This window comes from Bacillus kalamii, from assembly GCF_047238185.1.
Classification (GTDB): Bacteria; Bacillota; Bacilli; order Bacillales; family DSM-1321; genus Bacillus_AD.
The window spans coordinates 1,034,909-1,092,579 of the sequence record NZ_JBDFMI010000006.1; the positions used below are offsets into that span (position 1 = coordinate 1,034,909).

General features: G+C 41.3%; 49 protein-coding genes and 2 riboswitches (1 of these 51 cut by a window edge). Of the genes, 29 read left to right on the forward strand and 20 right to left on the reverse strand.

Annotated features, from left to right (window positions below; genetic code table 11):
- From pcp to ABC357_RS22985, 8 genes are all read left to right on the forward strand, one after another.
- Positions 1-312, forward strand: the 3' end of a protein-coding gene (gene pcp, locus ABC357_RS22950) for a pyroglutamyl-peptidase I (protein WP_412889825.1). 330 nt of this gene lie to the left of the window's left edge; only the last 312 of its 642 coding nucleotides appear in the window; the start codon falls outside the window, past its left edge; it ends in the stop codon at positions 310-312.
- A complete protein-coding gene (locus tag ABC357_RS22955; protein WP_412889826.1) occupies positions 312-752 on the forward strand; it encodes a gamma-glutamylcyclotransferase family protein in 441 nt (146 codons plus the stop codon). The genes pcp and ABC357_RS22955 overlap by 1 nt, the downstream gene beginning before the upstream one ends.
- Positions 753-1,025: 273 nt before the next feature.
- Complete coding sequence (locus ABC357_RS22960; protein ID WP_412890104.1) at positions 1,026-1,988, forward strand: tRNA dihydrouridine synthase; 963 nt, start codon at positions 1,026-1,028, stop codon at positions 1,986-1,988.
- A 277-nt stretch (positions 1,989-2,265) separates the two neighbouring features.
- Positions 2,266-6,612 carry a S8 family serine peptidase gene (locus ABC357_RS22965; RefSeq protein ID WP_412889827.1) on the forward strand — a complete coding sequence of 1,449 codons (4,347 nt, stop codon included), beginning with the start codon at positions 2,266-2,268 and terminating at the stop codon, positions 6,610-6,612.
- A 482-nt stretch (positions 6,613-7,094) separates the two neighbouring features.
- Positions 7,095-7,958 (forward strand): YitT family protein, encoded by an 864-nt coding sequence (locus ABC357_RS22970; protein ID WP_412890105.1) that lies wholly within the window; start codon positions 7,095-7,097, stop codon positions 7,956-7,958.
- A gap of 300 nt (positions 7,959-8,258) precedes the next feature.
- Positions 8,259-9,650 carry an amino acid permease gene (locus tag ABC357_RS22975; RefSeq protein WP_412889828.1) on the forward strand — a complete coding sequence of 464 codons (1,392 nt, stop codon included), beginning with the start codon at positions 8,259-8,261 and terminating at the stop codon, positions 9,648-9,650.
- A 350-nt stretch (positions 9,651-10,000) separates the two neighbouring features.
- Positions 10,001-12,361, forward strand: coding sequence for a polyprenyl synthetase family protein (locus ABC357_RS22980; RefSeq protein WP_412889829.1), 2,361 nt, complete (start codon positions 10,001-10,003; stop codon positions 12,359-12,361).
- Between the two features lie 221 nt (positions 12,362-12,582).
- A complete protein-coding gene (locus tag ABC357_RS22985) occupies positions 12,583-13,707 on the forward strand; it encodes a GGDEF domain-containing protein (RefSeq protein ID WP_412890106.1) in 1,125 nt (374 codons plus the stop codon).
- Between the two features lie 36 nt (positions 13,708-13,743).
- Here ABC357_RS22985 and ABC357_RS22990 read toward each other — a convergent pair whose 3' ends face one another.
- On the reverse strand, positions 13,744-14,652 hold the full coding sequence (locus tag ABC357_RS22990) for an EamA family transporter (RefSeq protein WP_412889830.1): 909 nt from the start codon (positions 14,650-14,652) through the stop codon (positions 13,744-13,746).
- A gap of 263 nt (positions 14,653-14,915) precedes the next feature.
- Here ABC357_RS22990 and ABC357_RS22995 point away from each other — a divergent pair, with 263 nt between their 5' ends.
- The gene (locus ABC357_RS22995; RefSeq protein WP_412889831.1) at positions 14,916-16,058 is read left to right on the forward strand and encodes a glycerate kinase family protein; all 1,143 of its coding nucleotides are present in this window, start codon (positions 14,916-14,918) and stop codon (positions 16,056-16,058) included.
- Positions 16,059-16,144: 86 nt separating this feature from the next.
- Here ABC357_RS22995 and pdxT read toward each other — a convergent pair whose 3' ends face one another.
- Both pdxT and pdxS read right to left on the reverse strand, forming a co-directional pair.
- Positions 16,145-16,729 carry a pyridoxal 5'-phosphate synthase glutaminase subunit PdxT gene (gene pdxT, locus ABC357_RS23000; RefSeq protein ID WP_412889832.1) on the reverse strand — a complete coding sequence of 195 codons (585 nt, stop codon included), beginning with the start codon at positions 16,727-16,729 and terminating at the stop codon, positions 16,145-16,147.
- Between the two features lies 1 nt (position 16,730).
- Positions 16,731-17,618 (reverse strand): pyridoxal 5'-phosphate synthase lyase subunit PdxS, encoded by an 888-nt coding sequence (gene pdxS, locus ABC357_RS23005; RefSeq protein WP_412889833.1) that lies wholly within the window; start codon positions 17,616-17,618, stop codon positions 16,731-16,733.
- Positions 17,619-17,740: 122 nt separating this feature from the next.
- On the opposite strand from pdxS, the gene pdxR reads away from it, so the two are divergent.
- Complete coding sequence (pdxR, locus tag ABC357_RS23010; protein WP_412889834.1) at positions 17,741-19,132, forward strand: MocR-like pyridoxine biosynthesis transcription factor PdxR; 1,392 nt, start codon at positions 17,741-17,743, stop codon at positions 19,130-19,132.
- Positions 19,133-19,171: 39 nt separating this feature from the next.
- Here the strand turns inward: pdxR and ABC357_RS23015 are convergent, their stop codons facing one another.
- The gene (locus ABC357_RS23015; RefSeq protein WP_412889835.1) at positions 19,172-20,527 is read right to left on the reverse strand and encodes an amino acid permease; all 1,356 of its coding nucleotides are present in this window, start codon (positions 20,525-20,527) and stop codon (positions 19,172-19,174) included.
- A 241-nt stretch (positions 20,528-20,768) separates the two neighbouring features.
- Positions 20,769-20,847, reverse strand: a riboswitch (glycine riboswitch).
- 651 nt (positions 20,848-21,498) lie between these two features.
- On the reverse strand, positions 21,499-21,654 hold the full coding sequence (locus ABC357_RS23020; RefSeq protein ID WP_412889836.1) for a hypothetical protein: 156 nt from the start codon (positions 21,652-21,654) through the stop codon (positions 21,499-21,501).
- A 371-nt stretch (positions 21,655-22,025) separates the two neighbouring features.
- Between ABC357_RS23020 and ABC357_RS23025 the strand changes: the two genes are divergently transcribed.
- The 5 genes from ABC357_RS23025 (at position 22,026) to ABC357_RS23045 (ending at position 27,456) form a co-directional block, all read left to right on the forward strand.
- The gene (locus ABC357_RS23025; RefSeq protein ID WP_412889837.1) at positions 22,026-23,423 is read left to right on the forward strand and encodes a glycosyltransferase family 2 protein; all 1,398 of its coding nucleotides are present in this window, start codon (positions 22,026-22,028) and stop codon (positions 23,421-23,423) included.
- A gap of 447 nt (positions 23,424-23,870) precedes the next feature.
- Positions 23,871-24,359: a PTS sugar transporter subunit IIA gene (locus ABC357_RS23030; protein ID WP_412889838.1), complete on the forward strand. Its 489-nt coding sequence runs from the start codon at positions 23,871-23,873 to the stop codon at positions 24,357-24,359.
- Between the two features lie 43 nt (positions 24,360-24,402).
- Positions 24,403-25,218 carry a PRD domain-containing protein gene (locus ABC357_RS23035; protein ID WP_412889839.1) on the forward strand — a complete coding sequence of 272 codons (816 nt, stop codon included), beginning with the start codon at positions 24,403-24,405 and terminating at the stop codon, positions 25,216-25,218.
- A gap of 124 nt (positions 25,219-25,342) precedes the next feature.
- Positions 25,343-26,833, forward strand: coding sequence for an N-acetylglucosamine-specific PTS transporter subunit IIBC (nagE, locus tag ABC357_RS23040; protein ID WP_412889840.1), 1,491 nt, complete (start codon positions 25,343-25,345; stop codon positions 26,831-26,833).
- Positions 26,834-27,084: 251 nt separating this feature from the next.
- Positions 27,085-27,456 carry a hypothetical protein gene (locus ABC357_RS23045; RefSeq protein ID WP_412889841.1) on the forward strand — a complete coding sequence of 124 codons (372 nt, stop codon included), beginning with the start codon at positions 27,085-27,087 and terminating at the stop codon, positions 27,454-27,456.
- Here the strand turns inward: ABC357_RS23045 and ABC357_RS23050 are convergent.
- Complete coding sequence (locus tag ABC357_RS23050) at positions 27,444-28,862, reverse strand: methyl-accepting chemotaxis protein (protein WP_412890107.1); 1,419 nt, start codon at positions 28,860-28,862, stop codon at positions 27,444-27,446. The two genes, ABC357_RS23045 and ABC357_RS23050, sit on opposite strands and share 13 nt — an antisense overlap.
- A 213-nt stretch (positions 28,863-29,075) precedes the next feature.
- Between ABC357_RS23050 and ABC357_RS23055 the strand changes: the two genes are divergently transcribed.
- Together ABC357_RS23055 and thiT are read left to right on the forward strand one after the other, a co-directional pair.
- On the forward strand, positions 29,076-30,332 hold the full coding sequence (locus ABC357_RS23055) for a M14 family metallopeptidase (protein ID WP_412889842.1): 1,257 nt from the start codon (positions 29,076-29,078) through the stop codon (positions 30,330-30,332).
- Positions 30,333-30,447: 115 nt separating this feature from the next.
- Positions 30,448-30,555, forward strand: a riboswitch (TPP riboswitch).
- A gap of 68 nt (positions 30,556-30,623) precedes the next feature.
- Positions 30,624-31,223, forward strand: coding sequence for an energy-coupled thiamine transporter ThiT (gene thiT, locus ABC357_RS23060; protein ID WP_412889843.1), 600 nt, complete (start codon positions 30,624-30,626; stop codon positions 31,221-31,223).
- Positions 31,224-31,263: 40 nt separating this feature from the next.
- Here thiT and ABC357_RS23065 read toward each other — a convergent pair whose 3' ends face one another.
- Positions 31,264-31,719: an OsmC family protein gene (locus tag ABC357_RS23065; protein WP_412889844.1), complete on the reverse strand. Its 456-nt coding sequence runs from the start codon at positions 31,717-31,719 to the stop codon at positions 31,264-31,266.
- Positions 31,720-31,855: 136 nt separating this feature from the next.
- On the opposite strand from ABC357_RS23065, the gene ABC357_RS23070 reads away from it, so the two are divergent.
- Both ABC357_RS23070 and ABC357_RS23075 read left to right on the forward strand, forming a co-directional pair.
- Positions 31,856-32,212: a VOC family protein gene (locus tag ABC357_RS23070; protein WP_412889845.1), complete on the forward strand. Its 357-nt coding sequence runs from the start codon at positions 31,856-31,858 to the stop codon at positions 32,210-32,212.
- A 105-nt stretch (positions 32,213-32,317) separates the two neighbouring features.
- Positions 32,318-33,514 carry an MFS transporter gene (locus tag ABC357_RS23075; protein ID WP_412889846.1) on the forward strand — a complete coding sequence of 399 codons (1,197 nt, stop codon included), beginning with the start codon at positions 32,318-32,320 and terminating at the stop codon, positions 33,512-33,514.
- Positions 33,515-33,690: 176 nt separating this feature from the next.
- On the opposite strand, the gene ABC357_RS23080 is transcribed toward ABC357_RS23075, so the two are convergent.
- A complete protein-coding gene (locus ABC357_RS23080) occupies positions 33,691-34,530 on the reverse strand; it encodes a glycoside hydrolase family 16 protein (protein ID WP_412889847.1) in 840 nt (279 codons plus the stop codon).
- 324 nt (positions 34,531-34,854) lie between these two features.
- Positions 34,855-36,120, reverse strand: a complete 1,266-nt coding sequence (locus ABC357_RS23085; protein WP_412889848.1) for a glycoside hydrolase family 16 protein — start codon at positions 36,118-36,120, stop codon at positions 34,855-34,857.
- A gap of 348 nt (positions 36,121-36,468) precedes the next feature.
- Here ABC357_RS23085 and ABC357_RS23090 point away from each other — a divergent pair, with 348 nt between their 5' ends.
- From ABC357_RS23090 to proC, 5 genes are all read left to right on the forward strand, one after another.
- Positions 36,469-36,879: a GNAT family N-acetyltransferase gene (locus tag ABC357_RS23090; RefSeq protein ID WP_412889849.1), complete on the forward strand. Its 411-nt coding sequence runs from the start codon at positions 36,469-36,471 to the stop codon at positions 36,877-36,879.
- A gap of 165 nt (positions 36,880-37,044) precedes the next feature.
- Entirely contained in the window at positions 37,045-38,070 is a 1,026-nt protein-coding gene (desA, locus tag ABC357_RS23095) for a Delta(5) desaturase DesA (RefSeq protein ID WP_412889850.1), read from the forward strand.
- A 156-nt stretch (positions 38,071-38,226) separates the two neighbouring features.
- The gene (locus ABC357_RS23100) at positions 38,227-39,363 is read left to right on the forward strand and encodes a sensor histidine kinase (protein WP_412889851.1); all 1,137 of its coding nucleotides are present in this window, start codon (positions 38,227-38,229) and stop codon (positions 39,361-39,363) included.
- Positions 39,360-39,959 carry a response regulator gene (locus ABC357_RS23105; RefSeq protein ID WP_412889852.1) on the forward strand — a complete coding sequence of 200 codons (600 nt, stop codon included), beginning with the start codon at positions 39,360-39,362 and terminating at the stop codon, positions 39,957-39,959. The genes ABC357_RS23100 and ABC357_RS23105 overlap by 4 nt, the downstream gene beginning before the upstream one ends.
- A gap of 100 nt (positions 39,960-40,059) precedes the next feature.
- Positions 40,060-40,863 carry a pyrroline-5-carboxylate reductase gene (proC, locus tag ABC357_RS23110; RefSeq protein ID WP_412889853.1) on the forward strand — a complete coding sequence of 268 codons (804 nt, stop codon included), beginning with the start codon at positions 40,060-40,062 and terminating at the stop codon, positions 40,861-40,863.
- Between the two features lie 359 nt (positions 40,864-41,222).
- Here proC and ABC357_RS23115 read toward each other — a convergent pair whose 3' ends face one another.
- Positions 41,223-41,576, reverse strand: coding sequence for a winged helix-turn-helix transcriptional regulator (locus tag ABC357_RS23115; RefSeq protein WP_412889854.1), 354 nt, complete (start codon positions 41,574-41,576; stop codon positions 41,223-41,225).
- 136 nt (positions 41,577-41,712) lie between these two features.
- On the opposite strand from ABC357_RS23115, the gene ABC357_RS23120 reads away from it, so the two are divergent.
- The gene (locus tag ABC357_RS23120) at positions 41,713-42,339 is read left to right on the forward strand and encodes a nitroreductase family protein (protein WP_412889855.1); all 627 of its coding nucleotides are present in this window, start codon (positions 41,713-41,715) and stop codon (positions 42,337-42,339) included.
- 500 nt (positions 42,340-42,839) lie between these two features.
- On the opposite strand, the gene scpC is transcribed toward ABC357_RS23120, so the two are convergent.
- From scpC to ABC357_RS23145, 5 genes are all read right to left on the reverse strand, one after another.
- The gene (gene scpC, locus ABC357_RS23125) at positions 42,840-44,360 is read right to left on the reverse strand and encodes a succinyl-CoA:acetate CoA-transferase ScpC (protein ID WP_412889856.1); all 1,521 of its coding nucleotides are present in this window, start codon (positions 44,358-44,360) and stop codon (positions 42,840-42,842) included.
- A gap of 128 nt (positions 44,361-44,488) precedes the next feature.
- Positions 44,489-45,133, reverse strand: a complete 645-nt coding sequence (locus tag ABC357_RS23130) for a LytTR family DNA-binding domain-containing protein (protein ID WP_412890108.1) — start codon at positions 45,131-45,133, stop codon at positions 44,489-44,491.
- A 547-nt stretch (positions 45,134-45,680) separates the two neighbouring features.
- A complete protein-coding gene (locus ABC357_RS23135; protein WP_412889857.1) occupies positions 45,681-46,799 on the reverse strand; it encodes a hypothetical protein in 1,119 nt (372 codons plus the stop codon).
- A gap of 10 nt (positions 46,800-46,809) precedes the next feature.
- Complete coding sequence (locus tag ABC357_RS23140) at positions 46,810-47,622, reverse strand: hypothetical protein (RefSeq protein WP_412889858.1); 813 nt, start codon at positions 47,620-47,622, stop codon at positions 46,810-46,812.
- A 14-nt stretch (positions 47,623-47,636) separates the two neighbouring features.
- Positions 47,637-48,326 carry an ABC transporter ATP-binding protein gene (locus ABC357_RS23145; protein WP_412889859.1) on the reverse strand — a complete coding sequence of 230 codons (690 nt, stop codon included), beginning with the start codon at positions 48,324-48,326 and terminating at the stop codon, positions 47,637-47,639.
- Between the two features lie 221 nt (positions 48,327-48,547).
- Between ABC357_RS23145 and ABC357_RS23150 the strand changes: the two genes are divergently transcribed.
- Positions 48,548-48,799, forward strand: a complete 252-nt coding sequence (locus ABC357_RS23150; protein ID WP_412889860.1) for a hypothetical protein — start codon at positions 48,548-48,550, stop codon at positions 48,797-48,799.
- Positions 48,800-48,870: 71 nt separating this feature from the next.
- On the opposite strand, the gene codA is transcribed toward ABC357_RS23150, so the two are convergent.
- Both codA and codB read right to left on the reverse strand, forming a co-directional pair.
- Positions 48,871-50,142, reverse strand: a complete 1,272-nt coding sequence (codA, locus tag ABC357_RS23155; RefSeq protein WP_412889861.1) for a cytosine deaminase — start codon at positions 50,140-50,142, stop codon at positions 48,871-48,873.
- Complete coding sequence (gene codB, locus ABC357_RS23160; protein WP_412890109.1) at positions 50,120-51,394, reverse strand: cytosine permease; 1,275 nt, start codon at positions 51,392-51,394, stop codon at positions 50,120-50,122. The genes codA and codB overlap by 23 nt, the downstream gene beginning before the upstream one ends.
- A gap of 723 nt (positions 51,395-52,117) precedes the next feature.
- Here codB and ABC357_RS23165 point away from each other — a divergent pair.
- On the forward strand, positions 52,118-53,194 hold the full coding sequence (locus tag ABC357_RS23165; RefSeq protein ID WP_412889862.1) for an SEC-C metal-binding domain-containing protein: 1,077 nt from the start codon (positions 52,118-52,120) through the stop codon (positions 53,192-53,194).
- Positions 53,195-53,481: 287 nt separating this feature from the next.
- Positions 53,482-54,312, forward strand: coding sequence for a 5'-methylthioadenosine/adenosylhomocysteine nucleosidase (locus tag ABC357_RS23170; protein ID WP_412889863.1), 831 nt, complete (start codon positions 53,482-53,484; stop codon positions 54,310-54,312).
- A 59-nt stretch (positions 54,313-54,371) separates the two neighbouring features.
- On the opposite strand, the gene ABC357_RS23175 is transcribed toward ABC357_RS23170, so the two are convergent.
- Positions 54,372-54,722, reverse strand: a complete 351-nt coding sequence (locus ABC357_RS23175; protein ID WP_412889864.1) for a GIY-YIG nuclease family protein — start codon at positions 54,720-54,722, stop codon at positions 54,372-54,374.
- A gap of 241 nt (positions 54,723-54,963) precedes the next feature.
- On the opposite strand from ABC357_RS23175, the gene ABC357_RS23180 reads away from it, so the two are divergent.
- The gene (locus ABC357_RS23180) at positions 54,964-55,575 is read left to right on the forward strand and encodes a histidine phosphatase family protein (protein WP_412889865.1); all 612 of its coding nucleotides are present in this window, start codon (positions 54,964-54,966) and stop codon (positions 55,573-55,575) included.
- A 54-nt stretch (positions 55,576-55,629) separates the two neighbouring features.
- On the opposite strand, the gene ABC357_RS23185 is transcribed toward ABC357_RS23180, so the two are convergent.
- A complete protein-coding gene (locus ABC357_RS23185; protein WP_412889866.1) occupies positions 55,630-56,370 on the reverse strand; it encodes a TraR/DksA C4-type zinc finger protein in 741 nt (246 codons plus the stop codon).
- A 122-nt stretch (positions 56,371-56,492) separates the two neighbouring features.
- Entirely contained in the window at positions 56,493-57,512 is a 1,020-nt protein-coding gene (locus ABC357_RS23190; protein WP_412889867.1) for an LLM class flavin-dependent oxidoreductase, read from the reverse strand.
- Between the last annotated feature and the right edge of the window lie 159 nt (positions 57,513-57,671).

Consider the following 57,671-nt stretch of genomic DNA (forward strand, 5'->3'; position numbering starts at 1 on the left):
TTCTCGAGCCTGCCAGTAAAGGCGATGGTTAAGCATATGAATGAGCATCATATACCAGCAACTGTATCTTATACAGCAGGAACATTTGTATGCAATCATGTTATGTACGGCGTTTTATACATGATCGATAAAAAGTACCCTCATATCAAAGGCGGATTTATCCACATTCCTTATATGACTTCGCAGGTTATAGATAAGAAAAACACACCGTTCATGTCGTTGAATGATATTGTAAAAGGCTTGGAGCTTGCAATTGAAGCCTGCACGATCAATGACGAGGATATTCAAGCGGTAGGTGGGGAAATCTGCTGATGAAAGCGATCAATCTTTTTGTTTATGGGAGTTTAAGAGAAGGTTTCTTTAATTATAATACGTATTTAGACGGCAAGGTCATCGAGAAAAAGGATGCCAAGCTTGAAAATATGACATTATATCATCTGCCATACAAAGGATATCCGGCTTTAACCTTCGGTGAAGATACAGTATATGGGGAAATCATGGTACTAAGTGAAGAGCATTATGAAGAGACAATGAATGCGATGGACAAAATGGAAGGGTTCATCGGTGAAAATAACCCTGAAAATGAATATCATAAAGTCATTCTTGAGGTTGAACATCTGCATACGAACCAAAAAGAAAAATGTTTTGTCTATGTTTATAATAAAGATAATGACCAGCTTTTTGGCAACGGCGCAATCTATCTTCCTCACGGCAACTGGAAAGAGCATATGCTATGCGTAAGTATGCAATAGGCAAGTTAAGATTTTGCTAATCATTAACGAAAAACAGTTGTTATAGAAACATCTATAACAGCTGTTTTTTTGGTTTACAGTTATACTGTTTAGTGCTGGTTTTCGTTAAAATACACTTTTCCGATTGTACAAATTATAAAGATCCAATGCACTTGTATTTGAAAATAAGTTAGTAGGCATGATATAAGTGTAAAAGAGGTCGGATATGTATCTTTATAATTTACGGCTTGAGAGCCTGAAGTGGTATCCATAATGAGAGGATTTGAGTTTGAAATGATAGAGAACTTTTGGCGTGATTTACCGCGGCCATTTTTTATACTTGCACCAATGGAAGACGTGACAGATGTTGTTTTTCGTCATGTAGTAAGTGAAGCTGGTCGACCGGATGTATTTTTTACAGAGTTCACCAACTCGGATAGCTACTGTCATCCAGAAGGCATGAAAAGTGTGCGTGGCCGGTTGCTGTTTACAGAAGATGAACAGCCGATGGTGGCGCATATTTGGGGGGATAATCCTGAATATTTCCGCCAAATGAGTATTGGCATGGCAGAGCTGGGATTTAAAGGCATTGACATTAACATGGGTTGTCCTGTACCGAATGTGGCGTCGAGAGGGAAAGGCAGCGGCCTTATTCTGCGTCCAGACGTAGCAGCGGAACTTATTCAAGCAGCAAAAGCAGGCGGACTGCCTGTCAGTGTGAAAACACGGCTTGGCTATAAGGATGTAAATGAGCGGGAAGAGTGGCTTACCCATATATTAAAGCAGGATATTGCAAACCTTTCTATTCATTTACGTACAAGAGAGGAAATGAGCCAAGTAGATGCGCATTGGGAGCTAATTCCGGAAATCAAAGAATTACGCGACCGTATCGCTCCAAATACGCTACTAACAATCAATGGAGACATTCCTGACCGTCAAACGGGGATGCAGCTTGCTGAACAATATGGGATTGATGGCATTATGATCGGGCGAGGCATTTTTAAAAATCCGTTTGCTTTTGAAAAAGAGCCAAAAGAGCATGATAGTAAAGAATATCTTGATCTTTTAAGACTGCAGCTTGACCTTCAAGATCAATATGCGGAAGTACTGCCACGTTCAATGACAGGGCTTCATCGCTTTTTCAAAATTTATGTTAAGGGATTCCCTGGAGCTGCGGATTTGAGAAATCAATTAATGAACACCAAATCAACAGACGAAGTAAGAGCATTGCTTGACCATTTTGGGGAAGATTGTTGATCGGGCAGGAACAGTGAAAAGATTTATAAAGCCTACTGGCACTCATGGCAAAAGTGGGGCTTACCTTATACTAAAATAATTGTATGCATGGCCCAGTCTTAGGACTGGGTTTTTAATTTTTCCCAACAAAATTTACACGTAATTCGACAATTATAGTGCTTTTTTATTGTTATAGTTTAGGAAGATGATTTCCACTGTTATACACGTCATTTAAAACAGGAAGGAGGTATTTTTAATCTCTTTCGTCTGAATATTTTAAAAAAATAGGAGGGAGAACGTGAAAAAAGAGGGGAAAAACGATTTCCGCTGGTTGACCATTTTAATGATTTCTTTATTAGTTTTTCCGATGATGTTTTCTAACACCGTATCTGCAGAAGAGGCGGTTGGAAAATCGCTTATAACCAAATCAGCCAATGAAGCCAACAGTAAAATTAGTGATTCCTTACTAAAACAATTTGACAAAAAAGATAAAGTGACGTTTTTAATTAAATTTAAAGAGCAAGCAGATCCAGCTGCTACAGCTGAAAAGGCAATAAAGACGGCGAAAGATCAAAAAAAATCTGCTGCGCAAACGAAGTATATGAAACGATCTGCTATCGTTTCGGATCTAAGAACTACAGCGATAAAATCTCAAGGCAACGTGACTGATTTTCTAAAGATGCAAGAAAAAGTAGGGAATGCATCTAATATCCATTCCTTCTATATTGTAAATGCGATGGCTGTTACTGCGACAAAAGAAGTAATGGACAAAATTGCATCCTTGCAGGAGGTGGAAAAAATCCTTCCGAATGAAACAAGGCATCTTGATGCAACTAAGATAGAAGCATCTAAAGCTAAAACTAATGGAGAAACTCAATCCATTGAATGGAATATTGATCATATTGGTGCACCTGCTGTGTGGGATATGGGGATTGACGGATCAGGTACAGTGGTGGCATCCATTGATTCAGGCGTACAATGGGACCATCCGGCATTAAAAGAACATTACCGTGGATTCGACCCAACTAATCCTGATAACCCGTCACATGAATATAATTTTTTTGATGCTGTCAATGGCCGTACAGAAGCGTATGATGACCACGGCCATGGTACACATGTGACTGGTACAATGGTTGGTAGCGAACCGAATGGAGAAAACCAAATTGGTGTGGCTCCAGGTGCTAAATGGATTGCTGTTAAAGCATTAAATGCTGATGGAAGTGGGACTGATGCGCAATTGATTGCTGCTGGCGAGTGGATTCTTGCCCCTAAAGATGCATCTGGAAACCCCAACCCAGAGATGGCGCCGGATGTCGTGAATAACTCTTGGGGTGGGGGACCAGGTATAGATGAGTGGTATCGCCAAATCGTTCAAGCTTGGCGCGCTGCCGATATCTTCCCGGAATTCTCTGCAGGCAATACTACACCATTTAATCCAGGCGGTCCGGGATCCATTGCGAACCCAGCAAATTATCCCGAGTCATTCGCAACCGGTGCAACGGATAATAAAAACAATTTAGCCGGTTTTTCACTACAAGGTCCTTCACCCTATGGTGTCATGAAGCCCGATATTTCAGCTCCAGGTGTAAATATCCGATCTTCCGTACCTGGAAGTAAATATCAAGGCGGCTGGAATGGCACTTCTATGGCAGGGCCTCATGTGGCTGCAGTTGCTGCATTGCTTCGACAGGTCAATGCAAATATCTCCGTAGAAGACATGGAAGACATTCTTATTACAGCTTCAACTCCATTAACAAATGACCAATACTCTGAATCTCCTAATAATGGTTTTGGCAGTGGTTTAGTTAACGCCCACGATGCGGTGACCGCTATGATTTCCGGACTTGGCACATTAAAGGGGCAAGTGGTCTTTGCTGGAGAAGACAATGAAGCTCCAAGTGTAAATCATTCCGCTCCGGAAGAAGTTTATGCCGGAATGGATGTGCCTTTGGAGATTAGTGTAACGGATAATATATCGGTAACAAATGTAGCCCTTAATTATGTGGCTGAGGATGGCAGCAACAAATCAGTAAATGCTGAAAGAACGGTCGGCAATGCCAAAGATGGCGTATATAAAGCGGTCATACCTGGCAGTGATGTTACCGAGCCATCTATCTCTTACAACTGGATGGCAAATGATGCAGGTGGAAATGCTGCAAATACAAACAATTATGAAGTACCCGTTAAACCTGGTATTACGGTCGGCTATTTTACAGATTTTGAATCCACTCCAATCGGTTGGACTTCATTGACAGACGAGGCTTGGGAATGGGGCGTACCCACAGCGGGACCCGGAAGCGCCTTCTCAGGAGAGAAGGTATTCTCGACTAAATTAAAAGGAAGTTACAATCTCCTGGAAAATCAGACGTTAATTATGCCTCCTATCCAGTTACCGAAAGGAAACAGCTATTTGCAGTTTAAACAATGGTATCACATGACAAATGACGTTGATTTTGGGCATATTGTAGTTTCTACCGATAAGCAGAACTGGACCCAGTTGGCTACTCTCACTAATCGTTCGGATGGTTGGGTTGATGGGCAAATTAATCTAAGTAAGTATGCGAGTGAAAGAATATATGTGGGTTTCAATTTTACGAGTAGCGACACATTCAATCTATTCAGGCCAGGTTGGTTTATTGATGATGTAGGTCTTTCCAATAAACCGTTAGGGGAATCTCAAGCTAGAAATAGTGTGTTTGACGATAAATGGAAGGGCACAATAGAGGTAAACGATCATAAAACAGTAAAAATTAGCGCCATTTTACCAAAGGTTGACGAGAAATCTGTAAGTAAAGTGAACGAACAAAAATCAGATCTTGCGGCAATTCCTATTAGCGCTAAAGTAAGCGTACTTGAATCAGGAAAATCCGTAAACACAAACCCTGAGGATGGTTCTTACCGATTGAGGCATGCAATAGGTAAATACACCGTACTTGCTGAATCCTATGGCAACCGTTCAGCGACCCAAACGGTCGATATTGGTGCCGATGGTGAGACTACTGCAAACTTTACTCTCGAAGAGCTGCCAAAAGGAACCATAACTGGTACAGTTACAAATGAGTTGACGGGTAAGCCTGTTAAAGGTGTTACGCTTCTTCTTGTTGAAGATGCACAAGTTAAGCCGGTTGTAACAGATCAAAATGGCCATTATTCTCTAAAAGCCTATCAGGATCATTACACATTAAGAATCATGGAATCATCGTATATCGGTAAAGAAATTTCAATTACACTAGACGGGTCATCACTTGAACAAAACATTGAAATGAAACCATTAACAGGATTTCAAGGCGAAATTGGGTATGATGATGGTTCCGCGGAGGATTTTGCCGCACTCGCAAATGCAGGAGATATGTTTGCCGTTAAGATGAGTCTTGAAGAAGGTCAAGAATCTGCAATGGTTACCGGAGGTTTATTCCGGTTCGGTGATACATCCTTCCCGGTTCCTGGAGGCACTGATATTCAGGTAGCGATTTATGATGTAAATAAGGATGGGTCCCCAGGGCAAAAAATGGCCGGCCCATTTGATGCGACGGCCCTCCGCAATGGTCAATGGACACATGTAGACTTATCCCATAAAGGGATAAAAGTGAACCATGATTTCTTTATGGTTTATATCCAACCTAAATCTCTTCCGAATATTCCTGCCATAGGGATGGATTGGAAGGGATCGGATGGATCGCGTAGCTGGTATTTCGCTCAAGGTGAATGGAGAAGGGAGAAAGGTTCAGAAGAACTGGGAGTCTTCGTAAACTTCATGATTCGTGCCATTGTGAATTATGAATTATCGGCGCCTGTCATTACAAAGCCTGCATCAGGCAGCTATACAAAGGAAGGGGTTATAACGGTTGAAGGTACTTCTAAAGCAAATGCAGATATTGAGATTTACAATAATGGAGCGCCGGTTATTTCAACCAAGTCTTCTGCTGAAGGTACATTTGCTGCCAATATCACGTTAACGGAGGGAGACAATGTACTGACTGCAACAGAACGAAGTGTTGGAGGTGAATCGGAGCCTTCAAAACCCGTGAAAGTGGTGCTCGATCAGACTGAACCTGAATTGATGATTACAAGCCCTATCGATAAATCTAAAACGAATAAAGAAACAGTTACAGTCGAAGGAACCGTTTCTGATGCTAATCTCGAAACAGTTGAAGTGAATGGGCAGAAGGCGAATGTAAAAGATGGGAAATATTCATGTCGGATCTTATTGGATGAAGGCAAAAACAACATAAAGGTAACCGCAACAGATAAAGCAGGACATAAAGTGAGTAAATCGATCACAATCACTGCGAAATTCACTGCGCCAACAATAGAAAACCTTCTTCCTAGAGACAATAAAGAATTACATGCAGGTCAAACAGTTACTATTGAATTTGATAGTGAACAGGGGTTAACAGCTTCCTTCGCTATTAAGATGCCATTAACTAACTCGGGAAATCATATGACCAATGCCATCGATCTGCCTTTCAAGGAGACTGTACCAGGCCATTATGTCGGTTACTATACGGCCACTTCGAATGTTGTGGCGAATGGCGCAGAAATTGAAGTGAAAGCCGAAGATGGATTCGGAAATGTGACACGTGTCAGTGCAGAAGGTAAGCTTTGGATCAATTCGGGAGGGACAAAAGGTAAAAGAGACTACTAGAGCAGTGCACTAAACTGTTTTTGTTAGGCTAAAATACGATTTTCATAAGTGAAAAACGCCATTCTTTTTGTAACCACAGAAAAGAATGACGTTTTTTTAGGTGAATCAAATTGAAAATAATGTAATTAAATGATCCTCAGAAAATGTATACATACTCCATTCAAGTATAAGCTTCCAGCAGTCCAATTTTCGCAAAAAGATAGCATATGAATTGTTTTGAGAGGTTTATTCGATTACTATTTTATATATAGGTATAATTAAATGTGAGAACAACCATTTATTATTATATGTAAACATAATAATCTGCCTATGCATTAAGGAGGTAACATTCCTTAATGAAATTAAAATGGGTTTGTTTGTGAAGAAATTAGCAATGTTTCTTCAGAAAACAGAATAATGAAAAAGATTACAAGGGGGACGGATGGACTAAAAAAGAAAAAATAAAAGGAGTTAACGGTTTGGATAAGAGGAAAGTTAAAACAATCATAAAACGAAAAAGGAATAAATGGAGAATCGTTTCACGTGTGTTATTGATTATTATCGGGGCGTTTATTACCAGTTATGGACTTGAAGCTGTATTGATTCCCAACAGTGTTTCCGATGGGGGAGTAACCGGACTAAGCATCGTCGGCTCGCAATTGTTTGGGATGCCATTGGGGCTGTTGATTGGCGTCATTAATATCCCTTTTGTATGGCTTGGATATAAGCAAATCGGTAAAAGCTTTGCCATCTACTCGATTGTAGGGATTGTTTCTTTAGCTGTCGGTACAATCGTCATGCATCCGGTGCCGACCATCATCCATGGTGATACATTGCTGGTTACAGTTGTCGGCGGGATTATTATCGGTTTTGGAATGGGTCTTGCGCTGCGTAATGGGGGTGCGTTGGACGGAATCGATATGCTGGCTGTATTGCTTTCTAAGAAATTGCCTTTTGGAACAAGTGATTTAATCCTATTCTTAAATATGTTCGTCTTTATTGTAGTCTCCACAGTATTTGGCCTTCAAGGAGCCATCCTCTCAGCGATTGCCTATTTCATCGCTTCTAAAGTGATCCATATTGTTGAAGAAGGTTTGAGCGGCTCGAAAACATTCAAGATTATTACACAGCAGCCTGAAGAAATGGTTGAGACCATCCGGGACCGTTTAGGACGGAGCGCTACGTACAAAGAAGCGTATGGCGGCTATTCGCATGATCGATTCATCGAAATCACATGTGTCATCAACCGTATGGAAGAAAGCAAAATGAAAGAAATTATCCATGAAATAGATCCGCATGCTTTTGTTACAGTATATGATGTAGCAGAAGTGAAGGGCGGTAATTTCAAAAAGAACAATATCCATTAATTGTGTTCAAGTAAAGTAATTTTTTTATGAGAATGCTAGAATAATGCGTTTTAGGCAGTTAAGACAGCTTCAAAAAATGACATGGTAAGATCCTTGAATTCCAAGAATTCAGGGATTTTTTTACTGCTTTTTTTATAGTTTGTCTGATATATGAATAATGACCGATATTATGTTCTTTGAGTACGGACACTTGTATTTTTAAAGAGAATTCATTATTATAAGATAATAGAATTGTATACAAGAAATATGTGGGAAATAGGATTAGGCAAACAACTAGCTATGAATTTTGGGGGAATGATCATGTCAAACAATGGTCTAAAAAGGGGATTGAACGCACGTCACATTCAAATGATTGCATTGGGCGGAACAATCGGAGTCGGTTTATTCATGGGTTCGACCAGCACCATTCAGTGGACCGGTCCTTCTGTTATGCTGGCATATGCAGTTGCCGGTTTTTTTATTTTTTTGATTATGCGGGCCATGGGGGAAATGCTGTATGTAGAGCCGACTACCGGTTCGTTTGCCACCTTCGGGCATACATATATTCATCCGCTGGCAGGTTATATGACAGCATGGAGCTACTGGTTTCAATGGGTAATTGTTGGGATGTCCGAAATTATCGCAGTCGGAATGTATATGAAATATTGGTTTCCCAGCCTGCCGGCATGGATACCAGGCTTGGTAGCGATGGCAATCCTTGGAGCGGCCAATTTGATTTCAGTCAAGTCTTTTGGAGAGTTCGAATTTTGGTTTGCCCTTATCAAGGTAGTGACTATCGTTCTCATGATTATTGCCGGATTAGGGCTTATTTTCTTTGGTTTTGGCAATGGAGGCCATGCGATCGGTTTATCGAACCTTTGGAAGAATGGGGGCTTTTTTACAGGAGGGTGGTCTGGTTTCTTCTTTGCGCTTTCCCTTGTGGTGGCGTCCTATCAGGGAGTGGAGTTGATCGGTATTACAGCGGGGGAGGCAAAGGATCCCAAGAAAAATTTGACGAAAGCGATCCAAACGATTATTTGGCGCATTTTAATTTTCTATATCGGCGCTATATTTGTTATTGTAACGGTGTATCCATGGGATCAACTGAATACACTTGGCAGTCCGTTCGTATCTACTTTTGCGAAAGTGGGCATTACGGCTGCCGCTGGCGTGATTAACTTTGTAGTGATTACGGCGGCCATGTCAGGCTGCAATAGCGGTATTTTCAGTGCAGGACGTATGCTTTTTACATTAGCGAAAAATGGACAGGCACCGAAAATATTCGCCAAGGTGTCCAAAAATGGCATTCCTGCTTATTGCACAATCGCTGTTCTGACCGGACTTGCAATCGGTGTTGTCCTGAATTATGTGGCTCCGCCGCAAGTGTTCCTGTATGTATACAGCGCAAGTGTCCTTCCGGGCATGATTCCATGGTTTGTCTTATTGATCAGTGAATTGAAGTTCAGAAAAATGAGAGCGGCAGAAATGGAAAAACATCCGTTCAAAATGCCTTTTGCCCCATACAGCAACTATGTGACTATAGCCTTTTTGATCATGGTACTGGCCGGCATGTGGTTCAATCCGAGCACACGGGTTTCTTTGCTGGTCGGCGTTGTCTTTCTGGCTATTGTAATAGCAAGCTTCTTTCTATTAAAAATGAATAATCGAATTCCGCTAGAGAATGAAGAAGAAGCAGAGGCTTCTGCTTCATAAAGTGTTTCAAAACAACATATGATAACCCTGAAGCAGTGAACAATCTTAAGGCTTCAGGGTTTTATTTTGCCGCCAGTCCATTTATCAGTGAATAATGCAAGTTTCCTGCCATATATTAATGCATGGGGCCAATGCAAAATATTAACTTATCATTTCCGTGTGAGAGATGATATGTTTAAATTGAATGATAAGATGAAGTTGCTGATTAGATGCTTCTCTAAAAATCTGGTGAAGCAGAGAAAAGCGAGCACTCAGTTTCGTTAAAATAATGATTGTTTACAAGTATGGGGCAAGGAAGCTTTCTGAAAAATGCCCTGCAATAAATGAAGATAGTATGAGGATGAGGCCGTATGAATACTAATGCCGATGAAAGTTATCGACTTGCGGAGCGAAAAGCAGCCGGCTATTTTGAGGCACTTTATGGACAGGCTGCGGAAAAGTCCTATATCCCATTATTAAAAAAGGATATCCAGTCGTGGAAGAGCAATCATGTCCGGCGCTGGACCTTATTCTCCTTTTTTTTACGGGATAGGCGAAAGAAGAAACAAAACGATTACCATCAATATATCAAATGGATGCATTACACTGGAAAGCTGGATCATTACTTGGAGCGCAGCATTTCGTATATTTTTATGCGGGATCTTGGGAAAGCATTGGATGAGCCTGATACAAAAAAACGGATTCGACGTGTAGTTGGCGGTTTGAAGAAGCAATTGATTGAATCTGCTGAAAACCAAAAAGAGATATACAGCCTGGCTGAATTGTATAGGTGGGCGCAGAAGGAAGGCATTGAAAACTCATTGATATGGGTGATGGACAAGCTCAAGGATGTTTTATTTCATATACCGGAAGGAATGGATGCCGATCAAGCCCAGCGGAAACTGATTAAACTAATCGGCGGTGTGCTGATGCATGTGATGGAAGAGATGGAGGATGGAACAGATCCTGAAGTACGGAGTGCCAAGCTCGATGAAGCGATCAGGCTGGGTTATTCCTACGGGCTGACATATCCATTTATTGATGATCTGCTCGATGCGAAAATTCTGTCTGCTGATGAGGAAAAACAGTATTCCCGTATGATCCGTACTTCCATTACGACCGGATCAGTGCCGGTGTGGAAAGGCTGGGATGGTAAAAATAGTGAGCTGATGCGGTACGTCCATTCGGAGCTTCAGGAGGCGTTTGACTATATTAAGCAACAGCAGCACCCTGAACGAAGGCAGCATTTCTTGGAGCAATCATATGTCTTTTTTCAAGCACAGGAAGTGGATCGGTCAAAGAATCTTGCGTGTGCTCGGTATAGCAATGAAGATCTGTATATTCCGGTCATCTTAAAATCTTCTTCCTCCCGATTGATCGTCCGGTCGGTTATCGGGGCAGATGAGGATGAGGGCTTTGACAGCCGTACATTTTATTATGGCATTTATAATCAATTGGCTGATGATTTTGCCGATATGTTCAATGATATGGAGGAAGGTGCGGTGACACCTTACACGTATTATTTGAAATATGGCGGTCAACGCCCGGATCTGTTGAACCCATACGAATTGTATTGGACGGTCATATCCCATTTGATCCATTTCGTTTATCATGCTGATCCGCTGGTTTGCGAGGTCATCCTGGACCGCGCCATTAATGGTTTGAAACGGTTCAAGGAGCGGATCGGAACCGATAAATACAATGAAGTGATGGATACTTTCGCTAAGGGAGATCCAGCGTTTAACCGTATGATACAGGAACTTGTTCAGAATGCGGAGGATGTCGATTTCTATGATAAACTGCTTCGTGACCATATGCTCCTGCAATTGAGAAAAGAACGGGAGGAACGAGAAGCATTTCAGCACACCATCGAAATAGTACGTAAAGAAATCGATCAGTTTCTATTAATGAACGAAGAGGAATCCATTTCAACATTGGACGAGCCGATTATTGAAGCAGCCAATTACAGCTTGAAGGGTGGAGGGAAACGTCTTAGGCCCATTATTGCCTGGGTGATGGGTATAGAAGGATATGGGATTGAAAAGACGGAACTTATTCCACTCTTGAAATCATTGGAATATATGCATACGGCATCGCTCATTTTCGATGATCTGCCATCGCAGGATAATGCGCCGACCCGAAGAGGAAATCCGACGCTTCACGAAGTATATAATACAGCGATTGCGGAAATAACTGGCCTTTTTTTGACGCAGAAGGCTGTAGAAGAGCAGGCATCCATCCATCAGTTTGATCCGAAAGCGGTGCTCCGCTTAATTCGGTATTCTTCACAGAAAGCGATGGAGATGTGCCAGGGGCAGGCTATGGATCTGGAAGCAAAAGGGAAAAGGCTGTCACTCGGGCAATTAAACGCTATGTGTTTTTATAAAACAGGCATCGCTTTCGAAGCGGCTCTTCTTATGCCGGCTATTCTCGCCGGGGCAGAGGATAGTGAATTGGAGGCGCTGAAACAATTTGCGCAGCATGCCGGCATTGCGTTTCAAATAAAGGATGACTTGCTTGATGTGGAAGGAAACGGGGATATACTTGGCAAACCTGTCGGCCAGGATGCCGAAAACCATAAATCCACCTTTGTTTCCGTACTCGGAAGGGAAGCTGCCCGGAAAGAAATGTGGAAACAATACTGCCTTGCGATGGAGTCTTTGGAACAAGTCCCGCGCAATACTTCATTTTTAAAACATTTAATGGACTATATAGTGAACCGGAAATATTGATAGAGCCAGCGCCATGTTGCTTCGGCTCTTTTTTTGTGAAAGAACTGTTTGAGTAAGTGGATATGGGTTGAAATCTATTAGAGGGAGCGATTATTATGGTACTATCGAATTATGCCTAAAGAACTATTTATTGATACGGCTTATTTTGTGAAATGGTATACAATCAGGCGTGTTGATTGATCTTGCTTTTATGGAAAAGGGAGGAAATTTGGAGAGTGGATATGAATATTCTCTATCATGTCATCATTGTATTGGAAATGGTATCTGTGAATCTATTAACATTGCATCTCTGTTCCAAAAGCCGCTATTCGAATAGAAAAATCATACTAGTCCTGGCGGTATTTACTATTTTAATTGTCGGGTTCTTTATGCCGTTCCTGAAATACGCGAATCCCCATTATGGAAATGGAAATGGCTTGTTTGTACTGGTTGGTTTTTTATATCTGTTTCCACTAAGGTATTTGTATAAACTGCCCAATGCGAAATTGTTAATGATTGTATGCTCAGCATGGATTTATACGATGCTAATCTTCATGATTTCTTTGCATACATCCTTGTTATTATTTCCGCATGAGTTCGCGTTGTCTACTATGGGTGCCCAAACAGGCTTATATGTACTGACCGGGCCCCTATTCATGAAATTCATTCGCTATAAATTTATGCTTGTGCTTGAGAATGTTACCGGTAATGCCGGCACGAGCAAGTGGCTTCAATGGGTAAGCGTCGTCTGGTTTATCACATTGGTGCTGGTTAATTATACATTGGTTACCGGAAGTAAATCGGTTGGATTACTGTGTATGCTGCTTCTCGCAGTAAATGTCATATCCACCTATAGCCTTCTATACAGTGTAGTAAATACAACCATGCATATCGAAATGTTGAAAAAAACGGTATATAGGGATTCTCTGACTGGCCTGCCTAACCGGAACAGTTTGTTATATGAATGTGAAAAAAGAATTCAGAATGGAATTCCCTTTGATTTAATTTTTTTTGATCTGGATTATTTTAAGAGCGTAAACGACCGATTCGGGCATGTGGTTGGAGATGAATATCTTAAGAAATTTTCAAAAGTGTGCAAATCGCGATTGAAGGGAATGGAAGGGGTTTTATTCCGTATTTCCGGCGATGAATTCATTTGCTTATGCTCAGGAGGCCCTGAGCATGTGCAGAGGATCCAAGGGGAAATGAAGAGGCTTAAAGGAGATCCCTTTTTAAAAGAAATTAATTTTTTGGGTGTAAGCTGCGGTTCGGCCAACTATCCGAGCGATGCTGCTTGTGTTGATAAATTAATTAGCATAGCAGATCAAGCAATGTATAGGGATAAAAGTGAAAAGCATAGAAAATGAACGGCAGGCTCATCCATGAAGCCTGCCGTTCATTTTCTATAGCTCATCCGCCAGTCCGAGCAAGGCAATGCCGGCGATGACGACGATAATGAAGGCATATTGCTTCCAATTCAGTTTTTCTTTCAGGAAAATCCTTGAGAGCAGGACTGAAAAAATGCTGTAGGATGCAATAAGCGGTGCCGCTATGATGGCGTTGGAGGACATGGCAAAGACATAAAAGAATTGCCCGGTCGTTTCAAGAATAGCTGCAAAACCCTTATCTCTCTCTTTGAAGACATTGAATGATTGCTTCTTGATGAATTTCAGGAAAATGAAACAGAAGACAGCACAAATGAAGAATGTATATTCATAGGCTAAGAGCGCTGCATTTTCACTGATCAACTTCATTTCATCGAGGTAGATGCCGTCAGCAAATGTACCCAGTCCGTCAAGCAGGCAATACAGCAGTGGAAAGGTGATGGCCAAGAAGCCAATTTGATATTTTTTATCAATCTTTTCCGAACTTGCCTTCAACGCTGCATTTTCAGCTTTCTTCTCAAGTATGGCAATAGCAATGATGCCGAATGTAATCATAATTAATCCAGCAATTTCTACTGCGCCTATTTCATGGGTGAAAAAGATGAATAATAGAATAGCGGTGACAGCTCCTGATGAATTCTGGACAGGTGAAGCGATGGATAACTCGATGTATCTAAGGCCGATATAGCCGATCGCCATCGAGAGAATATAAAGCGCCGATACAGGCAAATAGTTGACCATATCCATTGGATTGAAAGACAGGCCCTTTATGAGCATATACGCGGTCGCATGGATTCCCATAACGAGCCCAACCATAATGACAATCTTTATATGGCTATATTGATCATTGCTGTCAGTCCCTTTTTTATAGAACAGGTCAGCAGCGCCCCAGGAAAAGGCGGTTAATAGTGAAAAAAAGAACCACATGTTGATTTCTCCCCATAGTAACCTCTATTGGCATTCATATTGAAATAGAATAGAATAGTATATTATATTTTCAAAACAGTTCAATTATACTATTAAAATAATATATTTCAAATATTTCATTTAGTTGGAGCGTTGCGGATCCGCCGAAGTATTTTGGGGTAGTGTATTGTGAGGACCATGCTTAAGGCGGAACATTTAGTTTCCCTTTATAAGATGATCAATGGGTTAAAATAAGGTGTATAAACGGTAATGGAGGGAAGGCCATGGATATTTTGATTGCGCCAGATTCTTTTAAAGGCAGCTTATCTTCTGTTGAGGCAGCTCAGGCAATAGAACGCGGGGTCAGAAAAGCGCTCACAGGAGCGAAGATTGTTTTGGTTCCTGTTGCTGACGGCGGGGAGGGGACATTGGACAGCTTAGTAATTGCCACAAATGGCCATAAGGAACAAGTGACTGTAAAGGGTCCTTTGATGGAACCAGTGGAGGCGGCATATGGCGTCCTTGGCGATCAGAAAACATGCGTTATTGAAATGGCGAATGCATCCGGATTATGTTTAATCAAGGATAAAGACCGTAATCCGATGGTCACTACGACATATGGAACTGGGCAGTTGATTAAATCGGCACTGGATGCCGGATACCGCCATTTCATTTTGGCGATCGGCGGTAGTGCAACAAATGATGGGGGAGCCGGCATGCTGCAGGCATTAGGGATGAAACTGCTGGATTCTAGGGGGGGTTCTATCGGAAAAGGCGGAGAGCATTTGGCCCGAATTGCCAAGATCGACGAGCAGGAATTCGACCAACGCATTCAGCATTGCTCGTTCTTAATCGCTTCTGATGTCGATAACCCACTCGTTGGGCCAAAAGGCGCTTCACGCGTGTTCGGGCCGCAAAAAGGGGCTACTCCGGAAATGGTTCAAGAGCTTGATCAAAACATGGCCCATTGGGCGGATGCCATAGAGAAACATACAGGAATCAGGCTACATGATAAGGAGGGAGCAGGGGCGGCAGGCGGAATCGGCGGCGCCTTCCAAGCATTTTTTCCATCAGAATCGAGAAGGGGAATCGATATTGTGATGGAATACGCTAAGCTGGATGAATATCTGCGGAAAGCTGATTGTGTGTTTACTGGCGAAGGGCGCATCGATTTTCAGACCGCTTACGGCAAAGCGCCTGCAGGCATAGCGCAAGCGGCAGCTAAGTATGGTGTTCCGGTTTTTGCGCTCACAGGTTCCATCGGAAATGGAATAGATGAATTATACGGCTATGGCATCACGAGTGTCCATAGCATTATCAACTCGGCGATGGATTTGGAGGCGGCGATTTTCTGTGCTGCAGAATTGCTTGAGTTTACGGCAGAACAGGTTATCCGAACGTTTGTGGCATCAAAAAGAATGGCATAATACAAAAATGGAGCATGGTCCGCTAGGATGTTTGGCTTCTAAAATGAATGATCAACCCCACCCGTTCATGACGGATGGGGTTAATCTTATACAGCAGCCTTCTTATTTTCAACGACTATATCTATAAACAATTCCATGAACCGCAAATCTCCTGTCAGTTCCGGATGGAAGGAAGTAGCCAGTATATGTCCTTGTTTGGCGGCAACAATATTGCCCTCCCAAACAGACAGTATGTCCACCTCGTCTCCTGCACGCTCTACGTAAGGGGCACGGATGAAAACTGCGGGGAAGGGGGAATCCATTCCTTTAACTTCCAGGCTTGCTTCAAAGCTGTCGACCTGCCTGCCGAAAGCGTTTCTTCTTACGGTCATATCGATAAGCTGTAAATGGGGGGCTTCATTGCCGCTCAATTTGTTTGCCAACAGTACCATGCCGGCGCACGTACCGAATACAGGCTTTTCTTTGGCAAAGGAGAGAATGGGTTCCATAAATCCATACTGGTCAATAAAGCGCCTCATTGTGGTACTTTCGCCGCCTGGCAGGATCAATCCATCGAGCTTCTCCAGTTGTCCGGGAGTTTTAATGATGATACCCTGATGCCCACAAGATTCAACCTGGTTTATATGTTCCTGGACTGCACCCTGCAGTCCGAGTACGCCGATTTTTAACATTTTACCAGCCACGCTCCTGCATTCTCTCTTCAGGCTTTAGGCGTGATATATCCATTCCTTTCATTGCCGCACCCAATTCTTTTGATAGTTTGCCGATCAGGTCATAGTCTGTGAAATATGTAGTGGCCTGGACAATGGCGGATGCGAATTTTTCCGGATTTTCTGATTTGAAAATGCCTGATCCGACGAACACGCCGTCAGCGCCCAATTCCATCATTAATGCGGCGTCAGCAGGAGTGGCGATCCCGCCGGCTGCAAAGTTAACGACCGGGAGCTTGCCTGCTTCTTTAATGGATTTCAGTACTTCAAAAGGAGCGCCAAGCACTTTGGCCTCGGTCATTAATTCATCATCATTCATATGGCTGACCTTACGTACTTGTGCGTTCACCTTCCGCATATGGCGCACGGCTTCAACGATATTGCCTGTTCCTGGCTCTCCTTTTGTGCGCAGCATGGACGCGCCTTCGCCGATACGGCGTGCTGCTTCTCCAAGATCACGGCATCCGCAGACAAAAGGCACGTTGAATTCGCTTTTTAACAGATGGTACTCTTCATCTGCTGGAGTCAGCACTTCGCTTTCATCGATATAATCGACACCCATAGCTTCCAGTATACGCGCTTCAACGATATGTCCGATCCGGGCTTTTGCCATGACAGGGATAGATACTGCCTGAAGCACTTCCTCTACGATCCGGGGGTCTGCCATCCTTGCTACTCCGCCGGCTGCACGGATATCGGATGGCACCCGTTCAAGTGCCATTACTGCAACTGCACCCGCAGCTTCAGCGATTTTTGCTTGTTCCGCATTAATGACATCCATAATGACTCCGCCTTTTTGCATATGTGCCATACCACGTTTTACTCTTTCGCTTGCTATTGTTTTATCCATTCATATCCATCCTTTTCCATTGTATAAATTTCTTGTTTCTAAGTATAAAAAGTGTCAGACTGTATTAAAAGAGTCAGTTTTTGAAATTTTAATGGGGTCAGAGAAAAGGAAGTGGATCGATTGTGGATATGATTTCCTGTAATTTGGAACGTTCCAGTGGTGTGTCACTGTATGAACAACTCTATGAATTTATCAAGAAAGAAATTTTAAACGGGCATCTTCCATATCAAACTAAATTGCCATCGAAACGGAAGTTGGCCGATTTTCTGCAGATCAGCCAAAATACAGTGGATACTGCTTATAATCAATTAGTGGATGAGGGATATGCGGAAGTGGTCCCGAGAAAAGGGTACTTTGTACTGGCGCATGAGGACTTGGAATATGTGCCGAAAGCGGAAATGCCAGTGGAGCATCTGTCAAAAAAAGAGCCGATCCATTATCATTTCCATCCCGGGCAAGTGGATACTGCACATTTTCCGGTTGCGTCCTGGAGAAAAATGGCCAAGCAGGTGATTTCTGAAGAGAATCGGGAGCTATTGCTTCTGGGAGAAGCGCAGGGAGAGTACGAATTGCGTAAGGAAATTGCAACATATCTTTATCATTCCCGGGGAGTTGTTTGCACGCCTGAGCAGATCATTGTTGGAGCCGGAATGGAAATCCTTTTGCAGCAGCTGTTGATTTTACTTGATCATGATACGGTTTACGGTGTGGAAGATCCCGGCTATCATCTGATCGACCGTCTGTTGAAAACCTACCCGAAGGAAGTTCATCCGCTTGCTGTTGATGAAGAAGGTTTGATTGTTGATGATTTGGAACAGTCCGGTATCAATGTAGCCTATGTGACGCCATCACACCACTTTCCATATGGGACGATCCTGCCGGTCAATCGAAGGATGAAGCTGCTGAATTGGGCAGCTGCGGAAAGAAATCGTTTTATTATCGAGGATGATTACGACAGTGAATTCCGTTACAGCGGAAAATCGATCCCCTCTCTGCAAAGTATGGACCAGGGGGGCAAGGTGATCTATGCTGGCTCCTTTTCCAAGTCGCTAATGCCTTCCATCCGCATCAGCTATATGGTACTGCCGCCTTCGCTATCTTCTCGTTACAGCAGGGAAATATCTTTTTACCACTGCACCGTTTCCCGGATTGACCAGCATATATTGGCCAAATTCATACGGGAAGGCATGTTTGAAAAGCATTTGAACCGGATGAGGAAGGTGTATCGGCAGAAACTTGATATGGTGCTTCGAATAATCAGGAAAGAAGTGGACTTTATTACGGTAATCGGAGGTAACTCCGGCCTTCATGTTGTATTGGTCATCGATAATGGCCAGGGAGAGGAAGAGCTATTGGAAAAAGCTGCAAGAGCGCATATTAAAGTGTACCCGCTTTCTTCCTACATGCTTGTGAAAAAGCAAGCTATGCTGCCTACATTTGTTCTTGGTTTTGCCGGAATACCGGCTGAGAAATTGGAGGATGCGTTAACTTCTTTACTCGCTTGCTGGAAATAGAAAAATCCCGCTGTTTCAATGGACAGCGGGATTTTTGGGTTACCCCAATCGGTTCGCTCGTTTCTTTTGATAACGGTAAAACAAGAATAAAAGGAGGAACCAAATCGGCGTCATTAATAACGAAACACGAGTAGCTTCTGCGAACAGCATCACGATTAAGATGAAAGCGAACAAGGCTAGGACCACGTAATTGACGAAAGGTGTCAACGGTGCTTTAAAAATAGATTTTGCACGTAAATCAGGCCGTTTTTTAGAATAGATGAGATGGGAAATCAAAATAATGCTCCATACCCATATAAAGCAAATAGCGCTGATTGTCGTAACGATTGTAAACGCCTGCTCCGGTATGACTTTACTCAATAATGCCCCTACAGACAAAACAATGGTAGATGTGAATAAGGCATTGCCCGGTACGTGGTGCTTGTTCAATTTGGCGAGTTTGGCAGGCGCTTCTCCGTTGTTTCCGAGTGTATAAAGAATCCGGCTTGTAGAGAACATCCCGCTGTTGCATGCAGAAGCAGCAGATGTCAGAACAACAAAATTGATGATTCCAGCAGCAATCGGAATGCCGATCAATGTGAAGACTTCAACAAATGGGCTGCTGGTTGCATTAAGCTGGTCCCAAGGATTGATGCATAGAATGACTAACAAAGCACCGACATAGAAAAGTAAAATCCGGACTGGGATTTTATTGATGGCCGATGGAATGTTCTTTTTCGGATCCGCTGTTTCCGCTGCAGATACACCGACTAATTCAACTCCGACGAACGCGAAGACAACCATCTGGAGTGACAGCAGGAATCCGGATATGCCGTTAGGGAACATGCCTCCATGCTTCCATAGGTTGGTGACGGAAACGGTGCCGGTATTTGTTTTGAATCCGACAATCAATAAGACGACCCCGACAACAATCAAGGCAATAATTGTGATGACCTTAATGATGGCAAACCAAAATTCCAATTCGCCAAACAGTTTTACCGTTAATAGATTCAGCCCCAATAAGATGACAAGGCAGGTCAGAGCGGGAACCCACTGAGGAATATCGAACCAATACTGCATATATACCCCGACAGCGATAATATCGGCCATGGCGGTCATGATCCAGCAGAACCAGTAGGTCCAGCCAGTGATGAAACCAGCCCAAGGCCCGATATACTCGGCTGCAAACTGAGTAAATGACGTGTAGCCTGCATTGGATAGCAGCAATTCTCCCAATGCCCTCATTACAAAAAACAAAGCAATACCTATAATCAAGTAAGAAAAAATGATAGATGGGCCTGCCAATTGAATGGATTTTCCGGATCCGAGGAATAAGCCTGTACCTATCGTTCCCCCGATGGCAATCAACTGTACGTGGCGGTCTTTTAAATCTCTTTTTAATTCTTTTTTAGCCAAGGTGTGCGCCCCCATTGATAGTAATGTAATTATTATGAAAATTCTTTCTATTTTTAGTGGTTCTTTTTAACTAATGGCCATCTATTAAGCTTGCAGTCTACGTTTTGTAGTGAAAGCGGCCGGTTCTCATTTGTATGGATGATTTTTGTTGTACCATTGATATTCCCCCATTCTTTTATGCAATAAAAAAAGAGACTGGAAGCTCCAATCTCATCAGGTTAAGGAATAACAAATCATTATTCGTTACTCTTCTGTCCTTTGGCCTGAGATTGTGAATCCTTCGGCGCTGCATTACATGCAGTCTCTCCAGAAGCTGCTCCTGCTATAGTGTGATCCATAACATTCATCGCTTGCTAGTATTCGGTTAAAAAATAAAAAACGATTGTAAATTATTTTCTTGGAATAATTAAAAATTATAGCACTATTTTTTTTGTAGGTCAATAGATCGAAAAGAGAAAATGTAAACAAGGTTCAAATAATCCTTCTATAATATTCCGAAAATGAGGTTTTCTTATTTAGGCTTGGAGTTGAAGGATAGATGCGATTATTATAGGCGAACCTGATATGCATTCTTTTGAAAATGAAATATAAAGAAGGCCCTCCTCCGCTGTACCAGTTTGGTTTTATAATTGAAGCCGTATAACGATATAGCTGGATTGATCATTATTATCAAGGTGTTTCTTGTTGTTTTGAAGAGAAAGAGAGCAATAAAAATACAACTTATAGAAATGTCTATTTAAATAGTCTAAACCATAGTTTATTTTTCCATATATTTGTATAAGTAAGAATTGAAGTCCGACAGTGCATTTGTAATGGCTGGAATGAGGTAATACTTATAAGCATATCCACAAGTCATTATTAAAAACCATAAAAAGAAAGCGCAAGAATGTATGAAAATTAACATTCTTGCGCTTAGAAGGATATTATAAATTCTGTAAGCTGTTTGAGTCCGAACTAAATGACTATACATTTCATTTGATTCCATCGGCTTCCAACCCTTTTCTGACAAGCTCCAATAGAGCGCCTGTCCAGGTGGATATATCATTTTCATATTGATATTGTTCCACTTTTTTAATTAAAGGATCAGGTACCCGTATATCTTTTCTAGTTGTTGGGATTTTCTTCAAATAAGCCACTCCTAGTATACTTGACTTGTACGTGAAATTATAATAGTATATCTTTTGGTAGTTTTTTTGTACGTGAATTATACGTTAGTTTTACGATTTTGATTTCTATACATTTTCTAGTAATTTCTGAAAATATATTATAACAAAAAAATGTGCAAATTTTATACAATTTTTTTGGCGTAATTATGTCACCAAGAGAATTAGGAAGAAAGTGACTTACCGTTTCGTTTAGGACTATGGGCATATAGAATATTGGTCTATACTAAAACTCTCTCTTTCTATCTGAATACTCTGGACTGAATGAATATAATTGAATTCGATTTATTTTCGATTTTTATAAAAGATTAAAAATGAGAGAGATGTGAGAATAGGTGCCGTTTGAAATCATTGCTATGCTGCTTGCCATAGTTTGTTCTTTATTTCCTATATTCCATATGGTGAATGCAATAGGAATTGTAAAAGAATATAAACATAAGAAAAGAGATCAAAACGTAAATAAACAAGGAATTTCTATTCTGATTCCTTGTTATAACGAGTCTGATATTCTTGCTTCTACCATAAAAGGAATTAAACATTCGACTGGTCATTATGCCAATTCAGAATTTATTTTTATTAATGACGGCTCTAAAGACTCAACATTATCGGAGTTAATGAAGCAGTTGCACTTGAAGCCTTATTACCGCAGATTAAGCGGTGTTTTGAAATATGAAGTGATCAATGGGGTGTATCAATCAACATTATATAATAATGTGTTTGTAATTGATAAAGTCAATGGTGGAAAGGCAGACGCATTGAATGCAGGAATTGACTTTGCTCACCATAAACTAGTAGTTACATTGGATGCAGATACAATCTTGGACAAAAACGCTCTTCATGTAATCAATTCAGAATTCCAAGATGAAAATTTGATTGCAGCAGGTGGTTTGGTCAATATTCTTCAAGGTGAACAACTTGAAAGCGGCGTACTTAACTTGAAACTAAGATATATTATTCGCTTTCAGATACTTGAGTATTTAAAAGGTTTTATGATTTTAAAATCATCACTTTCCCGATTAAATGCCATGTGCGTAATTAGTGGAGCCTTTGGCGTTTTCCGGAAGGAAGTTTTGTTAAAAGTCGGCGGCTATCGTGATACAGTTGGTGAAGATATTGATATTACGATGAAATTACAACAGTATATCTTTAACCATAAAGGAAAGAAAATGACATTTCTTCCTGATGCAATATGCTACACAGAATGCCCGTCAAGCTGGAAAGATTTATTCAATCAACGTGTAAGATGGCAAAAGGCTTTTGTTGATAGTTTCCTAATTTATTTTAAACCAATGATAAAATCACTTTTCAAAAGGTCTATTTCTTTATTCTTTATCTTCGATGCCTTTTTAGTGGGTACTCTATCGTCTAGTTTTACGTTGCTCTTTTTATTTTATATTTTAACAATTGGCTATTCTGATAAGACATTCGAAATCTTAGGAATATACTTTGTTCTTTCTCTGCTGTTAAATTTGACATATACGCTCATTACCATCCAAATCAGTAAAAAATTTGGTTTGGTCATAGGCAGTAAGAAAGAATTAATTAAAACAATCATAGGGGAATTAGTTTTCTTTAGATTTGTATTTATGCTTTTCGTAATGATGGGAACTATTCTTTACTTCTTCAATAAAGATGGCTGGAACAAAGTGAAAAGGTCAGGAAATGATTATTTTGAAAATAATAGCGATGCTGATTCTCTGTCAGATATTAAGGAGAAACAGCGAGCCAGTTAGTACCTCGATTACTACATTCCAAGCTGAAAACTTAACTTCTTTTATGGAAGTTAAGTTTTTTTATAGGTATGTAATTTAATAAAACAGTAATGTAGTGGATTTTATTCTTTTGTTACATAATGTAGGAGAATAAATAAATTTAGAAAAATCCCTAATAAAATATGTGATTTTTATTAGGAATTTTCTTGGTTTTATGTTTTCTAACCATTTAGAGAAAAAATGTTAACGTTTTCAGTTGCCTTTTTTAAACTTTAGTGGTAGGATTATCCTATAGTCAATAAGAATCACATGTTACTGATACGATCAGGCATGGTGGTAAGTAGAGAGTTCCTTTACCGGGGCTTTCTATTGAACCTCCATGCCTTTTTTGCGTGAAATATCGTAGTAGGCGTGCATTCTGAACATTTGAATAGGTGCATAAAATGAGGAATAAAGGAGTAAGTTGTCATGCTGTCCAAACTGTTTAAGAAGGAAAAGTTGCATATTTATACACCCGTAAATGGAAAGGTTATTGCCATTGAGGATGTCGATGATCCGGTGTTCAGCGGGAAAATGATGGGGGAAGGCATAGCTGTCATGCCAAGCGGCGGGGATATTTATGCGCCTGCCGATGGAACAGTTGTCCAAGTAGCGCCAACAAAACATGCAATTGGCATTCAAACGGAGGACGGAACGGAACTGCTGATTCATGTCGGACTAGAAACGGTTTCCTTGAAAGGAGAAGGATTTTCAGTTGCGGTCCAGGCTGGCGAAAAGGTTAAGGTTGGAGACTTGCTGATGAAGGTTGACTGGGACTATATTCGTGCCCATGCAAAGAGCACTATTATTCCATTAGTCATAACAAATAGCCAAGAAGGCAATAAAGAATTTCACTTTTCTGCAGAAATAGAAGGCACTGCAGGCAAAACAGTTTTAATTACAGCGGTAGCCAAATAGTATATATTCTTGGAGAAATGTATATAGAAGGAGATGAACTACAATGAAAATCAAGAAAATTCTAAACAACAACGCTGTCATCGTAATAGATAATCAGCAGGAGAAAATTGTAGTTGGAGCCGGAATTGCTTTTGAAAAGAAGAAAAATGATATTGTAAATCCCGCTAAAATTGAAAAATTGTTTGTCATGAAAGAAAACAAAAAGTTAGAGCAGCTACTAAATAGGATTCCTGAAGAACATTTCACCATTTCGGAAGAAATCATATCCTATGCAGAGGCTTCAATGGATACAAAGTTGAATGAACATATCCATATAGTACTTACCGACCATCTTTCCTTTGCGATTGAAAGGGAGCAACAGGGCATTCACTTAAAGAATAAGCTGCTGCATGAAATCAAGATCCTCTATCGGAAGGAATATGAAATAGGACTATGGGCGCTTCACCATATGAAGGATAAATATGATATCCAGATGCCCGTGGATGAGGCTGCTTTCATCGCCTTGCATATCCACACAATGAAACTTCAAGGAGGTGATTTACGTCAAACCGTCAGGCTGACGACCATCGTAAGGGATATGATCCAAACAATTAAACAATATTTGAACATTACAGTTGAAGAAGATGACATTTCTTACGAACGGCTAACGACCCATCTGCGTTTTGCATTAACGCGGGTGAATCATTACGAGCTTCACATGATGGATGAAGAAATGTTTTCTATGATCAAGAAGAAATTTCCTCATGCTTTTGAATGTGCGCAAGTAGTCGCAAAAGAATTGTTTGAAGTCCATGGGGTTGATTTGCCTGAGCAGGAGCTGGGATATATCACACTTCATATTGAGAGATTGAGAAAGTAATCGTATTTATCATTTGTTATTTAATGTATCAACAAGAGATTGCACTTATAAATGAGGATGTTAGCTTTTCAAGTCTTTGACTTAACGGAAATGAGAAAAAAGATGAATAGGGGGAAATAACATTATGAAGAGTTATCTACAAAGAATAGGCCGTTCCTTGATGCTGCCGGTTGCAGTTTTGCCGGCTGCCGCCATCTTGATGGGGATTGGCTATTGGATTGATCCGACTGGGTGGGGCGGAGATAACGCTATCGCTGCCTTCCTGATTAAGGCGGGTTCTGCTCTTATCGATAATATGGGTATGCTGTTTGCTTTAGGTGTCGCACTAGGTATGGCGAAAGAGAGGGACGGTTCAGCAGCATTGAGTGGTTTGGTCGCCTTCTTGATCGTTACTACCATTCTTAGCCCAGAATCAGTTGCTATGCTTCAAGGTATCGATGTGAAGGATGTTAACCCAGCATTCGTAAAAATTGAGAATCAATTTATTGGTATCCTATCAGGTATCATTGCTTCCATTATGTATAATCGTTTCAGCCATGTGAAATTGCCCGATGCGCTTGCCTTCTTTAGCGGCAAACGATTAGTGCCGATTATGACAGCGGTTTCTATGCTTGTTATTACAGGTGCTCTATTCTTCATCTGGCCAGCTATCTTTACTGCCCTTGTGTCATTCGGTAAGGCTATCAGCGATTTAGGGGCAGCAGGTGCAGGTTTATACGGTTTCTTCAACCGCTTATTAATCCCAACAGGACTGCATCACGCATTGAATTCCGTATTCTGGTTTGACGTAGCAGGAATCAATGATATAGGTAATTTCTGGAAGGGTTCAGGTACAAAAGGAATTACGGGTATGTATCAAGCCGGTTTCTTCCCTGTTATGATGTTCGGCCTTCCTGCAGCTGGTCTTGCTATGTACCATACTGCTAAGACAAAACGTAAGAAAGAAATTGCATCACTCGTTCTTGCTGCCGGTTTTGCTGCTTTCTTCACTGGTGTTACAGAACCGCTTGAGTTCTCATTCATGTTTGCTGCTCCAGCACTATATGTTGTGCACGCTGTTTTGACCGGTATTTCATTAACGATAGCAGCCCTTTTCCATTGGACTGCCGGGTTTGGCTTCAGCGCAGGTTTTGTTGACTTCTTCTTAAGCTCAAGATTGCCATTGGCCAATAAACCGTATATGCTGATTGTCCAGGGACTTGTATTTGCGGTCATTTACTATGCTGTGTTCAGATTTATGATCACTAAATTCAATTTAATGACACCAGGGCGTGAAGAAGATAATGACGAAGTAGATGAAGATATAGCGTCTTCCGAAGCAGCTACAGGTCTATTGAATAAGTCTAATGCAGGCACTTCTGGGGATAGATTCTCTTCAATGGCAGCAACTATCTACGAAGGGCTTGGAGGAGATGCCAATGTGACTTCGGTTGATAACTGTATTACACGCTTGCGTTTGGAAGTGAAAGATATGAACGCAGTCGATCAAAATAAGATTAAATCAACAGGCGTTCCTGGCATTAATATTGTAGGCAAAAATAGCATTCAGGTTATTGTCGGAACCCAAGTACAGTTCGTGGCAGATGAAATAGAAAAAATCCGCCGTAAGCGATAAAGTAAATTATTTAAGAACCCGATGTAAGGATCGGGTTCTTTTTTATGCTTTTTTTTAAAAGGCCATATAAGAGGAATTTTATAGAGGGAGAGGGAATATTATAGCAAGATGCTCAAAAGGGGAGTTTAATGAAAAAAATCGTTTGGCTATCTCTACTGGTTAGTATGGTTGGTTATATTGTTTATAACATGCTGTAGAACGATTTTTCCGATATCGATCGAATTGAGATAAGATCATATAAAGAACATGATATGGATGGAATGATAATCACCACAGATAAAGAAACAATTGGTGCGGTCACTGGTATCCTGAATAGGGCAAACTGTAAGAGAGTGCGTTATGAATTCGCTGATTTTCCTTCATATGAAATGAAGCTAATTTATAAGGACCTATCAGAGGATATCTTAACTGTGTTCCCCCATTTTGCCGGCAAGGAGACACTTCTTTATGGAAATAACGGCAATGCTTATTTTATCAATGAAAAACAACGTAAAAAGGATGTTAAAGCTTTTATTAAAGGGAGACAAGGACTAGAATATGGGGCTGCTAGGAGAGTATCAGAGGCATTGAAAACCACCTGTAATCACAACAGGCGGTTTTTAATGCTTGGTCAGGCACTTTGATTTTGCAACTCAGACAAATGCTGCGATTTATCGCTGACTTCATCGACATGGGAAGCGATTTCCTGGAATGCGCCCGCTACTTGTTCGATCGCAATTGCGATTTCGGAAATGTTTTGATCATGGACGTGATAATTTTCTTCGATATCATTCATCGACTTGGTGATGGCGGTACCTTCTTCGGATAGGCTGTCGATTGTGGAAAGCATTTCCTGAAGGCGGTCGTTCATTTTTTGCTGCATGGAAATAAGCCGGTCGAAGCTGTTTAAGGAAGACTGGATTGTATCGATATTTGTATCCACAATCGAGTCTGTCTGCTCTAGTGATTGAGTCACCTGATCCTTGGCATTGCCGATGTCATTCAATAGCTCCTGGATGTAACCGGAGGACTTGGATGATTGCTCCGCAAGTTTGCGCACCTCATCAGCCACTACTGCGAACCCTTTGCCATGCTCGCCTGCGCGTGCAGCTTCAATCGCCGCATTTAGGGCAAGCAGGTTAGTCTGATTGGCAATCTCGATGATGGAGTGGAGAACGGTAGAGATATCATTGATTTTTTCATTGAGCATCCGGACAACAGTGTGCGACTGTGTAGATGCATGCTTCACCTCGCCGATATTGCTGACAGACTGGGAGAGCATTTTTTTATTTTGCTGCGCCATGTGGACAACCTCATCCGTAAAGCTTTTAACATCAGCCGCATTGGCGGCCGTTTCATTCAATTTATCCACAATGCCATTTACTTTTTGCTCAGTTCCCTGGATGACATGGTAAAAATCGCGGCTGTCATTGTGGACATGCTGGATGGAAGCATCGATTTGCTGTAAGGAAGAAGTGGATTCACTTAGTTTATGATGAAAATCGACTACATTTTTATTTAAATGTGAAGATGCTTGCCCCACCTCTGATAATACCCCTTGTATTTGCCCTGTCAGCTGTTCGCTCTCATCCAGCATTTCACTTGAACGCTTGGAGCTGTCGAGAAGGAGGATGCTGACAAAGATAAATTGGAATCCATAATAGAAGGCAGTCAGGATAGAACGGTGCAGACTGCTTTCAATCACCAGTTTGTCCGCCATCCATAGATGGGTGAACTGGGAGAGGATCAGTAATGGCAAGGCAATGACAAACGCTTTTTTCATTAAGGTGAAGTCGGCATACATACCCGCTAGACCTAATGGAACAAGCCAGACAAACGGAACATTTACCCAGGAATCGGTATGCAGGATGAAAGCGAAAAGAAGCATGGAAATAATAGATAATAGTTTAAAATGCGTACGTTTTTTTGATGATTTGTAATACAGGACAGGAATTAAGAATAATAGAAATTGAATATTATAAAGGGCGTTCATGACCGTCCAATGAGGCATCCCATATAGAACGACCTGAACAATATTATTAATGATCATCAGAATAAATGCCGCTAAAAAGACTCTGTAAACAATGACATTCACTTTTTGTTCATTCAGCGATTTGCGGGTAGTGGACACGGTATTTTCCTCCTATGTAAAGCCTGTGTATATACTCCTAGTTTAATATACATATATAGAAAAATCGACAATAAAATGGTAAAATCGTCAGTATTTAGTAAAAAAGCTATTTCGCGGCGGGGAGAGAGATGCATGAATACGTGGAAGAGAAGATGGGTCATAGTCTTGGCAGCGGCGGTTATCTTGTTCGTTGGGGTTGCATGGGGCATACCTAAGTTGCTGGCTGTATGGTCAGCTCCAGAAAAAATAAGTAAGAATGAATTAAATACCCATTTCCTTACCACCTATGAACAATCCAGAAAACGGTTTTTGACGTATGAGAAAACATTAAAAAATACATATGAGCATACCGAACAGCATGCATACAGCATCCATAAAGAAAAATTAACAATCGATACCGTATCTGCAGATGCGAATAAGAAAAAGGAAAATTTGCTGGTCATTACAACAGGTATGCATGGAATCGAAGGATATGTAGGGACTGCTATGCTGGATGTTTTCCAGAATCAGATGCTGTCAAGTCTGGATCCTGATACAACTGGGCTGCTATATGTCCATGCAAGTAATCCGTGGGGAATGAAGCACGATAGAAGATACAACGAAAATAATGTCGATTTAAACCGTAACTTTGTTTATGAATGGAAAAGCTTTAACTTGGCAAGCAACAAGAAATATTCAGACCTGGATCGTTTCTTTGAAAAGAAAACGCCTGTTGGAAATAGTACGATCCATGAATTGGGCTTTGCGGGCAGTCTTGTGAAGGAAGTAATCCGCTCCGGAACCGGGAAGATTGAGGAAGCTCTCCTGACCGGCCAATACAATCATCCTAAAGGCGTCTATTACGGCGGAAGCGGGGATGAGGAATCCACAAAGATAGTAAAACAACTTTATAAAAACGTCTTGGGGAGCCCTTACAAAAATATTATTCATGTCGATCTCCATACAGGTTATGGCCCAAGGGATCAAATGAGCATTTTTTCAAGTATAAATGAAACGATGACGCAAAAAGAAGCGGAAAAAGCTTTTCATTATCCATTAGTCCTGACTCCGGAATCAGATGATTTTTATATGACGAATGGCGATAATACAGAATACTTCTATAAGCTCCAGAAGGAAAAGTATCCTGATAAGAATTTCTATACCACCACTTTCGAATTCGGTACACTGGGTGAAGACCTCTTGGGCTCTTTGAAGTCCCTAAGGAATACGATCGATGAAAACAGATTATATTGGAATGGGGAGAAAAGCGGCTTGACTGCTGAAAAAATCCGCAACCGTTATCAAGAGATGTTTTATCCCTCTGAGCAGGAATGGCGTGAAAAAGCGATTAAGGATTTTAAGCAGGGAATGGAAGGAGTACTTGCCCATCAAGGATTTTTGGATAAATAAATAATAAAAGCAGAAGCGGGAAAGTACCTTCTGCTTGTCTTTATTAGAAAAAAATGAAGCCGATAGCTTTCCATTTCGTGAAAAATGGGATATAATGGTAGAAAATTACATACGAACGAACCACAAGGGGAGCTTTAAGCTGAGAGTGGAAGGATTTGATGTCCTTTCTGACCCTTTGAACCTGTTAGTTAGCACTAGCGTAGGGATGTGGATAATGAATGGCAGCTGCATTCATTTTTTCTGTCTGAAAAGTTCTCCTTGGGGCTCGTCTATAAAAAGGGGGCTTTTTTTATGAAGAAAATGGGTTTATTCGTTATGATTGAAGCAGCTTTCCTGGCAGCGTTCGCACTGATTCTTGATTTGGTTCCTTCCATCAAGATCACTAGTTTTGTCTCCATCTCGTTTGCTATGGTGCCGATTTTTATCATATCGCTCCGTTGGGGAGTCAAAGCAGGGATGCTGTCCGGTTTTCTATGGGGATTGCTGCAGGTTGCAGTAGGAGACGTGTATATTTTGACTCCAGTCCAATTTATGATTGAATATTTCCTTGCATTCGCTTGTATTGGCTTTGCGGGAATCTTTAAAAGGGCTGTTAGCCAAGCCTTAACCAATGGAAAAACGAAAAAAGCGGTTATGTTCATGGGCGCTGCTGTTATCGTAGGGAGTGCAGCTCGCTATTTTTGGCATTTCATTGCAGGAATCATATTTTGGGGCAAATACGCTCCGAAAGGCATGTCCCCTGTTATTTACTCCTTGATTGTAAATGGGGGAACAATGATCGGCAGTGCAATCCTCTGCGGAATAATCCTTGCTGTTTTAACTGGAGCATCTTCAAGGATCCTATTGACGAAGACAGTCCGCAGATCATCTGCGGTTCCACTTTCAAAATAAACGAAAACCGGGGATGCGTGCATTCCCGGTTTATTTCAAGTCATAGGCTGCTTGCCTTCGATACGTCCGGCAGTTGCTCGACCTCGACATTTCCTTTGATGGCGCGGCTGATCATACAGGAGGCCTCCGCTTTGGCAGCAAGCTTCAAGGCAAGTTCCTCATCTTGAATGGTTGCATCGTGACGCAGCACGATATGGGGTCGATGAATGATTTTCTTGTATGTAATAACACCCTTTGTGACATCCACAATTCCTTCAGAATCCATTGTTAAAGCCACTTTATCAAGCTTGCTCCGCTCCATCATAGCCGCCAGTGTAATAATGTAGCAAGTAGCGGCTGCGCCAAGAAGCATTTCATCTGGATTGGTGCCTATTCCCGGACCTTCCATCTCCGGCGGTATCGACACTTTTGTTTTCAGGTTTCCCGCTGCTATATCGCCAACATCATTCCGCAAACCGGGCCAATTGGCTTTTAAATGAAAAATATGTTCGGCCATAATAAAATCCTCCTCCTTTCTATCCAGTGTAAGGCAGACAGACTGGGAGTTCAAAAATTTGGTATAGTACATGCAGAAGGATATCAGGATAAGAAAGGCGTATTAGATCCATAACGCTAAGAAAGGAGGGAGAATAATGTCCATTGTCCAATCTAAAATAGGGGCGGTATTCATAGCAGTCAGCGATATTATGAAAGCAAGGGAATGGTATTGCTCATTGTTAGGGTTAGTTCCGGAATATGACATTGTGGCAGGGCATCTTTGCTGTATTCCTATGGATAATAACGGGATGAATATTGTACTGGATAGTAAAATTTTTTCAGAGAATGCGTATGCAAGGACTCCTATTTTTCATTTTAATACGGATGATATCACTGGGGCGTATCAGGATCTAAAGGGCAAGGGAGTTGAAATTGCAACGGAAATTCAAGACGGCCATTGGTTCAATATTATAGACCCGGATGGAAACAGGCTGATGATTTGTGAATGTTGACGGTTGCTTTACCTATATGTCCCCCTAAAACAAAGCCCTTTACTTGGTAATAAAGCGCTTACAGGTATACGATAGAGGAAGAAAAGAAAAAAGGGGATTTGTCAGGTGGGACATATTGAACAAGGAGATCCATATTTCAGAAAAACACTTTTGGCTTTATTCCTCGGCAGTTTTGTCACCTTTGCCGACTTATACAGTACACAACCTGTTATCCCGCTCATTGCAGAGCAATTCGGAACAACACCGGCGGGAGCCAGCTTGTCACTCTCTTTCTCGACAGGAACGATGGCGATTATGCTGGTCATTGTATCATTATTGACCCAGGGCATTAATAGGAAAAAAGTAATGGGCATATCATTAACATTATCCGCCCTTTTATCCGTTGCTGTTTTGTTCGTCCATTCGATGCCGCAGCTATTGGCGATCCGAGCTCTTCAAGGAGCGGCGCTGGCAGGCTTTCCATCCATAGCGATGGCGTATATAACGGAAGAGTTCAAGCCGATGAGCCTCGGTTATGTAATGGGGATCTATGTAAGCGGGAGTTCCATTGGAGGTTTGGCCGGCCGTCTGATTATCGGGACATTATCCGACTTCATATCATGGACAGCGGCCATTTCGACTCTTGGTTTGTTATCGTTGCTGATTTCATTGTTGTTTTGGAAGATGCTTCCGATGTCCACGCGGCCTAAGGAAAGCAACCTTTCTTTTAAAAGAACAATGCAATCATTGAAAAATAATAGTACCAAGCCGCAGCTGCTTCTTCTGTATGGCATGGGTTTCTTGCTGATGGGATCTTTTGTATCCGTCTATAACTATATTGGCATACCATTGATGAAGGCACCATACCATTTATCACAGGTGGTCATCTCATTCATCTTCATTGTTTACCTTGTGGGGACATTCAGTTCAACCTGGATGGGGAAAATGGCCGATCGCCATCAACGGAAGCTTGTCTTATTATCCGGTGTGGTGATGATGCTCATAGGTGTACTACTTACACTGACTGTACCCCTTGTTTTGAAAATCGTCGGCCTTGTTATATTCACATTCGGTTTTTTCGGCGCCCATTCGATTGCGTCTGGCTGGGTCGGCTTGCTTGCCGAGCAGAGTGAAAAGGCTCAGGCCTCTTCGCTGTATTTACTGTTTTATTATGCGGGATCAAGTATAATTGGTGCGCTTGGCGGCGTTTTCCTGCACAGGAACGGTTGGAGCGGCGAGGTCATGATGGTAACAGCTCTTTTAGTTGTCGGAGTGGTTTTTACTCTGTTTAATAAGGCAGAAAAAAAGCCGATTAGGGCATAATCGATAGAATTAGATTATAATTGATTTACTGAAAATTCTTATTGAAATAAGGTCTGCTATGGTACATGCAATCTAAGGCAGACCTTGTTCTTAGCTATCATTTAATGTGTCATCGTATGGTCCAATTCAGAAAAAAAAGCAACGGTTATCGTTGCTTTACGTAGATTTATTATTAGTTATTGTAATTCTGTCATTACCTTTAGGTCTTGAATTTCAAAGAGAAGAGGGAATTCCGTGTTTTCATCGGGAGCCCCTATCCATCCTCCGCCCCCAATCGCCAAATTAATAATGAGATACATAGGTTCATTAGGGATTCCTTCTGTAGAGGTATATTGATGGACCCCATCTACAAACCATTTAATTTCATCTTTATTCCATTCTATTGCATATGTGTGAAATTCATCAAGATTATCTATTTGAAGAAGTTTAAAGGATCTCTTATTCTTTTTGTTTTCTTCCCAATGATTCACATAGTAAACAATGTTTTTTTCAATGCCGACAGCTTCAAATATATCAATTTCCGGTAATGATTTTTCTTCACTAGGAAGCATCCAGATAGCTGGGAAGGAACCATTTCCTCCATTTGTACGTGCTACAATTTCGATTCTCCCGTATTTCATTTCAAATTTATTTTGAGTAGTGATTTTTCCTGAGGTGAATTTGTGCTTCTTATAGTCCTCTCTTTTCCCCGTTAACAATAAGCTGCCATCTTGGATTGTCACATTCTCTTTTCTGTAATATTGTTGTTCTTTATTATAGTTATTTCCTCGTTTTTCGATATTCCATTTTCTTTTATCGAAAGTATCGAATGTTTCATGCCATTGCAATACCCACTTTCCATCAATGATAGTTGGTGGTGGTGGGGAGGATGTTTCTTTTTTTTCTTCTGTAACTGAACTTGTTTTATTGCTTTTTTCACTCTCTAATTCTTTCTTAGATGACTTTAAATGTTGCCAATATACAAAAGCAGAAGCCAGAAGAACACAAATCAAAATAATAAAAAGCCCTTTTTTCATTTTTTCCCGCCTTACAACTAGATTTTTTTAATTAAACAAATATTTGTTTCTTTAATCACAATAAATATTAGAATGCTATTTATAAGAAATACTCAACGATAAATTATATCAGTATATTAAGTTGTGTGTAATAAGAATAGATAATTATGCATTTTTATTATTTTTCTGGAAAATAAGTCATTGTTATAAAAGGGAAATCTTAATTGGAGGTTAAAAATGGTCTTTGGTTGGATTTGAGTTCTTTTTGAATTGGAGATTATAACAAGAAGCATCCGTTAATCGGATGCTTCTTGTTTGAGCGTCATTTCCTGATGCTGAAGTTATTTAGTTGCCTTTATTGCAATAGACAAGCCATTTTAATTCATTTTCTAATAGCTTTTTTATTCGCTTTGCTTCCGCTTCTTGTAAATTCTCTAATTTTATGCGATATATTGTTTCAGTGCCGGTCTGACTATAAGTGAACACCCAGTTAAATTTAGCTTTTAACGATCTGGTTTTTTCTTCGGTAATTTTTTGACTGCTATATGTTTGGTCAAGGACGATTCGATAGTTCTTTCCTATTTTAGCGTCTATTTCTACCAGCCTGCCGGTTAATCCTGCTTCTTTTTTCAATTTTAGAAGGGCTTTTTTTGCAGAATCATAGCTTGGGAAAGACCCAGTCTGTAATCTGTAAACCATTTTTCCTGGTTCTTCTACATGTGATGCCGTTAATCCAGTCAAAGCTTCAAACTTCTGTTTAGCATTTTCAATTGAATTTTTGCCAGTGAACGTCCCGGTGGATAAAGTGTATTTTTCTGTTTTTGAACTATCTCCATCAATTGTCTCTGACTGATTATAGGGAGTAAAAATAAAATTAGAAATAATGATCTCTGTTTCTAAGCCATTTTGGGGTGCTTTACCATTAGCTAGCCAAAGATTCATATGTATTTTAGCCATACCTTCATCAGGCACTTTTTCATTAGTATATGTCCACTTTTTCCAAATGAAATCCTTATGAGGAATATTAATATAATGTCCGCCTAAGGATTCGAAATTTATTTTTTGTGGCTGCCAGTCAAAACTATGGGTTGACCAAGAACCATCTGGCATAGCCACATTGAATTCTTTAAAACTTCTTAATGAATCTTTCTCCCAGATCGTATATTGTGTATTGGGGGAATTATCGTGTCCCCATTTGGCAAATTCAATATCAATTTCCCTATTCCCCTTAAGATGGGCATCGGATGATTCCATATCGTATGTAAATAAGCCCAAAACAACATTAGAGTCTAGGTTATCTAACTTAGAATCAATAAAGAATGTATATTTACCATAGCCCAATACATTTTTATTAATTACTTCCGCTCCTTGCCATTTTCCATTTCGATAGGTTAATTTCATATGCAGCTGGCCGGAAGAATCAACCCATACGTTTGAAGCACTATCACTGAAATAGTTAGGTCCTGGCCCCTCTAAAGAGATATTATTTCTGACTTCCCAATCATGATCGGCAAAACGTATTTGTCTTTCATAAGCTCCTACTTTAATTTCGCTAAAAATTAAGCTTGTAAACAATAGACCCATACATACCCCAATCTTTTTTAAATTCATAGTATACACTCCTATTGTATTTGAAACAATTCATTTTTAAAAGTCGAGAAATTAGTTGTATAAATTATATTAATATACCTAATTTTAGTTTAATTTATTTTTTTGCTATTATCAATAAGATTCAAAATACTTTATTTGGTTTACTCTATCGAGAAATGATTAAAATAACGTTCGATATCGATTTCTATAGTGAAGGAAAATACGTTTAGTTGTCGAAATAGAATTAAAGAGGCATTAGAAGGGCATTAAGATAATTAGATAACGTAATGGAGGTTAGTCGATTGCTGCTCTATTATTGATACTTTCTATATCGCATACTCCCAAAAATAAATACAGGGGTTGATATAGATGATTTATACGTCATCATTGGACAAGGTTTCGGCAGATATGCTGCATGGTTTTTTCGTTGGTTGGATGGAACATCCGGATGTACACACACATCTACAATTGTTAAAAAATAGTTATAAAGCCTTTCTGGCAATCGATGATAAAGAAAATCGTATCGCCGGCTTCATTACTGCCATTAGCGACGGCGTTCTTTCCGCCTATATTCCGTTATTGGAGGTTTTGCCGGAATACCAGAATAATGGGGTTGGAAAAGAACTGGTGCTGCATATGTTGGAAGAACTGAATTGTTTCTATATGATAGACCTTATGTGCGATCAAGATCTGGTTCCTTATTATGAAAAACTGGGATTGGTGAAAGCAAACGGTATGATTGCACGGAATTATGGTATTCAATCAGGAAAGATAAATTAACATGGAGCAAAGAAGATGTCTATTTGGATGTCTTCTTTTTTTGTATTTGTCCTGTCCTGAGTATGACAAATGTCATGGTATGGATATGACACGTATGTCTGCACAAAATGTTCCTCTTCTTCTATACTTTAGACATTCCAAGGGGAAAGGATTTGAAATCCTATTATGAACGAAAAACAGAAGCAGACGCAATTAAGGAAGCAGGTGCTTCCGTATGAACATTCCGAAACTATGCGAAGTGTGAGGCAACTATTCAATACATTCATTCCGTTCATCTTTTTGTGGATTTTAGCATATAAGAGTTTGAGTATCTCCTATGCATTGACTTTTATGATTGCGTTGGTGGCTGCCGGTTTTTTAACCCGGATATTCATAATCTTTCATGATTGCTGCCATAACTCCTTTTTTAAGAATAGGAAGGCCAATCGGATTCTGGGTACTGTCACAGGCATCATTACGTTGTTTCCCTTTAAGAAATGGCAGCATAGCCATAATGTCCACCATGCAGGAAGCGGCAACCTGGATAAAAGGGGAATAGGGGATATATGGATGATGACGGTCGATGAATATATGAATGCCGGAAGCTGGGCCAAATTACAATACCGCTTATATCGCAATCCTCTCATTATGTTCGGGCTGGGACCGATTTATGCCTTTTTAATACAGAATCGTTTCAACCGAAAAGGGGCGAAAGCAAAAGAAAAGCTGAATACGTATTTGACGAATGGTGCTATTGCTGCAATTGTAGGGATACTATGCTATACGCTGGGCTGGCAATCGTTCCTGATGGTTCAAGGGACCATTTTCTATATAGCCGGTGTAATGGGCATTTGGCTGTTTTATGTACAGCATACATTTGAAGACTCCTACTTTGAAGAAAGCGAAGATTGGGAGTATGTGAAGGCGGCCGTGGAAGGAAGCTCCTATTATAAGCTTCCGAAGCCTTTACAATGGCTGACAGGGAATATAGGTTACCATCATGTCCACCACCTCAGCCCGCGTGTCCCCAATTATAAACTTGAGGATGTCCATAATCATACAAAACCTTTGCAGCATGTTCCTACAATTACACTTGCTACATCACTCCAATCGTTGCGGTACCGATTATGGGATGAAGAGGAAAAAAAGTTCGTTACATTTCAAGCAGTCCATAAAAAAGCCGTCCGAAAGAAAAAAACGCATGTAGCTTAACGTGTATGAGAAAGCCTTCCTGCAAAGCATGGCATGGAGGGCTTTCTCTTTTGCATAGGTAATTTGAGAAGAGAAGCTCTGCAAAGAATGATATGATGGACAGGAAGAAATCGGCAACGGTTAATGGGTTGCATTACGGAAAAAAGGGGGCATAGCATGATCAAAAAGTATATGGCTTTTCAGAAGAATAATGGGATCACCCCTTATATATGGACAATTCTATGTGTTTTGCCATTTTATTTTATCTTTCAATCGACATCCACTGCCCATATCATCATAGGAGTGATTATTACTCTCCTATTTTTTGTTTTTTATCGAATTGCTCTTGTTTCCCAGGGATGGATTGTTTATATATGGACCTTCATCCTAATCGGGATCTCCATTACAACAGCAAGTTTATTCAGCTATATATACTTTGCCTTTTTCCTAGCTTATTTTATAGGAAATATAAAAGAGCGCCTTACTTTTTTTATTCTATACGCTGTTCTGTTGTTATCCACAGCAGTATCCATCAATGTAAGCATTATTCAACAGGATGAATTCTTTATGAAGCAGCTGCCGTTTGTCATTATCGTTTCTATATCGGTCATCCTATTGCCATTCGATATCCATAATCGGAAGGAGAGAGGACAGCTGGTGGAGAAATTGGAGGATGCCAATAAACGCATTTCAGAATTGATTAAGCTGGAGGAAAGGGAAAGGATTGCCCGTGATCTCCATGATACGCTAGGCCAAAAGCTCTCGCTGATCGGTTTGAAAAGTGATTTGGCCAGAAGGTTGATAGTCAGTCATCCGGTTCAGGCGCAAAATGAGTTGAAAGATGTACAGCAAACCGCCCGGACAGCATTGAATGAGGTGCGGAAGATGGTGGCGTCCATGCGCGGCATCCGGTTAAAGGATGAATTGGTCCGAGTGAAACAGTTATTGGATGCAGCGGAAATAACCATTGAAGAAATATCCGGATTCAAGCATATTAAAATATCGCCTTTAAAAGAAAATATTCTAAGCATGTGCTTAAAAGAAGCCGTAACGAATATAGTCAAGCATAGTGAAGCGGATTCCTGCAAATTAGAAATTAAGCAGGATTGGAAGGATACAAAATTAATGATTTATGATAATGGCCATTTCAAAAAGAAAGAGGAAGAGGAAATGAAAGGGCACGGTTTATTGGGGATTAAGGAAAGGCTGGAATTTGTCAATGGCTCTATCCAGTTGGATACAGAACAAGGAACAACATTAATTATTACGATTCCGAATGATGTGAAAATGGTGGAAAAGGAGGAGATGAGATGATTTCTATCGTAATTGCGGAGGACCAGCAAATGCTATTGGGCGCATTTGGATCACTGCTTAGCTTGGAGGATGATATGGAAGTGGTCGGCAAAGCATCCAACGGGGAAGAAGCCTTGCATTTGGTTCAATGTTTGAATCCTGATATCTGTATAATGGATATCGAAATGCCAGGAAAAAGTGGTTTGGATGCGGCTGAGGAGCTTAAGGGCTCAAGGTGTAAAGTAATCATTTTGACCACGTTTGCAAGAAGGGGCTATTTCCAGAGAGCCTTGAAGGCAGGAGTCAATGGATACCTATTGAAGGACAGCCCAAGCGAAGAGTTGGCCAGTTCCATCAGGCAGATCGTGATGGGCAGGAAAATCTATGCGCCTGAACTTATGGATGACTTTTATAATGAAGAAAACCCATTGACCGATCGGGAAAAAGCAGTGCTTGAGCTCGTATCTCATGGCAAGAATACAAAAGAAATTGCCGATCAGCTCAGTATTAAAGCAGGAACCGTACGTAACTATATTTCAACTATTTTTGATAAGCTCGGGGTAAAGAACCGGATAGAGGCAATCACTCAATCAAAGGAAAAGGGATGGTTCAAATAGTTACTGGTTCCAAGCCATCCAAAATCGGGTATGATATATAGGAACTTACGTATAAATCGATTAGCATACTAGCATACAACCTGTAAAAGAGGGACAGATAATGGATAAAAAAATTGGATTCATAGGATGCGGCAGCATGGGCAAAGCAATGTTGGGCGCATTATTAAACAGCAACCAAATTGAGAAGGAACAATTAATCGTTTCAGTAAAGAGCGAGGAATCGAAATCACACATTGAAGAGGAATTCTCCGTACGGGTGACACTCGATAACATGCAAGTTGTGGAAGAAGCGGCCATCCTCTTTTTGGCGGTTACGCCTAATTATTATGAAGAAGTGATCAGTGAAATTTCCTCAAGCGTTACAGAGAATCATATAATCGTATCAATTGCTGCAGGAATCACTATTGAGTCAATGGAAAAATGGTTCAGCAAGAAAGTGAAGCTAGTAAAGACGATGCCGAATACACCTGTTCTTGCTTATGAAGGAATGAGTGCCATTTGCCCAAATCAGTATATCACGGAGGGAGAGTTGGGAGAAATTTGCTCCCTTTATCGGATGTTTGGGCAATATGAAGTGCTGGAGGAAGACTTATTTCCAGCTTTTATCGCAATTGCCGGTTCTTCACCCGCTTACTTTTTTATGATGATGGAAGCTATGGCGGATGCAGCCGTCAAGCTTGGGCTGCCACGGAAAAAAGCATATCGGATGGCTGAACAAAGCATGCTTGGTGCGGCTAAACTGGCCCTTCAAACGGGAGAGCATCCTGCTTCCTTGAAGGATGAAGTCTGTTCACCCGGAGGAGCCACTATTGAAGCAGTGGCGGAGCTTGAACGTCTTGGATTCCGCCACGGCATCATCAGTGCAATGAATGTATGTGCCAAGAAATCGGAACATATTGAGTAAAATAAAAAATCAGCGGGATCACACCGCTGATTTTTTATTTAAAGATAAGAAGTAGGGGGTAAACGGTCTCTTTTCGCTTTAGTTCTCATCCAGCTGCAAGCGCCACCCCCTCGAGGTCTTAAGCCAATCTCTGTTAAAGGCAAAACGCGGCCTTTAAGCAGAGCGCGTCTTAAGCTTGTCGGAGGTAAACGGTCGCTTTTCGCTTTAGTTTCATCCAGCTGCAGGGACCAGCCACTAGTGAACTTCCCCCTCATCTTCTACGATAAGTCAACATCGAATCGCTGCGCTCTTCGTGTATCCTATATCTCAAGAATGAGGGGTCCAGTTCATACGTGGCTAAACGGTCCCTTCCGCTTTTGTTATGTATGGCAGCCATTTGCTTTGACCCATTTTAAAATGGCCTGAATGATTTCTTCCAGTTCTTCTCCGCGGTCAGTCAGCTCATATTCTACTTTTCTTGGTGCTGAGGCGTATACTCTTTTTATGACCAATCCTTCTTTTTCCAGATCGCGCAGCCGTTCTGTTAGTAGCCGGTCGGAAATACCTGGTATTTCAGCCTGCAGTTCATGGAATCGCTTGGCTCCGCTTAAAAGATGGTAAATAATTATGCCTGTCCATCTCTTGCCGATGAATTCGATTGTACTATGGAAACTATCGCAAATTGTGATGTTCGGTTTCAGTGTATTTGATTGGTTTATTTCATGATTTTCCATTTAAATATCCCCAGTGATTATGATTACTCATTTTAGCATACAATGAATTGACAAACAAACTTACTAATAGTAAGCTTGTTTTTGTACTTACTTTTAGTAAGCTTAACCGATTGCAATAAATATGAGGAGGACGATTATGCCATCATTTAACCAAGATTTATCTACAGTTATCCGGGAAAGAAAATCCGTACGGAAATTCGACCCTTCCTATAAAATACCGAAAGAGGAAATTAAGGATATATTGAGGGAAGCAACAGAAGCGCCTTCGTCCAGCAATCTACAGCCGTGGAGATTCATGATTATTCAGGATGAGCAAGAAAAAATGAAAATCAAAGAATACTCCTTTAACCATCATCAGCTCGAAACATCATCTGCTGTCATTGCGGTTATTGGGGATACAGAGATGTACCGTAACATTGATGAAATTTATCAAAGCAATTTCAAGGCGGGCAATATTGATGAAGTAAATATGGAGCGTCAAATCAATAATGCAAAAGCTTTGTATCCAAAAGCTCCGTATGAAATCAGAGCGAATATTGCTTCATTTGATGCAGGATTGATTTCTATGCAGCTGATGCTGCTTGCTAAAGCGAAGGGGTATGATACGGTTTGTATGGGTGGATTCGATAAGAAGAAATTCGCGGAAGCCTTTGAATTATCAGATCGATATTTGCCGATTGTATTGATTGCCATCGGTAAAGCGGCTGCGCCCGCCTATGGTTCTACACGTTTGCCAATAGAGGATATTGCGACATTTATCTAATCGATCTCTTTTTTATCAAGAACAATAAAAAAAGCAATGCGGCTGAAAAAAACGCATTGCTCTTTTTGATGAAAGCGACAGTTGAAGTTTTTCAAGCTCGCCATAAGCTAGTCGGGTCTAAACAGACGGCTGCAGCTTTTCTTTTTGTCCAGCTCCAGCCGTCAGCCCCTCGAGGTCTTAAGTCAAGCCACTGTCAAAGGCGAAGAGCAGCCTTTGTCCAGTGCCTCGCCATAAGCTAGTCGGGCCTAAACAGACGGCTGCAGCTTTTCTTTTTGTCCAGCTCCAGCCGTCAGCCCCTCGAGGTCTTAAGTCAAGCCACTGTCAAAGGCGAAGAGCAGCCTTTGTCCAGTGCCTCGCCATAAGCTAGTCGGGCCTAAACAGACGGCTGCAGCTTTTCTTTTTGTCCAGCTCCAGCCGTCAGCCCCTCGAGGTCTTAAGTCAAGCCACTGTCAAAGGCGAAGAGCAGCCTTTGTCAGTGCCTCGCCATAAGCTAGTCGGGCCTAAACAGACGGCTGCAGCTCTTCTTGTAGCATGGTGCCTGTTTGGGCGTAGCGTATGTGCATGTCGAATGCTTTGGCCAGGTTATGGGGAGTTTGTCCTCCACTGGTTAAGGCGTCGTTATAGTAATCCCATAATTGCTGTCTATACATAGGATGGGCGCAGTTTTCGATGATTAGTCCCACTCGCTCCCTTGGCGCCAGTCCCCGGATGTCGGCGTAACCTTGTTCGGTTACGATAATGTCTACATCATGTTCCGTATGGTCGATATGGGAGGAGAATGGGACAATAGAGGAAATGTCGCCGCCTTTGGCAATCGATTTGGTAACGAAAATGGCAAGTCTGGCATTGCGTGCGAAATCCCCCGATCCGCCAATGCCGTTCATCATTTTTGTTCCGCAAATATGGGTGGAATTCACATTTCCATAAAGATCTATTTCAAGTGCTGTATTGATCGAAATTAAACCCATTCGTCTTATGAGCTCCGGCGAGTTTGAAATTTCCTGTGGCCGAAGAATTAATTTATCGCGGTATTGATCGAATGAGGAATAGACCTCTTTCATTTTTCCTTCTGATAGAGTAATTGAACAGCCTGATGCAAAGGAAACCTTGCCTGCATCCATTAAATCAAAGACAGCATCCTGGAGTACTTCCGAGAATACCTCCAAATCTTTGAATTCTGAATTCAGCATTCCGTGAAGAACTGCATTGGCGATTGTGCCGATCCCTGATTGAAGGGGAGCCAACTTTTCTGTCATCCGCCCGGCGTTTACTTCTTTTCTCAGGAAATCAAGCAGATGATTGGCCATTATTTGAGTTTCTTCATCAGGAGGTATAACGGTTGAAGCTGAATCCGGCCATTCCGTAAACACAATTCCTTTGATTTTTGCAGGGTCTACAGGAATACCCACTGACCCGATCCGATCGGATACAGTCTGCAATGGAATGGCCTCCCGGTGTCCGTATTCGCCGGGAACATATATGTCGTGAAGCCCTTCTAATTCTTCGGTGTGGGACAAATTGATTTCTAAAATGATGTTGTCGGCATATTGGGCGAAAATGGCGTTGTTGCCAACAGATGTTGTCGGTATGACCATTCCGTCCTCTGTAACTGAAACCGCTTCCAAAATTGCGTAATCGATTCGGTCGGATAGTGTGTTCTGCCGTATCATTTCTGTCAGTTGAGATAAATGGATGTCAACAAAATGCATATCCCCTTTATTAATGCTTTTGCGCATCGCTGGATCTGCCTGGAAAGGCACCCGTTTATTGATGATCCCTGCTTCAGCGAACAATTTATCGACATCTGCCCCTAAAGATGCCCCCGTAAAAATATTCACCTTAAATTGTTCTTTTTCTGCGCGCTTTACAAGTGCATGCGGTATCGCTTTTGCATCCCCAGCTCTTGTAAAGCCGCTTAACCCCAGTGTCATTCCATCTTTAATCCATGATGCCGCTTCTTCAGATGTAATAATACGATTGAGCAATCGTTTATCCCTAATACGATCTGTGTGGTTTTTCATCAGACATCCCTCTTTAGTATGAATATACTGATTATTTTAACCTGTTATATTACACTACAGTGAAAAATACGGTATTTTTGTTGATAATAGGGTTAAAGCAGATGGGAATGCAACTCAACCAGCATTTTTTAAAATGATAACAGCCTCCTAAAATAACTGGAATAGGATTGGCTGACCGGAACTTTTGCGCCATTGTGCATCGATAGGATAAAAGTCGAATGCGAGTCAGGATAGATTTCTTTAATTTGATGTACATTCACTATGAATGAGCGATGGCAGCGGATAAAGGTATCCATGGGTAATGAGTATTCAAATTGCTGCAAGGAATCCTTGTGGGTACCGTTGCATGAATCGGAATATATATAGGTGCGCCGGTTTTTTGCTTCCAAATAGACTACTTTGCTGAATGAGATAGGTGTCCAGCCATCATTCGATTTAACGGTAATGACCGATTTACCCTGCGAAGTCGACGGATAGATAGCCGTGATGCATCCCTGAAGCATGCCGTCATTATAAAAGGGAATTGCCTGGCCGCTATAAGGAGTGCCCAGGACATCACGGCTGATATAATCGGATATTTTTTTTTCGCTAGTTAATGCCTGATGGGTGATTGTTCCTTCTTTAACAAGATCGCCTGCTTTAAGCTTAAGGTCAATCCGTTTGCTAGGGCGGTAATATACATAACGTTCAGTGTCTGAAATGGCAATGGAAATTTCATGTGAGAACAGCTCGCTGATTACGTCTAGAAAAGTATCGATTACTAGTGGTTCCATCATTCATTCCTCCGGTTGTCTTCTGGTCTACATTCTTAAGTGTAAGGTGTTTTGCCGGAAATTTCTAATATGGTGTTCGAAAAAAAGGAGAGGCTGCATCTGCAGCCTCTCCTTTTCAAAAGATACATATGATTCTTAAGTGGTGTGGCGCTTTGCGCTTTTGGTTACATCCAGCTGCAAGCGCCATCCCCTCGAGGTCTTAAACCAAGCCACTGTCAAAGGCGAAGAGCAGCCTTTGTCAGTGCCCCGTCTTAAGCTTGTCGGGGATAAGCAGGCGCTTTGCGCTTTTGGTTACATCCAGCTGCAAGCGCCATCCCCTCGAGGTCTTAAGCCAAGTCACTGTCAAAGGCGAAGAGCAGCCTTTGTCAGTGCCCCGTCTTAAGCTTGTCGGGGATAAGCAGGCGCTTTCTGCTTTTGGTTACATCCAGCTGCAAGCGCCATCCCCTCGAGGTCTTAAACCAAGCCACTGTCAATGGCGAAGAGCAGCCTTTGTCAGTGCCCCGTCTTAAGCTTGTCGGGGATAAACGGGCGCTTTCTGCTTTTGATTTCATTGGATGAATGTATACGGTTCTCCTACGCCATTCTTTGCCATGCTTGGCATTTCGCCAAGATAGAGGTTTTTTCCTGTTTTTTCGCTGAAGACGGCAAGGTATAATGGCGGCTCTCCAGTCTGGGTATCCTCGTATCCTTGGTAAAGGACATATACTTTTTGATCTTTTACCGTAAGATTATTGACGCTTATATAACTGAATGTCTTTGGCAGAGTAATAGCTAGTTCTTTTGCCCCGGTCAGTCCAGCGGTTTTAGCATCGATTATATAAAGCTTCCCTTTATTTATTTGCGCATAAAGTGTGCCTTTGTTCAAGTAAAGGTTGTTATCCAGTTGGTCAGCCTTTAATTGGGCAGGAAGATTTTTATAGATCAATTTCTTTTGCTTCATGTTGAGTTCAACCAATTTCGCTACCTTATCCGTATGAGCAATCAGATAAGCACCTTGCTGATCAGAAACTATTCTCCCTAACATAATATACTCGTCGGTTGCTTGGCCGATGTTGATTTCCTCATCCAGCACTTTTTTAAGAGTTAGAGTTTGCTGATTAATTTCATAGGCTTTGACGAATGATTGACTTTGATTATTGATCATAAGAATATAGTATAATTGTCCATCGATTTCGGTGAATTTTTCGGCTGCCACTTGATCGTTCGATTGGATGCCAGGAAGAATACTATCATTTTTAGATACTTTTTTCGATGAATGATCTTCTTTGGCTAGTGAAACGATTGGATCCTTTGATTTATAAGAAAATCTTTGGTCGAAATAAAGTGTGAATAAGCCTTTTTTTGTTTCAACAGATATCGCTTGTGCACTTTTTCGGTAAAGCGATTTATGTTGCAGTATTTGTTCATTTGCGCCCATTTTTTGGTCATATTCTGTTTTTGTAAATTCAGGTTTTCCGGCAGATAGCTGGACTTTTTCAAATTTGTCTGTGTCTACCTTGATTGTGTTTTCTATCTTGATTGGTGCGATGCTTAAGCGGTCGCCGGATATATCTTTAATGGGAAAAGAACGATTGACCGGCGCAGGGCTGACGGATGAGACAGTGATTAATATCACAAGCGAAACAACACTTATGAAAGTGACGGTCAGTATACGAGTATATTTCATCATAATCCTCCTATATGGATACTTTCTTTTTTAATAGGTAGAAGCCGGCCAGGAAGCTGCCAACAAGAAAAACGAGTGTAAATGCCCAGTTCAACTGGATGCTTTCGGTTGTATAAAGATACAGTGAATTCATATAGAAGAATAAGACTATGCTTGCCACTATGAATACAAGGCCTCCTATCAGTCCCCATATCCGCTTGCTTCGATCCCATAGTACGAACACCGACAGCATACAGAACATCATGATAAGGAAGGATGCCTTATAGAGCAGTGTACCTATGCTTACAGGCAATAAGAAGGTAATGATTTCTGAATGAATCAATGTTGTCTTGATCAGTTGGCCATCAATGGCTTCTGCAGGGAGAATGGTTTTCATGACTAATGTTCCAATGTAGAGATTGAGCAGGACAATTCCATAGAACGTAAAAAAGACAAAGAGAAAAACTAATAGTTTAGAAAAATAGATGCGCAGCCGGCTGCCTTTAATGCTTAACAATAAATAAATGCGTTTTGTCGCACCGAACCATTCTTTGTACCATAAATAGAAACCGGAAAGAATCAGAATTAAAGCGATGAGAACCATAAACAGGATGGGAAGGGGATTTTCATCCAGAATGGTCGACATGGAAAACGGAGTCAGCCCGCTGACGTATTCACTCATCGATTTGCCGCTCTCGGCTGCATCTTTGACCAGGTTAGAGTGGATATTATTTATGATTTTAAAGAAAAATGTTTGGAAGCCGACGGTGGCAATTACAAAGATTCCAATTAGGAAGGGAATAATCTTCCGTAAATCTGTTTCAACCAATGTTAAGAATTTCATTATGATTTATCTCCTTATCCTCGATATATTTTCCGCATTTTTTCCACAATGGTGAAGCCTTCCCGATCGGCCTCTTCCTTGGAAAAGCTGCATAATACTTTTCCTTCTTCCAATAGGAATACATGGTCTGCAATACTTTCGATTTCGTCAATTTCATGTGTGGTGATAATGATGGTCTGGCCTTCAATCATAAAATCGGACTTGAGGGATGCGATAAATTCCTCCCGTGAAAAAATATCGATGCCGCTAAACGGTTCATCCATCAGAACATAAGGGGCGTTCTGGCTTAACCCGATTACAATGGTAAAACGCGCCAGATTTCCCTTGGATAATTCCTTCAGGCGGCGTTCCTTCGGCAATTTGAAGAATTCAACCATTCTCCATGCTTTGTCCATGTCGAATGAATCGTAATAAATATTGGCCATTTTTAAGTTTTCTTCGACGGTCCAATTCAGGTCATGTGTGGGAACATCCGCTAGAAAAGCAATCGAATCGATATTTTTTTCATTGACCGGTTTTCCTTCCAGAAGAATTTGGCCCTTCGTAATAGGGACAAGCCGCATGATCGATTTCATGGTTGTGCTTTTGCCCACGCCGTTCAGGCCTAAAAGACAGCTGATTTTCCCTTTTTCGAAAGTCAGGCTTACATCGTCCAATATTGTTTTTTTGCCGTATTTTTTGGTGACATTACGCAATTCAATCATATATAGTGAACCTCCATCCAATTAGTAAGAAGTACTTGCTTCATCTGTTACCAGTATGAAAGGAAAATCTTAATATCTATGGAGAACAATTCTTAAGTTTGTCTTAAGATGGCCAAGATTTACATGGATGAAAATGGATGGTTGGGGGGGTATGAATCATTTGCATGCTTAGTGTTACACTGAAGGGAACACTAAAGAATACAGCAAGGGAAGGAGCAAGTATGGGAAAAGGACAAACATGCAAGTGCGGGAATCCATTGACCTTCACTGACAGCGTACCGGTTTGGGTATACTGTGAGGAGCCTTCTTGCGATTATGTGGTCATGTATGGAGATTGGCAAATAGACAGGATTTATAAAACATATAGCGAGAATAAATTTTGGAAATCGGGACCGAAAAAAGGATGGTACAGAGGGAGCCCTGTTTCCATCCATATAACGGATATAAAGAAAAATTTCAGGTGGGGCAGGTAGAGGTTTAAAAAATTCTTTTCGATGAATATCGAAGAAAAAAACCCGGAAATCAATTCCAGGTTTTTTCTCTATTACATAAAATCAATCTGATTCGTCTTGTCCAAATGAACCTCTGTTTGTTTAGGTTTCGTTTGGGCAATGATGTGTCCATTGCGGAACGAATAAAGGACTTCAGCCTGTAGCCGAAGGGCATGGTAGCCATCCTTTGCATTCAATACGATAAAGTTGGCCGGATTGTTTTCTTCAATGCCGTATTGCTTTAATTCAAGAGCCTTCGCACTGTTTTCCGTGATGAAGCGAAGCGAGTTCTTAATGTCGCTGTAGCCCATCAGCTGTGAAGCGTGCAAGCCCATATGCAGCACCTGCAGCATATTTCCGTTTCCGATCGGATACCATGGGTCCATGATGTCATCGTGGCCGAAGCAGACATTCAGGCCGTTCTGGTCGAGCTCTTTTACGCGGGTCAAGCCGCGGCGTTTCGGATATGTGTCAAAGCGGCCTTGTAGATGGATGTTGACAAGCGGGTTGGCTACAAAATTCATTTGCGCAAGTCCTAGGACGCGCATTAATTTATAGGTGTAGGCATCATTGTATGATCCCATGGCAGTCGTATGGCTGGCTGTAACGCGGCCTTGGTAGCCGTTATGGATTGTCTCGCGTGCGACTACCTCCAAATGCCTTGATTGTTCATCGTCGATTTCATCGCAGTGGATGTCGATCGATTTATCATACTTCATGGCGATTTTGAATAAATCCTTGATGGATTGAACACCGTCATCTCTTGTGAATTCGAAATGGGGAATGCCTCCGACGACATCTGCACCCATTTTCATTGCTTCTTCAAGCAACTCAAGTCCGTTCGGGTAAGAGATCAATCCTTCCTGGGGAAATGCTACAATCTGGACGTCTACAAAATCCTTCATTTCCTCTTTCACTTCAAGCATTGCTTCAAGTGCAACCAAAGATGGGTCAGTTGTATCGACATGTGTGCGGACATGCCCGATGCCGCCTGCTATTTGCCATGACAGTGCCTTTTTGGCACGGTCTTTCACGTCTTGCTTCGTCAATGATTCCTTCCGCTCAGACCAGCATTGGATGCCCTCGAATAGTGTGCCGCTTTCGTTCCATCTCGGCTGCCCGGCTGTTAATGTTGTATCCAGGTGGATGTGCGGCTCAACAAAGGGAGCACATACAAGATTTCCTTGTAAATCCAATGTTTCAGCATTTTCGGCTGTCAGTGTGCCGGCCTCTTTTATTTGTGAAAAACGGCCATCCTTAATGAGAAGATCCCATAGCCCCTCACGACCAAAAATGGAGGCATTAGCCAACTTTTTCAAGTTCATAGATTTCTTCCTCCTTTTTTGTAGATACTGCATTTGTTTTCATTACTTTTACAGCGGCGAAGTAGGCGATCCCTGTTACCAGTAATGTATTGACAGGCGCGATGCCTGGAAGGGTTAGCCCGGCGATTACGCCCGCTGCCCAAGCGATGACTGCAGGAATATGAAGATTTTTGATCTCCGCTTTTTCGTATTCGACGTACTTGCGTTTTTTGATAAAGAAGAAATCAACGATGATAATCGCTCCTACAGCCGGCAAAGTCGATCCAAGGAATGTCAGCCAGCTGACGAAATTGTTATACAACCAAGTTGCAAGCAATGTACCGATAGCTCCATTAATCATAACCATGACGACTTTCGGTTTTTTGAACATAGTTGCAAAGCCTAAACCTGAAGCATATAAGGCATTATCATTCGTCGTCCATATATTCAGTCCAAGCACAAGGATGGCAGGAAGCATTAAACCCTGTGAAAACATAACGTCAGATATATCATTGTGGCCGGTTGCGATTGTACCGATAGCCCCAAATAGGAACATTAATGTGTTTCCAAGGAAAAACGCGATAACAGTTGTAATAACCGCATGTTTGCCTGACTTGGCAAAACGTGCGAAGTCAGGAGTCAGTGTACCTCCGCTGATGAAAGAACCTACTGTGATTGTCAGGGCAGCAGCCAGTGTTAAAGAAGAACCAGGGGCATAGGCCATTAAAGCATCGATTCCCCCCATATCCTGAACAGCTGTTGTAGCGCTCATGCTTCCAAGTACGGCGATTGCTGGCACAGCAACCATACTTAGTATTGTCAAAGCTTTCATTCCGAAATAAGCAGTTACTGTCATTAAAATACCGAATACAATGACAAGTGCCAGAGTAGGGATTCCAGTCACTTTATGGACAGGATAAGCGAACATGCCGACACCGACGCCGAACCAGCCGACTTGTGTGGCACACAGCATGAACGAGCTGATATAAGACCCTTTCTTACCAAATGAATATTGCGCAAGCAGATGAGTGGATAATCCTGTTTTTGCTGCAATATAGCTTAAAGATCCAGTGAACGCACCGAGAATGACATTACCAATCAAAATAACGCCGATCAGATGAGTGAAGGTCATTCCTTCTCCTAAAGAACCGCCAGCCCACATACTTGCCGAGAAAAAGGTAAAACCTAGCATAACGGCCAGCATCTTGATGAAGCTGTTTCTTTGCCCTTTCGGAACTGGTGAAAATGAGTAATCTTTATCTTGTAGTTGCATCATTATTTCCTCCCAAGTTTTTAAGCTTGGTGAGCTTCTCGGCATATGTTTTATTGCCTCTGGCATACAAAAAACCACTTATCATCATTGACAAGTGGTGTAATCTTTGAAAGTCAGTGCAATCGTACGGACATATGCACATTCCAAACAGAATATCGCCCACCTTGTCAGCCTCACAGGACTGTACTTAAAGGTTATTTTTAAAACTAAAATTATCCTAACAAAATATTATTGGAAATCCAATGGTAATTGATTACAAGTTAACCATATGTCCATAGTAGATTGGATGATAGCGGTTCAAGATACCGATCCATATTCCATGTTATAATGAAGTCAATCTATTAAACGTGAACGTTGGAAGGCTATCTATAGAACAGATGAAATTTCTGAAGGAAACAGGGGGCTAGGCCCTCTAGTGGAATGTAGCATGGACGAAGGAAGGCTAACCGGATGACAATTGCCCCCGGGATCAGGTGCAACCATCTCCTCTTGCCGCTTGGTTAAGAATAGTCAGTCTTTAAGCGTAACTGTTTCATTTACCTTGCATAAGAAATATAATACGAGAAGTGTGTCTGTTAAATGTTCGATTAAACATGCAGAAGCGGTTTTACTGGCTGAACCAGTGAGATTTCCGCTGCAAGCAAAAGCGGAAGGATAGAGGAAGTAGTCCACTTTATTTAATAGATAATGAATGGAAACAAGATACAGGAGGCAGAAGAAAGAATGAATTTGGATGCAATGGATGAATATACATTAGAATCGATGCTTAGTTCTCTTAATATGGAGCAACTAAAAACTATCCGTCGCAATCTCGCGTTGAAAAACATGAGTTCGTTAAGGAAAAAAGAGTTGGTCGTGGCACTAGCGGAGAATATTCCGTTGACAGTTGTAGAAAGGGCCCAATATTTGGATGTCGATCAATATTCAGCGATCCTTCAAATGATGACCAAGAACGGAATGATTGAAATCAGCCAGTTGGCTTTGGAAGACGTCTTTTATTTAAGCAGCTTGGGATATGTGCATCCTGTTACAAAGGATGGGCAGCAGATGATTGTCATGCCGAAAGAAGTGACAGAGCAGTTCTACAAGCTAAATCCTGCTGTATTGAAGGAAAAGGTAAATGCAAACCAGAAAATCACTAATTTGTTGTTTGCCATCGCCCGCAATTACGGAATGGTTGAAGCGGATGTAATGAAGGAGATGATTCGCCGCTGCTCCGGCCTTGATTTGGAAGATACATGGCTGGTAGCTTATGTCGACCACCTTTCTGATTATTACAATGCGTTTGAAAGAAAAGATGAGTATTTCGTTAGCGATCAAGTCAGCGATCCCGACCGTTTATGGAGCCAGCTTCAGCAGAGAGAAGAATTGCCTTACCATGAGCTGACACAGGATGATATGTTTAAGATGAATCGCCATGAAATGATTGAGCATACTCCTCAAGTACAAGAATTGCAGAATTTCATCCGAAACAGTTACGAGTTGGAGCCTGGCTTGATTGAAGAGTTAATCCAGGAGGCTTTGATAAAAATCCAAAATGATGAACCTCTCAGCGATGTAGTCGGTTTCTTTGCGCAATATATGGATTTCCCATCCAGCGATGATGTCCAAACCTTTGCGGCATACCTGATCAATGTCATGAACCATACACGTTTATGGGTATTGAAGGGGCATGCGCCTGTTGAACTGGCGCCAGCGAAGCAAGGCACAGCACCGCAGGCTAAGAGCGACAAAGTGGGGCGCAATGAACCATGCCCATGCGGAAGCGGTAAAAAATATAAAAAATGCTGTGGAAAATAAGTCCATGGCGTGATGAAAAGGATAGAACATGCATGAAAGATGAATGCCTGTTCTATCCTTTTTTTATGATGAAATCTTAATTGGCGTAAGAATTATTTATTCGTGCTTTTAGAAAACAATGACTCAAAAAAGTGTTTTCGGAATAGTGAAAGTGTATATTTACGAACTATATGTTTTATGTTTATGTAAAATATTCGTATTTTGTATTGACTATATAATTGTTATGTTTATATAATGATTTCTGTGGCACACATCTGAGAGTGAGAGAACATCAAAGGAGATTGGATATGAAAAAGTTATTAGCAGTATGCATGGCCGCTATGCTATTGATCGTGGCTGGTTGTTCTTCAAACGAGGACAACGCAAAGGGCGCTGAAAAAAAATCATCAGCACCTAAAAAGGAGCAAGTACAACCAATCGGTATTATCGGAGCGATGGATTCTGAAGTGAAAACGTTGAAATCCCAGCTTTCAAATACAAAAGTGGTGAAAAAAGCCGGCTTGGAATTTTTCCGCGGTAGCCTGAATGGCAAAGAAGTGGTTATTGTTCAATCTGGCGTTGGAAAAGTAAACGCAGCTCTTTGTACTCAAATCCTAGTGGATGAATTTAACGTTGGAACACTAATCAATACAGGTGTTGCCGGCGGATTGTACGATAAGTTAAAAGTTGGGGATGTAGTCGTATCCAGCCGTGCAGTAGAGCATGATATGGATATTACGGCATTCGGCCACAAGAAGGGGTATATCTCTGACATGTCTGAGAATGGAGAACCTACTTACTTCTCAACAGATAAGGCATTGGCTGAAAAAACCCAAAAGATTGCAAATGAAGTCTTGAAAGAGAATCAGGCATATATCGGTACAATTGCTTCAGGAGATATATTTGTCAGCGACCAAGCTTTAAAGCAATCTTTGATTACAAACTTTGATGCATATGCTGCTGAAATGGAAGGTGCTGCAATTGCCCACGTTGCGAGCGTGAATAAATTGCCAGTCATCATTATCCGCAGCATTTCCGATTTGGCGAATGGCGAAGCGGAAATGACCTATGACGAGTTTGAGGTAAAAGCTGCCGAGAATTCAGCAAAGATTGTCAATCGATTATTGAAAGACATGTAATAGAAAGAAAACGATTTTTTGGTACATCACCTGGGTGATGTACCTTTTTTTGTTTAGCTTTATTTGATTTTATGATATCCATGTTCCTCGAAGGGCTGAAGTTTGTCGATCCATTTTTCTTCTATTAATTCCAGTGCCTTTTTTTCATTCATATCGGGGTTCTTCTCTTTGTTCAATGTTTCTAGTATGTCAAACTCAAACGCTTCGTTCCCATATTCATTCCATTCTTCCTGAAGGGCCTTGTTTGTGAAAGTTCCATTTTCAAGCATAAATTTAACGCCATTTAATGTCTTAAAGTTTCGAGTGCGGCCGATGAATACTTTGTCGTTCACTTTGTTGGTGATACGGTAGATCCCCGCTTCGATTTTTGTTTCTTTATAAAGTTGCTTCAATTCTTTTTTTCGGTCCATTTTTCTTCACCTTTCCCCTTAAGCTCTGTTTTGATATTTGTATGAAGGATAATCATAACTGGTGTTTATTTAAAATAAACAAATTATAAATATGTTTGCTTTATAACAAACATATTAATTTAAAGTTTGACATATGTCAAATAATTTATAATGATTAGCACTCATGGCCCTTACTGATTATCTGCAAGTGATTATTTCCAGGTTTTAGTGTATGATTACTGATAATAAAGGAGGGGGCGATTTGGCGAAATTATACATAATGCGCCATGGTGAAACAGAATGGAATGTAGAAAAAAGAATGCAAGGTTGGCTCGATTCACCATTAACGTTAAGAGGCAGAAGCAATGTCGAAAAATTGAAAGAGAGATTGGCGCATATTCCATTTGAAGCTATCTATTGTTCCCCAAGCAAGCGTACTATGGAAACAGCTTCGATTTTGAAGGGGGACAGACGAATAAAGTTCGTTGAAATGGAAGGATTGAGAGAAATCCATATGGGGAATTGGGAAGGGTGTAAGCAGGAGGAAATCAGCAAGAATGATCCCGATTTATTCGAGCATTTTTGGCATAAGCCGCATCTTTACCACCATCCTTCAGGAGAGACTTTTTTTGAGCTTCAAGAAAGGGCATTGAAATCCATAAGTGAAATAGAGGCAAACCATATGGCCGGCAATGTTTTGATAGTTACACATACGGTAGTCATTAAATCCCTGCTGGCGCACTTTAAAGGAAATTCTCTGGATAAGCTCTGGGATCCTCCATATATATATGATTCGAGTTTAACTCTCATAGATATTGAAAAAGATGGAAAAAAGGTCATTATGGGTGAAGGGGATGTCTCCCATTTGGATTGAAAAGAAAAACAGCAATGCCGCTGACATAGGGACATTGCTGTTTATAGGCCATCGTTATTCTTCATCTTCCACATAAGGTTCTTCTTCATATTCTTTTAAGTCGCCAAAAGTTGTCATAATGCCTTCTTCATCCAAAGCATCTTCATACTTTTCAAGTTCGCTCGTTGGATAGATTGTTATATTTCTGCCGGTAATATCATTTCCGATGCTGTTTTCAATATCTTCGACATAGCCAATATGCTCATCGGAATTGATATACATTTGATCGTAATGTTCTTTAGGGTCGAAAAAATCAGAAGGGGTATCTGAGTTGCCCCATTTTGCCACAGACTGCCAAGAATCTTCAGCATCGAATTCCACAGTTTCTTCGGTATCCCGTTTGCCGAAAGGTGGAAGGACTTCTTCTTCGATAGGCCGGTTTGTTGATACTTCCTGCGATAGGCTGTGTTCTTTGCAGGTAAGCGTGTAAGGAAGGATTTCTAGCCTATCGTACGAAATAGAGGCACCGCAGATACTGCATTTTCCATAGGTACCATCATCCATTGCCTGAAGAGCCTTATCGATTTTTTCTATTTCAGTCTCCGTATGTTCGTTAAGGGCGATATCCTTTTCGCGTTCAAATAATTCAGTGGCATTATCAGCCGGATGATTATCGTATGTTGAAATATCTCCCACAGAATCGTATAAGTTCTCTCTTAATCCAAAATGGTCGTTGGCTTCTAAAGTTTGCTCCAAAGAATGTTTTTGTTTATGCAATTGTTCTGCAAGTGATTGCAGCTGTAGAGGAGAAAGCATGACATACAGTCCTTTCAATGGTTGTTACTGTACCTAGTTTCATACACAATGGGCAATTTTATGTATGCAAAAAGAATCAAAGACCATACATAGAAAAAAAGCAAGCGCCTTAGACGCCTGCTTTACTTGTTTTTCAGCAACCCCATTTGTTGTGCGACTATTTCATATGAATGCAGCCGAGCCTGATGATCAAAAATAGTGCTAGTTATAATCATTTCATCAGCTTCGGTTTCGTCCATAAAGGTTTGAATCTGCTGTTTAATAGAGGCCGGGCTGCCGACGATTGATGAACCGATTCTTTGCTGCAAGGCTTCTTTTTCGAGTGGGCTCCAAATAGAATCCATGTGATCGACCGGCGGCTCCAATGGCCCAGGTTGATTGCGAAGAAGCTTCAGGAATTGCTGCTGCATGGAAGTGGCCAGATAGGATGCTTGTTCATCTGTATCCGCAGCCACCACATTCATTCCAACCATGGCGTATGGTCTATCCAATACATCAGAAGGTTTGAAGCTTCGGCGGTACAAATCCAGTGCCGGTATCGTATTTTCAGGAGCAAAATGGCTTGCGAACGAAAAAGGCAACCCTAATTGCCCAGCCAGTTGAGCACTGAATCCGCTCGAACCGAGCAGCCATACAGGGATATCCAAGCCTTCTCCCGGATAGGCGTGCACGCGCTTCGGTTCCTCCTGCAAGGCCGGGTTGAAATAGCCCCGCAATTCAGCGACTTGTTCAGGAAAATCATGTCCGTCGCTGCGGCTGCCGCGCCGAAGAGCAAAAGCAGTCAACTGATCTGTTCCCGGAGCTCGGCCGAGACCTAAATCGATCCGCCCAGGAAAAAGGGCTTCCAATGTCCCGAACTGTTCAGCGATAACAAGGGGGGCATGATTGGGCAGCATAATTCCGCCTGAACCGACCCGGATGGTAGTTGTTCCAGCTGCAACATGCCCAATAAGGACAGATGTAGCGGATGAAGCTATGCCGGGCATATTATGATGTTCGGCTAGCCAATACCGGTTATATCCCCAGGCTTCGGCATGTTGTGCCAAATCAAGTGTGTTTTGTAGAGATTGAGTGGCGTTGCCGCCTTTATTGATAGGCGATAAATCCAATATGGAATATTTTTTTTCTGAGTTATGGTCCAATCAACTCACTTCTTTCTATATAAAATATCTTCTTATTGTCAATTTAAGGAGGATTCCTATCCCTCCATTCTAACAAGGATAGAGAAGGATATACACTTATACGCTTATCGACGTGCTTCTGCATCTTTTGATGTTAGCTCTTTCCATTGACCTTAATAA

What these genes read in the sequence shown, in the direction of transcription:
- ABC357_RS22955 (WP_412889826.1), top strand. Translation starts at nt 312, where the DNA reads ATGAAAGCGATCAATCTTTTTGTTTATGGGAGTTTAAGAGAAGGTTTC.
- ABC357_RS22960 (WP_412890104.1), top strand. Translation starts at nt 1,026, where the DNA reads ATGATAGAGAACTTTTGGCGTGATTTACCGCGGCCATTTTTTATACTT.
- ABC357_RS22975 (WP_412889828.1), top strand. Translation starts at nt 8,259, where the DNA reads ATGTCAAACAATGGTCTAAAAAGGGGATTGAACGCACGTCACATTCAA.
- ABC357_RS22980 (WP_412889829.1), top strand. Translation starts at nt 10,001, where the DNA reads ATGAATACTAATGCCGATGAAAGTTATCGACTTGCGGAGCGAAAAGCA.
- ABC357_RS22985 (WP_412890106.1), top strand. Translation starts at nt 12,583, where the DNA reads ATGAATATTCTCTATCATGTCATCATTGTATTGGAAATGGTATCTGTG.
- ABC357_RS22990 (WP_412889830.1), bottom strand. Translation starts at nt 14,652, where the DNA reads ATGTGGTTCTTTTTTTCACTATTAACCGCCTTTTCCTGGGGCGCTGCT.
- ABC357_RS22995 (WP_412889831.1), top strand. Translation starts at nt 14,916, where the DNA reads ATGGATATTTTGATTGCGCCAGATTCTTTTAAAGGCAGCTTATCTTCT.
- pdxT (WP_412889832.1), bottom strand. Translation starts at nt 16,729, where the DNA reads ATGTTAAAAATCGGCGTACTCGGACTGCAGGGTGCAGTCCAGGAACAT.
- pdxS (WP_412889833.1), bottom strand. Translation starts at nt 17,618, where the DNA reads ATGGATAAAACAATAGCAAGCGAAAGAGTAAAACGTGGTATGGCACAT.
- ABC357_RS23030 (WP_412889838.1), top strand. Translation starts at nt 23,871, where the DNA reads ATGCTGTCCAAACTGTTTAAGAAGGAAAAGTTGCATATTTATACACCC.
- ABC357_RS23035 (WP_412889839.1), top strand. Translation starts at nt 24,403, where the DNA reads ATGAAAATCAAGAAAATTCTAAACAACAACGCTGTCATCGTAATAGAT.
- nagE (WP_412889840.1), top strand. Translation starts at nt 25,343, where the DNA reads ATGAAGAGTTATCTACAAAGAATAGGCCGTTCCTTGATGCTGCCGGTT.
- ABC357_RS23045 (WP_412889841.1), top strand. Translation starts at nt 27,085, where the DNA reads ATGGATGGAATGATAATCACCACAGATAAAGAAACAATTGGTGCGGTC.
- ABC357_RS23050 (WP_412890107.1), bottom strand. Translation starts at nt 28,862, where the DNA reads ATGATCATTAATAATATTGTTCAGGTCGTTCTATATGGGATGCCTCAT.
- ABC357_RS23055 (WP_412889842.1), top strand. Translation starts at nt 29,076, where the DNA reads ATGAATACGTGGAAGAGAAGATGGGTCATAGTCTTGGCAGCGGCGGTT.
- thiT (WP_412889843.1), top strand. Translation starts at nt 30,624, where the DNA reads ATGAAGAAAATGGGTTTATTCGTTATGATTGAAGCAGCTTTCCTGGCA.
- ABC357_RS23065 (WP_412889844.1), bottom strand. Translation starts at nt 31,719, where the DNA reads ATGGCCGAACATATTTTTCATTTAAAAGCCAATTGGCCCGGTTTGCGG.
- ABC357_RS23070 (WP_412889845.1), top strand. Translation starts at nt 31,856, where the DNA reads ATGTCCATTGTCCAATCTAAAATAGGGGCGGTATTCATAGCAGTCAGC.
- ABC357_RS23080 (WP_412889847.1), bottom strand. Translation starts at nt 34,530, where the DNA reads ATGAAAAAAGGGCTTTTTATTATTTTGATTTGTGTTCTTCTGGCTTCT.
- ABC357_RS23085 (WP_412889848.1), bottom strand. Translation starts at nt 36,120, where the DNA reads ATGAATTTAAAAAAGATTGGGGTATGTATGGGTCTATTGTTTACAAGC.
- ABC357_RS23090 (WP_412889849.1), top strand. Translation starts at nt 36,469, where the DNA reads ATGATTTATACGTCATCATTGGACAAGGTTTCGGCAGATATGCTGCAT.
- desA (WP_412889850.1), top strand. Translation starts at nt 37,045, where the DNA reads ATGAACGAAAAACAGAAGCAGACGCAATTAAGGAAGCAGGTGCTTCCG.
- ABC357_RS23100 (WP_412889851.1), top strand. Translation starts at nt 38,227, where the DNA reads ATGATCAAAAAGTATATGGCTTTTCAGAAGAATAATGGGATCACCCCT.
- ABC357_RS23105 (WP_412889852.1), top strand. Translation starts at nt 39,360, where the DNA reads ATGATTTCTATCGTAATTGCGGAGGACCAGCAAATGCTATTGGGCGCA.
- proC (WP_412889853.1), top strand. Translation starts at nt 40,060, where the DNA reads ATGGATAAAAAAATTGGATTCATAGGATGCGGCAGCATGGGCAAAGCA.
- ABC357_RS23115 (WP_412889854.1), bottom strand. Translation starts at nt 41,576, where the DNA reads ATGGAAAATCATGAAATAAACCAATCAAATACACTGAAACCGAACATC.
- ABC357_RS23120 (WP_412889855.1), top strand. Translation starts at nt 41,713, where the DNA reads ATGCCATCATTTAACCAAGATTTATCTACAGTTATCCGGGAAAGAAAA.
- scpC (WP_412889856.1), bottom strand. Translation starts at nt 44,360, where the DNA reads ATGAAAAACCACACAGATCGTATTAGGGATAAACGATTGCTCAATCGT.
- ABC357_RS23130 (WP_412890108.1), bottom strand. Translation starts at nt 45,133, where the DNA reads ATGGAACCACTAGTAATCGATACTTTTCTAGACGTAATCAGCGAGCTG.
- ABC357_RS23135 (WP_412889857.1), bottom strand. Translation starts at nt 46,799, where the DNA reads ATGAAATATACTCGTATACTGACCGTCACTTTCATAAGTGTTGTTTCG.
- ABC357_RS23140 (WP_412889858.1), bottom strand. Translation starts at nt 47,622, where the DNA reads ATGAAATTCTTAACATTGGTTGAAACAGATTTACGGAAGATTATTCCC.
- ABC357_RS23145 (WP_412889859.1), bottom strand. Translation starts at nt 48,326, where the DNA reads ATGATTGAATTGCGTAATGTCACCAAAAAATACGGCAAAAAAACAATA.
- ABC357_RS23150 (WP_412889860.1), top strand. Translation starts at nt 48,548, where the DNA reads ATGGGAAAAGGACAAACATGCAAGTGCGGGAATCCATTGACCTTCACT.
- codA (WP_412889861.1), bottom strand. Translation starts at nt 50,142, where the DNA reads ATGAACTTGAAAAAGTTGGCTAATGCCTCCATTTTTGGTCGTGAGGGG.
- codB (WP_412890109.1), bottom strand. Translation starts at nt 51,394, where the DNA reads ATGCAACTACAAGATAAAGATTACTCATTTTCACCAGTTCCGAAAGGG.
- ABC357_RS23165 (WP_412889862.1), top strand. Translation starts at nt 52,118, where the DNA reads ATGAATTTGGATGCAATGGATGAATATACATTAGAATCGATGCTTAGT.
- ABC357_RS23170 (WP_412889863.1), top strand. Translation starts at nt 53,482, where the DNA reads ATGAAAAAGTTATTAGCAGTATGCATGGCCGCTATGCTATTGATCGTG.
- ABC357_RS23175 (WP_412889864.1), bottom strand. Translation starts at nt 54,722, where the DNA reads ATGGACCGAAAAAAAGAATTGAAGCAACTTTATAAAGAAACAAAAATC.
- ABC357_RS23185 (WP_412889866.1), bottom strand. Translation starts at nt 56,370, where the DNA reads ATGCTTTCTCCTCTACAGCTGCAATCACTTGCAGAACAATTGCATAAA.